The 56,616-nt window shown below is 73.6% G+C and carries 54 protein-coding genes (1 of these 54 running past the window's edge); 41 read left to right on the forward strand and 13 right to left on the reverse strand.

All coding sequences use genetic code 11. The annotated features are described in order from the left end of the window. The 3 genes in view from EDF32_RS12285 to EDF32_RS14990 are tightly spaced (at most 23 nt apart) and all read left to right on the forward strand, a layout consistent with a single transcriptional unit that may run on beyond the window. On the forward strand, positions 1–358 hold the 3' portion of the coding sequence (locus EDF32_RS12285) for a type IV toxin-antitoxin system AbiEi family antitoxin domain-containing protein (RefSeq protein ID WP_123308847.1). 197 nt of this gene lie to the left of the window's left edge; only the last 358 of its 555 coding nucleotides appear in the window; its start codon lies off the left edge, out of view; its stop codon occupies positions 356–358. Beyond that, positions 355–855, forward strand: coding sequence for a nucleotidyl transferase AbiEii/AbiGii toxin family protein (locus tag EDF32_RS14985; RefSeq protein ID WP_199734926.1), 501 nt, complete (start codon positions 355–357; stop codon positions 853–855). Before EDF32_RS12285 ends, EDF32_RS14985 begins: the two co-directional genes overlap by 4 nt. A 23-nt stretch (positions 856–878) precedes the next feature. Next, positions 879–1,151: a nucleotidyl transferase AbiEii/AbiGii toxin family protein gene (locus EDF32_RS14990; RefSeq protein WP_199734927.1), complete on the forward strand. Its 273-nt coding sequence runs from the start codon at positions 879–881 to the stop codon at positions 1,149–1,151. Positions 1,152–1,407: 256 nt separating this feature from the next. Here the strand turns inward: EDF32_RS14990 and EDF32_RS12295 are convergent, their stop codons facing one another. After that, entirely contained in the window at positions 1,408–1,740 is a 333-nt protein-coding gene (locus EDF32_RS12295) for a DUF3024 domain-containing protein (protein WP_123308848.1), read from the reverse strand. A gap of 92 nt (positions 1,741–1,832) precedes the next feature. Here EDF32_RS12295 and EDF32_RS12300 point away from each other — a divergent pair, with 92 nt between their 5' ends. Beyond that, positions 1,833–2,306, forward strand: coding sequence for a hypothetical protein (locus EDF32_RS12300; RefSeq protein WP_148061602.1), 474 nt, complete (start codon positions 1,833–1,835; stop codon positions 2,304–2,306). Between the two features lie 176 nt (positions 2,307–2,482). Here the strand turns inward: EDF32_RS12300 and EDF32_RS12305 are convergent, their stop codons facing one another. Together EDF32_RS12305 and EDF32_RS12310 are read right to left on the reverse strand one after the other, a co-directional pair. Next, on the reverse strand, positions 2,483–3,142 hold the full coding sequence (locus tag EDF32_RS12305) for a MarR family winged helix-turn-helix transcriptional regulator (protein WP_123308850.1): 660 nt from the start codon (positions 3,140–3,142) through the stop codon (positions 2,483–2,485). Beyond that, positions 3,139–4,083, reverse strand: a complete 945-nt coding sequence (locus EDF32_RS12310; protein ID WP_123308851.1) for a serine aminopeptidase domain-containing protein — start codon at positions 4,081–4,083, stop codon at positions 3,139–3,141. The genes EDF32_RS12305 and EDF32_RS12310 overlap by 4 nt, the downstream gene beginning before the upstream one ends. 79 nt (positions 4,084–4,162) lie before the next feature. Here EDF32_RS12310 and EDF32_RS12315 point away from each other — a divergent pair, with 79 nt between their 5' ends. Further along, positions 4,163–4,429, forward strand: coding sequence for a hypothetical protein (locus EDF32_RS12315; protein WP_148061603.1), 267 nt, complete (start codon positions 4,163–4,165; stop codon positions 4,427–4,429). Between the two features lie 310 nt (positions 4,430–4,739). Here the strand turns inward: EDF32_RS12315 and EDF32_RS12320 are convergent, their stop codons facing one another. Continuing rightward, positions 4,740–5,051: a hypothetical protein gene (locus tag EDF32_RS12320; protein ID WP_123308853.1), complete on the reverse strand. Its 312-nt coding sequence runs from the start codon at positions 5,049–5,051 to the stop codon at positions 4,740–4,742. Positions 5,052–5,305: 254 nt separating this feature from the next. Between EDF32_RS12320 and EDF32_RS12325 the strand changes: the two genes are divergently transcribed. The 6 genes from EDF32_RS12325 (at position 5,306) to EDF32_RS12350 (ending at position 12,219) form a co-directional block, all read left to right on the forward strand. Beyond that, a complete protein-coding gene (locus EDF32_RS12325; protein ID WP_123308854.1) occupies positions 5,306–6,112 on the forward strand; it encodes a hypothetical protein in 807 nt (268 codons plus the stop codon). 379 nt (positions 6,113–6,491) lie between these two features. After that, positions 6,492–7,616, forward strand: a complete 1,125-nt coding sequence (locus EDF32_RS12330) for a hypothetical protein (RefSeq protein ID WP_123308855.1) — start codon at positions 6,492–6,494, stop codon at positions 7,614–7,616. Positions 7,617–7,777: 161 nt separating this feature from the next. Then, on the forward strand, positions 7,778–9,100 hold the full coding sequence (locus EDF32_RS12335; RefSeq protein ID WP_123308856.1) for a hypothetical protein: 1,323 nt from the start codon (positions 7,778–7,780) through the stop codon (positions 9,098–9,100). A gap of 33 nt (positions 9,101–9,133) precedes the next feature. Then, entirely contained in the window at positions 9,134–9,946 is an 813-nt protein-coding gene (locus EDF32_RS12340) for a GIY-YIG nuclease family protein (RefSeq protein ID WP_123308857.1), read from the forward strand. A gap of 223 nt (positions 9,947–10,169) precedes the next feature. Then, complete coding sequence (locus tag EDF32_RS12345) at positions 10,170–10,526, forward strand: MGMT family protein (protein WP_148061604.1); 357 nt, start codon at positions 10,170–10,172, stop codon at positions 10,524–10,526. Between the two features lie 295 nt (positions 10,527–10,821). Beyond that, a complete protein-coding gene (locus EDF32_RS12350; protein WP_123308859.1) occupies positions 10,822–12,219 on the forward strand; it encodes an MFS transporter in 1,398 nt (465 codons plus the stop codon). Positions 12,220–12,306: 87 nt separating this feature from the next. Here EDF32_RS12350 and EDF32_RS12355 read toward each other — a convergent pair whose 3' ends face one another. Both EDF32_RS12355 and EDF32_RS12360 read right to left on the reverse strand, forming a co-directional pair. Beyond that, positions 12,307–13,992 (reverse strand): ABC-F family ATP-binding cassette domain-containing protein, encoded by a 1,686-nt coding sequence (locus tag EDF32_RS12355; RefSeq protein ID WP_123308860.1) that lies wholly within the window; start codon positions 13,990–13,992, stop codon positions 12,307–12,309. 178 nt (positions 13,993–14,170) lie between these two features. After that, complete coding sequence (locus tag EDF32_RS12360) at positions 14,171–15,094, reverse strand: NADP-dependent oxidoreductase (protein ID WP_123308861.1); 924 nt, start codon at positions 15,092–15,094, stop codon at positions 14,171–14,173. A gap of 218 nt (positions 15,095–15,312) precedes the next feature. On the opposite strand from EDF32_RS12360, the gene EDF32_RS12365 reads away from it, so the two are divergent. The 4 genes from EDF32_RS12365 (at position 15,313) to EDF32_RS12380 (ending at position 18,979) form a co-directional block, all read left to right on the forward strand. Continuing rightward, positions 15,313–16,101, forward strand: coding sequence for a CHRD domain-containing protein (locus tag EDF32_RS12365; protein ID WP_123308862.1), 789 nt, complete (start codon positions 15,313–15,315; stop codon positions 16,099–16,101). Beyond that, positions 16,101–16,898, forward strand: coding sequence for a class F sortase (locus EDF32_RS12370; RefSeq protein ID WP_123308863.1), 798 nt, complete (start codon positions 16,101–16,103; stop codon positions 16,896–16,898). Before EDF32_RS12365 ends, EDF32_RS12370 begins: the two co-directional genes overlap by 1 nt. Positions 16,899–17,076: 178 nt before the next feature. Next, a complete protein-coding gene (locus EDF32_RS12375; RefSeq protein WP_123308864.1) occupies positions 17,077–17,658 on the forward strand; it encodes a helix-turn-helix domain-containing protein in 582 nt (193 codons plus the stop codon). Then, a complete protein-coding gene (locus EDF32_RS12380; protein ID WP_123308865.1) occupies positions 17,651–18,979 on the forward strand; it encodes an MFS transporter in 1,329 nt (442 codons plus the stop codon). The genes EDF32_RS12375 and EDF32_RS12380 overlap by 8 nt, the downstream gene beginning before the upstream one ends. A gap of 12 nt (positions 18,980–18,991) precedes the next feature. Here EDF32_RS12380 and EDF32_RS12385 read toward each other — a convergent pair whose 3' ends face one another. Further along, positions 18,992–21,565, reverse strand: a complete 2,574-nt coding sequence (locus tag EDF32_RS12385) for an ATP-dependent DNA ligase (protein ID WP_123308866.1) — start codon at positions 21,563–21,565, stop codon at positions 18,992–18,994. Between the two features lie 60 nt (positions 21,566–21,625). Between EDF32_RS12385 and EDF32_RS12390 the strand changes: the two genes are divergently transcribed. Further along, the gene (locus tag EDF32_RS12390; RefSeq protein ID WP_233565895.1) at positions 21,626–22,432 is read left to right on the forward strand and encodes a GTP pyrophosphokinase family protein; all 807 of its coding nucleotides are present in this window, start codon (positions 21,626–21,628) and stop codon (positions 22,430–22,432) included. Between the two features lie 88 nt (positions 22,433–22,520). Further along, complete coding sequence (locus tag EDF32_RS12395) at positions 22,521–23,414, forward strand: Ku protein (protein WP_123308867.1); 894 nt, start codon at positions 22,521–22,523, stop codon at positions 23,412–23,414. 134 nt (positions 23,415–23,548) lie between these two features. Here EDF32_RS12395 and EDF32_RS12400 read toward each other — a convergent pair whose 3' ends face one another. Then, a complete protein-coding gene (locus EDF32_RS12400; protein ID WP_123308868.1) occupies positions 23,549–24,112 on the reverse strand; it encodes a TetR/AcrR family transcriptional regulator in 564 nt (187 codons plus the stop codon). Between the two features lie 184 nt (positions 24,113–24,296). Between EDF32_RS12400 and EDF32_RS12405 the strand changes: the two genes are divergently transcribed. Both EDF32_RS12405 and EDF32_RS12410 read left to right on the forward strand, forming a co-directional pair. Further along, positions 24,297–25,931: an MFS transporter gene (locus EDF32_RS12405; protein WP_123308869.1), complete on the forward strand. Its 1,635-nt coding sequence runs from the start codon at positions 24,297–24,299 to the stop codon at positions 25,929–25,931. Positions 25,932–25,990: 59 nt separating this feature from the next. Continuing rightward, positions 25,991–27,721, forward strand: a complete 1,731-nt coding sequence (locus EDF32_RS12410) for a metallophosphoesterase (RefSeq protein WP_199734928.1) — start codon at positions 25,991–25,993, stop codon at positions 27,719–27,721. A 6-nt stretch (positions 27,722–27,727) separates the two neighbouring features. On the opposite strand, the gene EDF32_RS12415 is transcribed toward EDF32_RS12410, so the two are convergent. Further along, complete coding sequence (locus EDF32_RS12415; protein ID WP_123308870.1) at positions 27,728–28,135, reverse strand: nitroreductase family deazaflavin-dependent oxidoreductase; 408 nt, start codon at positions 28,133–28,135, stop codon at positions 27,728–27,730. A gap of 56 nt (positions 28,136–28,191) precedes the next feature. Between EDF32_RS12415 and EDF32_RS12420 the strand changes: the two genes are divergently transcribed. From EDF32_RS12420 to EDF32_RS12460, 9 genes are all read left to right on the forward strand, one after another. Then, positions 28,192–28,884 (forward strand): metal-dependent transcriptional regulator, encoded by a 693-nt coding sequence (locus tag EDF32_RS12420; RefSeq protein WP_199734934.1) that lies wholly within the window; start codon positions 28,192–28,194, stop codon positions 28,882–28,884. A gap of 116 nt (positions 28,885–29,000) precedes the next feature. Beyond that, positions 29,001–30,308: an MFS transporter gene (locus EDF32_RS12425; protein ID WP_370449984.1), complete on the forward strand. Its 1,308-nt coding sequence runs from the start codon at positions 29,001–29,003 to the stop codon at positions 30,306–30,308. A gap of 7 nt (positions 30,309–30,315) precedes the next feature. After that, entirely contained in the window at positions 30,316–31,554 is a 1,239-nt protein-coding gene (locus EDF32_RS12430) for an MFS transporter (RefSeq protein WP_123308935.1), read from the forward strand. A gap of 10 nt (positions 31,555–31,564) precedes the next feature. Beyond that, entirely contained in the window at positions 31,565–34,576 is a 3,012-nt protein-coding gene (gene leuS / locus EDF32_RS12435) for a leucine--tRNA ligase (RefSeq protein WP_123308872.1), read from the forward strand. A gap of 1 nt (position 34,577) precedes the next feature. After that, positions 34,578–35,462, forward strand: a complete 885-nt coding sequence (locus EDF32_RS12440; RefSeq protein ID WP_123308873.1) for a DegV family protein — start codon at positions 34,578–34,580, stop codon at positions 35,460–35,462. Between the two features lie 100 nt (positions 35,463–35,562). Next, positions 35,563–36,486, forward strand: coding sequence for a ComEA family DNA-binding protein (locus EDF32_RS14910; protein WP_233565896.1), 924 nt, complete (start codon positions 35,563–35,565; stop codon positions 36,484–36,486). Continuing rightward, the gene (locus EDF32_RS12450; RefSeq protein ID WP_123308874.1) at positions 36,483–37,982 is read left to right on the forward strand and encodes a ComEC/Rec2 family competence protein; all 1,500 of its coding nucleotides are present in this window, start codon (positions 36,483–36,485) and stop codon (positions 37,980–37,982) included. Before EDF32_RS14910 ends, EDF32_RS12450 begins: the two co-directional genes overlap by 4 nt. A 4-nt stretch (positions 37,983–37,986) precedes the next feature. After that, entirely contained in the window at positions 37,987–39,009 is a 1,023-nt protein-coding gene (holA, locus tag EDF32_RS12455; RefSeq protein ID WP_123308875.1) for a DNA polymerase III subunit delta, read from the forward strand. A 63-nt stretch (positions 39,010–39,072) separates the two neighbouring features. Next, positions 39,073–40,965 carry an alkyl/aryl-sulfatase gene (locus tag EDF32_RS12460; protein WP_123308876.1) on the forward strand — a complete coding sequence of 631 codons (1,893 nt, stop codon included), beginning with the start codon at positions 39,073–39,075 and terminating at the stop codon, positions 40,963–40,965. 140 nt (positions 40,966–41,105) lie between these two features. Here EDF32_RS12460 and rpsT read toward each other — a convergent pair whose 3' ends face one another. After that, positions 41,106–41,366 carry a 30S ribosomal protein S20 gene (rpsT, locus tag EDF32_RS12465; protein WP_123308877.1) on the reverse strand — a complete coding sequence of 87 codons (261 nt, stop codon included), beginning with the start codon at positions 41,364–41,366 and terminating at the stop codon, positions 41,106–41,108. A gap of 185 nt (positions 41,367–41,551) precedes the next feature. Next, positions 41,552–42,088 (reverse strand): type II toxin-antitoxin system PemK/MazF family toxin, encoded by a 537-nt coding sequence (locus EDF32_RS12470; RefSeq protein ID WP_123308878.1) that lies wholly within the window; start codon positions 42,086–42,088, stop codon positions 41,552–41,554. 76 nt (positions 42,089–42,164) lie between these two features. Here EDF32_RS12470 and EDF32_RS12475 point away from each other — a divergent pair, with 76 nt between their 5' ends. Both EDF32_RS12475 and EDF32_RS12480 read left to right on the forward strand, forming a co-directional pair. Further along, positions 42,165–42,527, forward strand: a complete 363-nt coding sequence (locus tag EDF32_RS12475) for a helix-turn-helix domain-containing protein (protein WP_199734929.1) — start codon at positions 42,165–42,167, stop codon at positions 42,525–42,527. After that, entirely contained in the window at positions 42,524–43,012 is a 489-nt protein-coding gene (locus tag EDF32_RS12480; protein ID WP_123308880.1) for an SRPBCC domain-containing protein, read from the forward strand. Before EDF32_RS12475 ends, EDF32_RS12480 begins: the two co-directional genes overlap by 4 nt. A gap of 2 nt (positions 43,013–43,014) precedes the next feature. Here the strand turns inward: EDF32_RS12480 and EDF32_RS12485 are convergent, their stop codons facing one another. Then, the gene (locus tag EDF32_RS12485) at positions 43,015–43,860 is read right to left on the reverse strand and encodes a maleylpyruvate isomerase N-terminal domain-containing protein (RefSeq protein WP_123308881.1); all 846 of its coding nucleotides are present in this window, start codon (positions 43,858–43,860) and stop codon (positions 43,015–43,017) included. 54 nt (positions 43,861–43,914) lie between these two features. Between EDF32_RS12485 and lepA the strand changes: the two genes are divergently transcribed. The 6 genes from lepA to EDF32_RS12515 all read left to right on the forward strand — a co-directional run bounded on the left by lepA (position 43,915) and on the right by EDF32_RS12515 (position 50,457). Next, the gene (gene lepA / locus EDF32_RS12490) at positions 43,915–45,831 is read left to right on the forward strand and encodes a translation elongation factor 4 (RefSeq protein WP_233565897.1); all 1,917 of its coding nucleotides are present in this window, start codon (positions 43,915–43,917) and stop codon (positions 45,829–45,831) included. Positions 45,832–45,838: 7 nt separating this feature from the next. Then, complete coding sequence (gene hemW, locus EDF32_RS12495) at positions 45,839–47,158, forward strand: radical SAM family heme chaperone HemW (protein ID WP_123308883.1); 1,320 nt, start codon at positions 45,839–45,841, stop codon at positions 47,156–47,158. Further along, the gene (locus EDF32_RS12500; protein WP_123308884.1) at positions 47,155–47,859 is read left to right on the forward strand and encodes a hypothetical protein; all 705 of its coding nucleotides are present in this window, start codon (positions 47,155–47,157) and stop codon (positions 47,857–47,859) included. The genes hemW and EDF32_RS12500 overlap by 4 nt, the downstream gene beginning before the upstream one ends. 110 nt (positions 47,860–47,969) lie before the next feature. Continuing rightward, positions 47,970–48,515: a DUF4282 domain-containing protein gene (locus EDF32_RS12505; protein WP_123308885.1), complete on the forward strand. Its 546-nt coding sequence runs from the start codon at positions 47,970–47,972 to the stop codon at positions 48,513–48,515. Positions 48,516–48,655: 140 nt separating this feature from the next. Beyond that, positions 48,656–49,789 carry an LLM class flavin-dependent oxidoreductase gene (locus EDF32_RS12510; protein WP_123308886.1) on the forward strand — a complete coding sequence of 378 codons (1,134 nt, stop codon included), beginning with the start codon at positions 48,656–48,658 and terminating at the stop codon, positions 49,787–49,789. Further along, positions 49,786–50,457 (forward strand): CE1759 family FMN reductase, encoded by a 672-nt coding sequence (locus EDF32_RS12515; protein ID WP_123308887.1) that lies wholly within the window; start codon positions 49,786–49,788, stop codon positions 50,455–50,457. Before EDF32_RS12510 ends, EDF32_RS12515 begins: the two co-directional genes overlap by 4 nt. A gap of 132 nt (positions 50,458–50,589) precedes the next feature. Here the strand turns inward: EDF32_RS12515 and EDF32_RS12520 are convergent, their stop codons facing one another. After that, positions 50,590–51,528, reverse strand: coding sequence for a DUF3097 domain-containing protein (locus EDF32_RS12520; RefSeq protein WP_370449985.1), 939 nt, complete (start codon positions 51,526–51,528; stop codon positions 50,590–50,592). A 36-nt stretch (positions 51,529–51,564) separates the two neighbouring features. Between EDF32_RS12520 and EDF32_RS12525 the strand changes: the two genes are divergently transcribed. From EDF32_RS12525 to EDF32_RS12545, 5 genes are all read left to right on the forward strand, one after another. Beyond that, positions 51,565–53,043 carry an MFS transporter gene (locus EDF32_RS12525; protein WP_123308889.1) on the forward strand — a complete coding sequence of 493 codons (1,479 nt, stop codon included), beginning with the start codon at positions 51,565–51,567 and terminating at the stop codon, positions 53,041–53,043. Between the two features lie 71 nt (positions 53,044–53,114). Next, positions 53,115–54,170 carry a heat-inducible transcriptional repressor HrcA gene (gene hrcA, locus EDF32_RS12530; RefSeq protein WP_123308890.1) on the forward strand — a complete coding sequence of 352 codons (1,056 nt, stop codon included), beginning with the start codon at positions 53,115–53,117 and terminating at the stop codon, positions 54,168–54,170. A gap of 139 nt (positions 54,171–54,309) precedes the next feature. Continuing rightward, positions 54,310–55,428, forward strand: coding sequence for a molecular chaperone DnaJ (dnaJ, locus tag EDF32_RS12535; RefSeq protein WP_123308891.1), 1,119 nt, complete (start codon positions 54,310–54,312; stop codon positions 55,426–55,428). Between the two features lie 4 nt (positions 55,429–55,432). Next, complete coding sequence (locus tag EDF32_RS12540; protein ID WP_123308892.1) at positions 55,433–56,215, forward strand: 16S rRNA (uracil(1498)-N(3))-methyltransferase; 783 nt, start codon at positions 55,433–55,435, stop codon at positions 56,213–56,215. Positions 56,216–56,234: 19 nt separating this feature from the next. Beyond that, positions 56,235–56,588, forward strand: coding sequence for an HIT domain-containing protein (locus EDF32_RS12545; RefSeq protein WP_123308893.1), 354 nt, complete (start codon positions 56,235–56,237; stop codon positions 56,586–56,588). Positions 56,589–56,616 lie beyond the last annotated feature (28 nt).

Consider the following 56,616-nt stretch of genomic DNA (forward strand, 5'->3'; position numbering starts at 1 on the left):
GCTGGTGCACCACGGGCTGAGCGACGAGATCCCGCATGCGACCGACATCGCTCTGCCGCGCGGCACCAGGTTCCCCGCGGGCTTCGACCACGTGACGTGGCATGCCTTCGCGCCGGAGACCTTCGAGGTCGGACGCGTCACCATGCCCGAGCACCCGGACTTGACGATGTACTCAGCCGAGCGGTCCGTCGTGGACGCTTTCCGGACCGCCCATCTCGAGGGGATCGACCAGGCCAACGAGGCGCTGCGTCGGTGGGTGCGGCGCCCGGGGAGCTCGCCTGCCGAGCTCCTGCGCACCGCCGGACGTTTTCCCCGAACCGTCACTGCCATCCGCCATGCGCTCCAGGTGCTGCTGTGAGTCCGAACCCGACACGCGAGACCCCCGCGGGTCGCGCGTACAACGACCTGCGCAACCTCGCCAAGGCACAGGGCCGCGATCCGGCGGAGCTCCTGACGCTGTACGCGCTCGAGGGCCTTCTCACCCGGCTCGCGGCCTCGGACCAGCGCGAAGACTTCGTGCTCAAGGGCGGCGTGCTCCTCGCGGCCTTCGCAGCGCGTCGTCCCACCCGGGACATCGACCTGGCCGCGTCGGGATTCTCGAACGACGTCGACGACGTCGAGCGCCGGGTGCGGAAGATCGTGTCGATCGAGGTCGCCGACGGTCTGGACTTCGATACCGCCGCGATCCGCAGCGAGACCATCCGCGAGGAGTCGGAGTACGCCGGCGTGCGGGTCCACCTGCTCGCAGCGGTGTCGAAGGCGCGGATCCCGATCCACGCCGACGTCAACTTCGGTGACCCGATCTGGCCGGCGCCACGAGCCCGACGGTGCCCCTGCTCCTCGGTGGTGAGGTAACGCTGCAGGGATACCCGGCACACATGGTCCTCGCGGAGAAGATCGTCACCGCAATCGACCGGGGCGTGGCGAACACACGATGGCGTGACTTCGTCGACATCGCCTCGATCAGTCGGACTCAGGCTATCGGCGCAGACGATCTCGTCGCCGCGATAAGAGTCGTGGCGGATCACCGGCACGTCGAGCTCCGAAGTCTCGATGAGTCGCTCGCCGGCATGGGCGAGGTTGCGCAGCCGCGATGGGGCGCTTGGCGGCGGAAGCAGCGCCTTGCCAGCAGCACGCCGGAGAGCTTTTAAGCCCTGGTCGACGAGGTCAGAGAGTTTGCCAGCCCCATCCTGAGCGGCGCGGCTGATGGGCTCACTTGGCAACCGTCCGTGCGCACGTGCGCACGTGCGCACGTGGTCGCGTGAACCGTCCGTCCGAGGCGCGCCCGGCGACCCCGCACGTGGAAAAAACTCCACCGGGGTCGATCGAGCGTGCGTGCTTTGTATCGACGCCGAGGGCGCATCGTCCAACTGCTGCTGAGTTCCTCGAAGGGCGCCGCCCGAGGCCTCATCCCCAGAAGGTCGGGTCCTCGTGATTGCCGATGTAGTGGAGCAAGACCTGGATGTCTTTCGTCGGCCGTTTCCGCTTGTACTCGTGGAACCTCAGGTTCCGGTCGCGCCAGTAGATGCTCCACTGGCCCGTCGTGGCGGTGTAGCGCAGTCGAGCGATCGGGAAGCGTGTCCAGTCGCCCTGGCCGTCCCACGGCGGATGTGTCTCGATGATCGTCACGTGCCGGTCGGCGATCTCGGCCTCGACCCGAACCTGGTCCCACAGGTGCTCCGGAACCTGCTCCCGGCACCACCGTCCGATGCGCAACAGGTCGGCGTCGGGCATCGTCATGCTCGTCATCCTGGACGACGGCGCCGCCGGCCCGCGCAAGTACGCGCCGCCTCGCGACATGATGGTGATGACGGACCACTTCGGGAGGAGCGATGGCGCCATCCGACAGTGACCGACCGGCACCGGAGCGCTCGCGGCGTCAGCGGCTGCCGCTCTGGGCAGCGGTGGCGGCGCTCGGCATCGTCGCGCTCACCGTCGCCGCCGTCGTCGTGGCACCCGACGTGCCCGGGACACAACGGGCGTGCCCGGCGATCGGCTACTCCAGCGTGCTCGAGGTGACGCTCGACGGGGACACGTCCGAGGTGGCCGTCCTCCAGGTGCGCGACGGCGACCACTGGCAGCCGCCGTACCCGCCGGACGCGGAGGTCCCCGCGATTCCGACGTCGCACGACGGTGACACGTGGACCTTCACGTTTTTCTATCCGCCGAACCCGATCGCGCTCCGTGCGCTGGACGACCACGGGGACGTGCTCGAGCGGACGGAGGTCGACGTCGGCTGGGTGCGCGTCGGCGGGAGTGTCGAGTGCGGTGGCCCGATGGAGGCCGACGTCAGCTGGGTGCTGTGACGCCGTGGGTGACCGAACGACGGCCCCGCACCGACCGTCCGGGTACTTCGCGCTGCCGGTGCGTGGCTCTCGTTGACTGACAGGTGTGACACGGGCTCCGCAGTTGCGAGGTCAGCGGGTCCCGTCCATCGAGGACGTGTCAGCAGGAGGATTGCTTCGTGGGATATCTGAGTTCGTCATCGAGACTCCGGACGGCGACGTCGGGTTCGCCAGCGCCGGACCGGCGGCGGAGTTCCTCTTCGGCTCCGGGTTCGCGAACCCGAACCGTGAGCCGCACTGGCACCTGCGCTGGTGTCTCGACCGCATGGTGGTCGGCGAGTCGATGGACGTCGGCCACGTCCGCGTTGTCCGCGAGGCGACGCCCTGAAGCGACGCGGCAGCTGCGAGAGCGTGCGCGTCACGTGCTCGAGCCAGCGGCTCACGGTGGCTAGCTCGTCGGGGGTGAAGCCGTCGGTCAGGCGGTCGTTCAGCTCGGCCAGCGCGGCGCGGACGTCGTCCAGCGCGGCGGTGCCAGCGGACGTGAGGTCCAGGCGGACAGCGCGCCGGTCGTTCGGGTCGGCACGACGGCGCACGAGCTCGGCGCGCTCCATCCGGGCCAGCAGGCCGCTGGCGCCCGCGGGGGAGGCCTGTAGCGCGGCCGTCACCTCGCCGATCGTCGCGCCGGGGTGGTCCGCGAGGTGGAGCAGTACCCCGGCGGCCGGGGCGCCGATGCCGTGTCCGTTCCCGGGGGCGCCGGAGTGCCCGGTGGCGCGCCGCGCGATCCATCGCCGCATCTGGCGCTCCGCCGCGGTGGTGAGGAACACCAGCCGCGGCGTCCGCTGCCAGTCGTCCGTCATCGGCGGGACTTCTTGCCCCGGAAGCGGACTGCCGAGTCCTGCTGTGCGGGGGCGGCCTCGGCCCGCGCGTCGAGCCACGCGAGCAGCTCCGGCCACAGGGTCTCGCGCAGCCCGCGGCGGAAGAACCCGGTGTGCCCGATCGTCGAGACGCCGCCGTCGGCTGGGCTCCACGTGCGCCGCTCGACCCGGGCGCCGGTCAGGTGGTCGGTGATCGCATCGATCTGCGCGGGCGTGGCCCACGGGTCGTCGGTGAATCCGACAGCGAGCACGTCGCCCGTGACGCGCGCGGCGTCCGCGGCGGCGGTCATGGTCGGGTCGTCGAAGAAGTACCCGGGCAGCCTCGACCAGCGGCCCCACTCGCGCATCGCCGCGGCGGGCATGTCCTCCCCGAGGCCCAGGCGGCGGCCGGGCACGTAGCCCAGCAGCTTCGCCGTCGCAGGGCCGAGCGCCCGCAGGATCAGCCCGACGCGCGCCCGCTCGCGGCGGTCGGGGATGGTGGCCGTCACGCCAGCGTGCGACGCGACCGTGACAAACCCGGCCAGGCCGCGCGACCCGTGACGGAGCGCCAGCGCGTGCCCGCCGATGCTGTGCCCGACCGCCAGCTGCGGCACGTCGCCGAACCGCGGGCGCGCCCACGCGGCGACCGCGGGCACGTCGTCGGCCATCCAGTCCCGCATGCGCAGGCCACGATGGTCGCGCGGGCTGCCCGACCGGCCCGTGCCGCGGTAGTCGTACGTGACTGCCACGTACCCGCTGGAGGCGAGGAACTCCGCGGACCCCGTGCACAGGCGCTCGGGGACCGCCGTCGCGGGGTGGATCACCACGACGCCGCGAGGCGACTCGTCGGCGGGCTTGCGCACCGTGCCGACGACCCACCCGCCCGCCGGGATCTGGATCCGCAGCTCCTCGGCGTCCAGCGTCGCCGTGTCGTCACTTCGCATGCGAAATACCTCAACGGCCCGTGCACCGGGCCCATGGTCGGGCGGCCAGGGAACGCGTCGCGCGTGGCACTCTTCGGTCGTGAACCTGTCGAACCGGCCGCGACGGGGCTTCTGGTACCAGGTGTGGCGACCGTTCCGCGCCTTGGGGCGCGGCAACGACCGAGTCCTGGAGTTCTTCGACCTCATCAGCATCGTCGTGAACGTCGGGCGCGCCGTCCTCTGGCTCTTCGTGGCGTGGGGAGCGTCGCGGCGCGCGTCTTCGACTGGTGACGTTCGCCCGTGGTCCGGAAATCGCCCCCTCGCACTGATGACGAAGCTGACGGACACAGCGTCCATGACGCTATGAACCCTGTGCGCTACTCGGTCGCCGACACGCCGGGGCTACCGTGACGGCCATGGCTCTCCCTGGCCAGTTCAAGTTCCAGGCCGTGTGCGCTGGCCTCTTCGCGGTGCTCGGTCTGGTGCTGCTCATCACCGCGGACTCGACGACGACCAGAGTCATCGCGATCGGCGCAGGTGGCATGCGGAATCGGCCTGGTGCTGCTCGCCTATCGCGACGGACGGCGGGCGAACGCTCGTCGCGACGAGGTGGACGCCGAGGACCGCCAGGCCTGATCGGGCGAGGCCTGATTTGGGCGAGGCGACCATCCGACGGTTCAGGCCGTCGGGCTCCTGGGGTAGTCGATTCTCGACCAGTCGCCGCCATTCGGGTGCTCGATGCTGTCAGACCGTATGTACGCGCGGACCCGGCGTGGCTGCCCTACGGCGACGTAGCCCTCGTACGGCGGGATCCAGAACTGCTCGCCCGCCCAGGCCGCGCGCCCGTAAAGCGAGTCGATCGTCCCGGCGAGCCAGCCGCGCAGCCATGGGTCGTCGATTCCGAACTCGCGCAGGGCGGCGTCGAAGGTCTGCGGTCCATGGTCGTACCGCGGCGTCGTGCCGGTGACGGAGTGGAGGGCGAGGCTCATCGCCACATCGTCGCTGGATGGAGGACCACCGTCACCATAGGGAGCGGGCGAAGTTCTCGTAGGCCACGGCGGTCGTCGGTGGGTATGGTCCCGACCACTTGTCGTGTGACCCACCGGCCGCGAGTTTCACCCGTCCGCGACCAGCCTGGTTGCCCGCTGCATAGATAGCCTCGATGCAGCCCGGCGCCGGGGGCGCTTGAAGGTGAAGCCCGAGGTGCCGACCCCACCACGCACCGAGAGCGAGACCCATCGAAGTGAAGCGCATCCTCACCCTTGTCACCGCCGCGGCGATCGCCCTGAGCCTCGCGGCGTGCTCCGGCGCGGAGGCCCCTGCCGAGCAGCCGGCGACCGCCGGGGCGGCCGAGTCGGAGACCGCCAGCCCGACGCCTACCGAGGAGCCGGACCCGGTCGCCGAGAACTGGGACGACATCGTCGCGTTCGTCGAAGCGACCCACGTCAACGACACCGACACAGCGATGGCCGTCACGGCGAAGGACAGCCCGGCGGTGGAGTACGTCGCCTATATCCGCGACAATGCACTCGCTGACCAGACTGCCGGGTTCGACCCGCACATGTTCGACGACGGGTACTCGTTCGATGGCGACAAGAAGAAGCAGGAAGTCGCCATCTCCTTCCGGGACACCACGGGTAATGGCAGCGACCCGCAGGACTACACCTGGTCCGATTGGAAGGTGACCGAGGACGGCAAGATCGAGTCGTGGACCGGAGCGTCTGGCTCGATCAGCAAGGTGCTCGGCAAGGAGCACGACTCGAAGAAGGCCAAGGGCCAGACGGTCACTGTCGCCCACGCGTACAAGGCGAACTCGGGCGCGGTCATCATCGTTCTGAAGGTCGACTCCAACGTCAGTGAGTACCCAGACACCGCCCCCGTCTACGTCGGTCCGGACGGCGTCGCGCGCAAGCCTGCACAGGTGAGCACGACAGACCTTGTCGAGGGCGCCACCTCGTACCTGTCGTACGTGTACACGGACGCCGACTTCGGCGGGAAGTTGAAGTACCTCGTCGACTACGAGACCCCGGTGACGCTCACGATCAAGTGACCCCACAGCTGCCGCCCCTGTTCCCTATCGGAGCCGGGGCGTCGGCGTCCCACCCTTCCGGACACTGTCCGGTGCTGAGAGCGAGGAAGCGCGGCGCAGTCCGCCGCGTTCGACGTCCTCGCCGCCGGCCTCGTCGGGCCCTGACACAGGTACGACGTCGAAACTCTGTCGTGGGCGGCCACACGAGAATGCCGCCGTGGTCACAATCGGTCGGCTCGGGTGCCGGCTGGTTCACACGCCCGAGCGGCGAGGGCTCGATTTCTTCTGCGGCATCCATCCGTGCGGCCGGCCCTCGGTATTCGAACCCGGCGCGTCGCGCGCCCCCGAGTCCCCGAACACCCAACCGTCCTGGGCTGCGCCCGGAGCATACGATCATTCGATGGTGCACGTTCCGGCCTATGTCGCCGACCGGATCCGGCAGCCCGTTCCTGACGGGTGCTCGGTCGTGCCGGGATCCACTCCGGTCGTCGTCTTTGGCGATCTGCGCACGGCCACCGTGGCGACCCTCGGCTTCAATCCGAGCGAGAACGAGTTTGTCACCAACGACGGTGCGCCGGTCGACCCGCGCCGACTCGCGACCTACGAGTCCCTCGGTGTCGGGACGCTCACGACGGCGACAGACGAGCAGGTCGCCCAGGTGCTGACCGAGTGCTACGAGTACTTTAGGTACCATCCGTACTGGACCTACTTCAAGCCGTCGGAGAACCTGCTGCAGACGACGGTAGGAGCCTCGTACCTCGACGGCACCGCCGTCCACCTCGATCTCATCCAATGGGCGACCGATCCCGTCTTCGGCATGCTGCAAGGCCCGGTCCGCAAGAAGCTCGTTGCTGCTGATCAGGAGTTCCTCCGCCAGCAGCTCCTCTCCGAGAGCGTCCGCCTGGTCCTCCTCAACGGTGCTGGCGTGATCGATGCCGTGAGGAAGATGGGCGTGGACCTCGTCGAGGCCGAGCCCGCTGCTGCGGAGGACAAGTCCGCGAAGATCGTCGTCGGGGAAGAGTACGGGGCCTGCTTCATCGGCTGGAACAGGTTTCTCCCGAGTGCCCACGGCGTGACGAACGCGCTCAAGCAAGCGATCTACGCGCGGGTCAAGGACGAAGCCCGGAAGGCAAAGTTCACCCTTCACCCCGAGCCCGTGGCGCCGTCTGACGGCTTCATCGAGCGCGACGCGATCGTGACCACAGGGGGTGAGTTGCACGCGCTCCTCAAGGCCTGGACCGAGACGTCAACCGCCGCCACGATCGGCGACGTCGGCACTTTCGGTGGCAAGGCGTGGCTGTCCTGGCAGCACGGTGCCCAGACGATCGTTCTCAACGCCGACACGAGCCGCGCCGCAGTGCTCGAGTACCTCGCTTTCGCTGCCGAGCACGGAGTCGAAGAACCGTGGCGCGTCGTGGCCAACGCGAAGGGCAAGGTGAACCGTGTCGTCTACCGTGACGACCTGAAGTTGACCGGTTGGTACTGCTACACGCCAAAGCCGTGGACGACACCGGGCGATCTTTGAACGCCGCCCAGGTGTGCTCACAGGCGTTCGCCCCGCGCCGCTCACGTGCTGCGGCGACCCTGTCAAAGTTCACCCGGTGACAGAGGCATTACGCGAGCTCGGAGGCGTGGACGTCCTCGATGAGGTCCTACGCTTCGGGCAGCAGACGAACAGGAGGGCCCGTGGGCGCCGAGCTTGAGCTGGTCAGTGACGGCAGTGGTCTCGCTGTCGTCGGTGCGGAAGACGCGATCGAGCAGTTCCTGCTCGATATCGACCTCGTCGTCACGAACTCGCGGCCTCTGGCGCAGGCGGCCGTGGAGGGTGTCCACGCTGGAAGCGGCCTTGGCGGCCTGGCGCTGCAGGCTGGCGGACAGATCGCTGCTGAGTCGGGACGCTGGCTCAAGCTCACGGAGGAATCTGCGGCAAAGGTCCGCGAGTTCGGCTTGCAGGCGACCAAGGACAATCCGGCGATCAGTCACGCGATGATCGGTAAGCCGGGCGACGTGCAGTCCTGGATCCAGGTGGTCAACTCGCCGGCCGCGCTCTTCACGAACCCTGCAGCCCTCGCCTCGATCGGGACGATGATGGCCCAGCGCGAGCTGCAGCGGTCGATTGATGAGCTCCGTGAGTACCTCGCGCAGATCGACAAGAAGGTCGACGACATCCTGCGTGCGCAGAAGGACGGGATTTTCGCTGAGATGATCGGGGTGTCCCTCCTGGTCGACGACGCCAACACGGTCCGCGACGAGGTCGGTCGGGTTCCGGAGATCACCTGGTCGAAGATCCAGGGCGGTGCGGCGACCATTGCCAGCACTCAGGCGTATGCGGTGCGGCGGCTCGATGCTCTGGCTGACGGGCTCGAGTCCGAGCAGGACCTCGGAGACCTGGTCAAGGCGACGCAGAGTGCCCGCACCTCCGTCTCGGAATGGCTCGCGGTGATCGCCCGCTCGGTCCACGTGCAGGATGCGATCGACGTCCTCGAGCTCGACCGCGTCGCCGATGCGAACCCCGAAGAACTTGACCGGCATCGTGCCGGGCTGCGCCTGGCGCGTCAGAAGCGCCTGGACGTGATCGCCAGAGCGTGCGGCCAGCTCGTCGATCGCATGAACGAAGCATCGAGCAGGGCCAACCAGAAGGTGCTCTTCAACCCGTTCGCGTCACCGAAGGTCGTGGGCGCCAGCAACGAAGTGGTCGGCGCTGTCCTTGAGCTCGAGAGGCGCCTCGATCTCGTGACGGAGTCGGAGACCGCCGAGGCGCGTCGTTGGCTCGCCGCCCTTGTGGACACCCGGGACCAGGCGGTCGAATCCGGGCAGGATGCGCTCGTCGCCGCACGACGGCGGAGCGCACAGGCAGCTGAGAAGACAAGCGATCTGCGGGTCAAGGCGTTCGAGGCAGGGAGCGATGGCGTCGCTCGTGCGAGCGAGGCCACTAGCAGGTTCTTCGGTGGTCTCGCCGACCGGGCCCGTCGCCGACAGGGCGTTGGTGACGAAGCTCGGATCGACTGAGATGATGGCGAGCCTTCCTGGAGACCTGCACTCATGTCGCTGACGCTCGACCCGATCCTGCGTAGCGGAGGTATCGATCCCCACGGGGCCCTCGTGATCAGGCACGCGTACGTCAAGGAGCATGAGGACACGGGCCTGCCCGGCATCCACGCCGACTCCACCGACGAGGAAATCCTCGCGTACACCCGCAGACAGTCGGCATCCCCCCGGATCTTCCCCGCCGCACCGCCTGCCATCTGGGTGGTGTTCGTCCGCGAGGGAGGCGATCGGGCGCGCCTATGGTCGGTGCTAGAGAACCGGGGCGAGGTTGCGTACGACGGCGCGTTCCGCACCTTCGACCTGGTCGTGTCCGAGCGACTTGCGGACCTGAGGGACCGGCTGGTGATCGGGTGGCGCTCCCCGCGCACGTGGCGGCTCAACGGCCCCACGGCCGCGGGCTACCCGGTGATGGAGATCTCCGACGCGCAGCCGGTGCCGTTTCCGGGTTTCGACCGACTCGTACTCGACCACGCGCAGCTCCAGGCGGTGATGCGCGAGCACCGCTACGCCGCGTGGCGCACCGCGCTCGCGTCCGTCGTCGGTGTCTACCTGATCACCGATACCTGCGATGGGCGGCACTACGTCGGCAAGGCCGATGGCGCGGAGAGCATTCGGCAGCGCTGGACCGCCTACGCGACCAATGGCCACGGTGGCAACGTCGAACTGCGCACCAGCGACCCGACGAGCTTCCGCTTCTCTCTGCTGCGGGTGTTTGACCCGTCAACACCTACGAGGGTGATCGACGAGGCTGAGAGTCACTTCAAGGTCGCCCTGGACTCGCGGACGCATGGATTGAATCGAAACTGATCTCCGGCGGTGCATTGCAAACGCCGCGCTGACTCCGGCGAACGGTCCGTGCTGGGGTGAACTGCACACCTCCCAGGTATGACGGTCTCGCTACGAGTGATCTCCGCCGGGCAGGGGTACGCATACCTGCTGCGGTCGGTCGTGACCGGCGACGAAACTGGCAGACGGCCGCCACCTGGACGATGTGCGGGCGCAGTTCACGGGGGAGAAACCCACCACCGGCATGCTGTACGACTGGTCCGGGCTGCATGCCATCCTGGAGGAGCTCCCCGAGGGGCACTGGACCACCTACGGGAGCCTGGCGGCTGCCATCGGCACCGCTTCGCAAGCGGTGGGGAATCACCTGCCGCAGTGCCCTCAATGCGCGAACGGCTACCGCGTCCTCAAATGCGACGGAACCATCTCGCCGGGCTTCGTATGGACGGACGCGGACGACAACAACCGGGATCCGGTTGCCGTGTTGCAGGAGGAAGGACTCGCGTTCGTCGACAGCAAGGCTGACCCTGAACGCGAGCTTCGAGAGCCGGCTGTGCTGGAGCTGGTCGGGACGAGCTCGGAGGGCTCGGCGCTGCCCGACTGAATTCACTCTGGCGCGGAGTCCGTAGGCTTGTCGAGACACATGTCACCATGTGGTTTCGCACCCGTTTCGAGTGGCACGCGAGTTGCACGACTGCTCGACGCGAGGGCAATAACCGCGGAATTTCAACGATCCTGAGACCTCGGACTACACGATCAATTTATATCAAGCGGCGCAAATGGGCGAGATCGCAGCGAGGCGCGTACGCCTCGACCTAGAACGGCCAGCGCCCGACGCGTAGCCGCTGCGTCCCGGCTCACGAGCGGCCCCCGCCATCCCCGCCCCCTACCGTTGACCCGTGCCCTCCGCCACCACGCAGCGCCGCGTCCTCCTCGTCGCGATCCTCGCCTCGTTCGTCTCCTTCCTCGACGGCACCGTCGTCAACGTCGCGCTCCCGGCCATCGCCGACGACCTCGCGGCCGGCCCCGCCGACGCCCTGGCCCTGCAGCAGTGGGTGGTCGACGCGTACCTGATCACCCTCGGCGCCCTGATCCTCGTGGCCGGCTCGGTCTCCGACGTGCACGGCCGCCGACGCGTGCTGTGGTGGGGGCTGATCGGGTTCGCCGTCGCCTCCGTGCTGTGCGCCCTCGCGCCCACCGGCCCGTTCCTCATCGGCGCCCGCGCGCTGCAGGGCGTCGCCGGCGCGCTGCTCGTCCCGAGCTCCCTCGCGCTCATCGTCTCGACGTTCACCGGCCCCGCGCAGGGCCGCGCCATCGGGCGGTGGACGGCATGGTCCGGCACCGCGATGCTCGTCGGGCCGCTCCTCGGCGGCCTCTTCGTCGACACCCTGTCGTGGCGCTGGGTGTTCGGCATCAACGTCCTGCCCGTGGCGGTCACGCTCTGGCTGCTGCGCGGCATCGACGACGTCCCCGAGCCCAGCGGCCGCCGCATCGACGTGCGCGGCGCGGTGCTCGCCGCCGTCGGGCTCGCCGGACCCGTCTACGCGCTCATCGAGAGCTCCCGCTACGGCTGGGGGGACCCGGCCGTGTGGATACCGCTCGTCGTCGGCCTGGCCTGCCTCGCCGGGTTCCTCGCCTGGGAGCGCGCCGCCCCGGACCCGATGCTGCCGCTGCGCCTGTTCGCAGTGCGCAACTTCGCGGTCGGGAACGTCGCGACCGCCGCGATCTACGGCGCGCTCGGGTTCGGGCAGTTCGTCATCATCCTGTTCGTGCAGCAGGTCGCCGGGTACACCGCCACGGCGGCGGGCCTGTCCATGCTGCCCGTGACCATCCTCATGCTGCTCGTCTCCGGGCGGGCGGGAGCCCTGGCGGGCCGCTACGGGCCGCGGTTCTTCATGTCTGTCGGCCCCCTCGTCGGCGCCGCCGGCTACCTGCTGATGCTCACGACGACGGAGGACGCCGACTACTGGACGCAGCTGTTCCCCGGCGTCGCCGTCTTCGGCCTCGGCCTGGCCATGACGGTCTCCCCGCTGACCTCCGCGATCCTCGGGTTCATCCCCGCGGCCGACGCCGGCATCGGCTCCGCCACGAACAACGCCGTCTCGCGCATCGCCGGGCTCGTCGTCGTGGCGTTCGCCGGCGTGATCGTCGGGTCGCGGCTCGACGTCGACAGCTTCCACCGCGCGCTCGTCGTGACCGCCGCGCTGCTCGTCGTCGGAGGCCTCGTCAGCTGGGCGGGCATCCGCAACGCCCAGGTGACGGCGGCGCCCGACGACGCGGACGCCGTCGGGCAGTGACGCTCGCACCCGCTGTCGACCACGTCCTGTGTGCTGTTCCCGGACGCGGGAACGGTACTGATGACGTGCTCGGCACGGAAACCGGAGTCAGCGGGCCCGGGCGACCCGCTCGACGTCCCACACGGGCTCGGCCGTCTCGACCACGCGGCCGTCGGCCCCGAAGACCAGGAACCGGTCGAAGCCGCGCGCGAACCAGCGGTCGTGCGTGACGGTCACGACAGTGCCGTCGAACCCGGCCAGGCCCGCCTCGAGGGCCTCCGCGGAGTGCAGGTCGAGGTTGTCCGTCGGCTCGTCGAGCAGCAGCAGCGTGGCGCCGCCCAGCTCGAGCAGCAGGATCTGCAGCCGCGCCTGCTGCCCGCCGGACAGGGTCTCGTAGCGCTGCTCGGCCTGGCTCACGAGCCCGTAGCGGTCCAGCACCTTGGACGCCTGCTCGCGGCCCATGCCGGAGCGGTGGCCCTCGCCGCGGTGCAGGATCTCCAGCAGCGTGCGGCCCTCGAGCTCGGCGTGCCCGTGGTTCTGCGCGAACCAGCCCGGGCGCACGCGCGAGCCGAGCGCCGCCCGGCCCGTGTGGGTGACCGGCGCGATCGCCGGCGACCCCTCCGCGGGCTCGTGCTCCTTGTCGGGGTCGGATCCGCCGCGCGCGAGCAGCCGCATGAAGTGGCTCTTGCCGGACCCGTTGGACCCCAGCACCGCGACCCGCTCGCCGTAGAACAGCTCGGCGTCGAACGGTTCCATCAGCCCGGTGAGTCCCAGCGCCTCGCACGTCACCGCGCGCTTGGCCGTGCGCCCGCCGGTCAGGCGCACGCGCACGTTCTGCTCGCGCGCGAGCTGCGGGGGAGGGCCGGCCTCCTCGAACTTGCGCAGCCGCGTCTGGGCCGCCTGGTAGCGCGAGGCGAGGCCGTCGTTGAACTTCGACTTGGTCTTCAGCGTGTTGACCAGCGTCTTGAGCTGCGCGTGCTCCTCGTCCCAGCGCCGCAGCAGCTCCTCCTGGCGGTCGATCCGGTCCTGGCGCGCCTGCGCATAGGTGGCGAACCCGCCGCCGTGCACCCAGATCTTCGCGCCGGCGCTGCCCGGCTCGAGCGTGGCGACGTGCGTGGCGGTGTTCGCGAGCAGCTCGCGGTCGTGGCTGACGTACAGGAACGTCTTGGGTGAGGCGACCATCTCGGCCTCGAGCCACCGCTTGGTCGGCACGTCCAGGGCGTTGTCCGGCTCATCGAGCAGCAGGACCTCCTCGGGACCGCGCAGCAGCGCGGTGAGGATCAGGCGCTTGCGCTCGCCGCCGGAGAGGGTGCGCAGCTCGCGCCACTGGGCCTGGTCGAAGTCGATGCCGAGCACCTCGGTGGTGACCTTGTCCCACTCGGTCTCGGCGTCGTAGCCGCCCGCGTCGCCCCAGTCGACGATCGCCTGGGCGTAGCGCATCTGGGCGGGCTCGTCGTCGACCGTCATGATGCCCAGCTCGGCGTCGGCGAGCTCGCGGGCGGCCGCGCGCAGGGCCGGGGGCGCAGTGTCGGCGAGCGCCTCGCGGACGGTCGTCGGGTCGTCGTCGCGCACCACGACCTGGCGCATGACGCCGAGGCCACCCTGGACGGTCGCCGCGCCGCGGTGCGGGGCGAGGTCGCCCGTGACGACGCGCAGGAGCGTCGTCTTGCCGGCGCCGTTGGGCCCGATCAGCGCGGTGCGCGAGCCCGAGGGGACGCGCAGGCTCACCCCGCCGAGCAGGGTGCGGCCGTCGGACAGCTCGTAGCCGACCTCGCTGATGTCGATGTGACCCATGGGGACCATGATCCCCGACCGGCGGGGGAGGGACGACCGGTTTCTTCCCGGGCCGAGCACGGGCTTGCCGCCCCTCGAGCACGGGGTGCCCGCCGGGTCAGCGATGCTGACCCGGCGGCAACCCCGTGCTCGGCGGAGAAGGTGGGGGAGGGACGGAGAAGGTAAGGGAGGGACAGGGTCAGACGCGCACGACGACCTTGCCGCGCACGTGGCCCGACTCGCTCGCCCGGTGCGCGTCCGCCGCGTCCGCGAGCTCGAACACCTCGGCGACCTCGACGCGTACGGACCCGGCGTCGATCAGCCGCGCCACCTCCGCCAGGTCGCCCGACGACGGCCGCACCCACGCGTAGACCCCGCCCAGCTCGTCGCGGGCCGCGGCCTCCGTGATGGAGGCGACCGTGCCGCCGTCGGCCAGGACGTCCTTCGTGGTCGCCAGGGCCTCGCCGCCCACGTAGTCGAGGACGACGTCGACCCCCTCGGGAGCGAGCGCGCGCACCCGCTCGGCCAGCCCGTCGCCATAGGCCACCGGCTCCGCGCCGAGGGCGCGCACGTAGTCGTGGTTGGCCTCCGAGGCGGTGCCGATGACGCGCGCCCCGCGGGCGGCCGCGATCTGCACGGCGAAGGACCCGACGCCGCCGGCCGCCGCGTGCACGAGGACGGTCTGGCCCTCGCGCACGCCGGTGCGCGCGATCGTCTGGTAGGCGGTCAGCCCCGCGAGCGGGACCGCGGCGGCCTCCTCGAACGACAGCGACGCGGGCTTTGTCGCGAGGGTGCGCACGGGCGCGGAGACGTACTCGGCGAAGGTGCCGCCGTGCAGGACGTCCTTGCGGACGTAGCCGAAGACCTCGTCGCCCACCTGGAGCTCGGGGGTGTCCAGGCCGACCTGCTCGACGACGCCCGCGACGTCCCAGCCGGGCACGACGGGGAAGTCGACGTCCATGATCGCGTCGAGGTAGCCCTCGCGGACCTTCCAGTCGACGGGGTTGACGCTCGCCGCCTTCACGCGGACGAGGACGGAGTCGGGGCCGACCTTGGGCGTCGGCTGCTCCGTGAGCTCGAGGACGTCGGCGTGGCCATAGGTGCTGTAGGTGATCGCTCGCATACGGGCGGCAACCGGGCGGCGGCCTGTCCCATTCCGAGGCCCGCCGCGGTCCACCGCCGAACGTGTCATCAGTCGGCCCGATCGGCCGTCTCGACCCACAGATGGCGCGTTCGGCGGTGGGAAGAAACCGGGGACGATCCGGACCCATCCGGTGGAGGGACCGTGCCGAACCCCTGTCAGGCCGCGACCGACGCGGCGCACGAACGAAGGGAACGACCATGAAGGCACGCACCCGCACGCTGCTTGCGGCACCCGCCCTCACGCTCGCCGCGATGTTCGCCGTCGCCGGCCCCGCCTCGGCCGCCGACACCACCCAGGGCCACCTGGACCCCGTCCCCCTCAACGGCGCCGACGCCTGGGGCACCGGGATGGTCTGGGTCGACGGCACCACGCTCAACGTCGAGATCGAGGCGAAGGGCCTGCTGGCCGACAGCCCGCACGCCGCGCACATCCACTTCGGCTCCGGCTCGCGCAACGAGTGCCCGTCGGCCGGCGACGACGCGGACGGCAGCGGCACGATCACCACCTCCGAGGGCATCCCGGCCTACGGCAACGTCCAGGTCTCGCTGACCACGAAGGGCGACACGTCCGCCGACTCGGCGCTCGCGGTGGACCGCTTCGACACCGCCAAGGGCGGCGACATCAGCTACCAGCGCGGCTCGATCAAGGTCTCCCAGGACGTGGCCGACGCGATCAGCGGCGGCAAGGCGGCCGTCGTCGTGCACGGCGTCGACTACAACGGCGACGGCAAGTACGACGGCGACGCGAAGTCCGACCTCGACCCGAGCCTGCCGGCCGAGGCCACCGACCCGGCGCTGTGCGGCATCATGACCGTCTCGCAGATGTCCGACATGCCCTCCGGCGGCGTCCAGACCGGCTCCGGCTCGACGTCCGGCGTCGAGAACGTCGGCCTCCTCGCGGCCGGTGGCGCCGCGGTGCTCGCCGGTGGCGCCCTGCTGATCCGTCGTCGCTCGAACCGCGGCGAGACCGTCGGCTCGGACAGCTGATGGCTCCCGACGCCCGGTCCGCGGGGCCCGGCCCTTCGGCCGGGCGTCGCGGGGACGACGACGGCGCGGCCGCGGCGGGCGGCCGCCCGCGCCGGTCGCGGGCCCTGGTCGTGACGCTCGCCACCGTCCTCCTCGTGGGGGGCGGCGGCGCGGTCGCGGTCGGGCTCGCCACGCAGGACCCGGCGCCGCCCGCGGCGGACCCGGCGGCGAGCGACCGTTCGGCCGGTGCCGACGCGAGCCCCTCGCCGGAGCCCACGGTGAGCGCGGCCCCCGAGCCCGACCCGACGCCGGCCGATCCGACGCCGGCCGACCCCGCGCCGACCCCGGAGCCCGCGAAGGACCAGCCGTACCCGACGACCGTGCGGATCCCGTCGATCGACGTGGACTCCGACCTGGTGACGATGGGCCGGGCGAAGGACGGCGCCATCGAGGTGCCGGGCGACGCCGACGTCTCGGTCGTCGACCACGCCGCCTGGTATAAGGGCTCGCCGCGGCCGGGCGCCGAGGGGCCCTCGGTGATCCTCGGGCACGTCGACAGCATCAACGGGCCCTCGGTCTTCCACGACCTCGGGCGCGTGGAGAAGGGCGACGAGGTGCTCGTGGACCGCAAGGACGGGACGACGGCGCAGTTCGTCGTCGACCACGTCGAGACCTACCCCAAAGACAAGTTCCCGACCATCGACGTCTACCGCAACACCGACGACGCGGAGCTGCGCGTCATCACCTGCGGGGGCGACATCGACCCGGGAACGGGTCACTACACCGACAACACGGTGGTGTACGCGCACCTCGCCTGAGGTGCCCACGAACCCCGCGCGGCGCGTCCGACCTGGGCCGGTGCCCTCTGTGCCCAGGTCCGGCGCGCCGCGCGGTCTCTTCTGCCTCCGAACGTGGCTCCGAACGGATGCGCGCTGGACGTGAGAGGACTCTCTCGATAGCCTCCTCTCAGATAAATCCAGAGGCGCGGAGGCCCTGATGGTCAACCCGTTCGGCGACATCGAGCTCGACGCGACGCGCATGCGCGCCCTGGCCCACCCCGTGCGGGTGCGGATCCTCGGCGAGCTCCAGCGGCACGGCCCGAGCACCGCCACCCGCCTCTCGCCCGACGTCGGCGCCACCCCGTCGGTGGCGAGCTGGCACCTGCGCCACCTCGCGGAGCACGGCCTCGTCCGCGACGCCGACGCCGGCGGGAACGGCCGCGAACGCTGGTGGGAGGCCACGAGCCGCGGCTTCCGGTACACGGCCGAGGGCGCGGGAGGCCAGGAGGCGGCACTGGGCCTGCGCGCGGCGATCGAGGAGGCGGAGGGCGACGTCGTGGGCGACTGGCACCGCGGCGTCGAGCCCGGGCTCCCGGACCGCTGGCTCGCCGTGGCGGGCCGGTCCAGCACCCGCGTGCTCGTCACGCCGGAGGAGGCCGTCGAGCTGGAGTCGGCGATCGAGGCGCTCCTGGCGCCCTTCGTCGTGCGCAAGGACGACCCCGCTGCAGCGCCCGCGGGAGCCAGGTCGGTGCTCCTCCTGCGCCACACGCTCCCGGACGCGGGGCCCTCGGATGCCTGAGGCGTCGTCGGGCCCGGACGCCCCGGCGGCGCGAGGCGGGACCTCGGTGGCGGACTCCGGCCGCCCGCTCTGGTGCGACGGCCGCTTCGTCACGTTCTGGGCCGCCCAGAGCGTCTCGGAGCTCGGGGACCGGGTCTCGGAGATCGCGCTGCCGTTCGTCGCCGTCGGCCTCGGGGCGAGCGCGACGGAGGTGGCCCTGCTCACCGCCCTGATCTGGCTGCCGAACCTGCTGGCCCTCCTCGTCGGCTCGTGGGTCGACCGACGCCCGCGCAAGCGCCCCCTGCTCGTCGGGGCCGACCTCGCCCGCGCGCTCGTCGTGCTGACCGTCCCGGCGGCGGCCCTCGTGGGCGGCCTGACGCTGGCCCAGCTCTTCGCGGTCGCGGTCCTCCTCGGGACGTGGTCGATGCTCTTCCGGTCCGCCTGGCAGCCGTTCTTCGTCGCGCTCGTGCGCCGTGAGCAGTACGTCGAGGCCAACGGCCTGCTCAGCGCGACCCGCTCGGGGTCCTTCGTCGTCGGGCCCGCGCTCGGGGGCGGGCTGGTCCAGCTCCTCACCGCCCCGGTCGCCCTCGTCGTCGACGGCCTCTCCTTCCTGCTGTCCGCGGTGCTGCTGCGCCGGGTGCGGGTCACCGAGCGGGCGCCGGCGCCCGCAACGGGGGGCGAGCCCCTGCGCGCCCGGCTCGCCGAGGGGCTGCGGCTCGTGGTCCGGCACCCGATCCTGCGCCCGGCGCTGTGCTGCGTCTCGTGGGTCAACTTCTTCACCATCATGACGAGCGCGCTCCTCGTCGTGTTCGCCAGCCGCGACCTCGGCCTGCCGGCAGGCGTCATCGGCGTCGCGCTCGGTGTGGGGGCTGGCGGCGGCCTGTTCGGAGCCCTCCTCGCGGGGCGCGTGGCCCGGTGGATCGGCACGGGCCGCACGATCGCGCTCGGCGCCGTCGTCTTCACCGTGCCGCTCGCGGCCCTGCCCCTCGCGCACGGGTCCGACCTCGCGAAGGCCGCCGTCCTCGCCGGCGTCGAGGCGGCGAGCGCCTTCGGGGTGATGCTCTTCGACGTCAACCTCAACGCCGTCACGGCGGCGGCCATCCCGGACGCCGTGCGGGCCAGGGTCCAGGGAGCGTTCACGAGCGTGAACTACGGGGCACGACCGCTGGGGGCCGCCGCCGGGGGCGTCCTCGCCGGGCTGGTCGGCCTCGGCCCGACCCTCGTGGTCGCCGGGCTCGGCGGTGCGCTCGGCGCGCTCTGGCTCGTGGGGACCCCGTTGCTCGCGCTCCGGTCCGTCGACGACGTCGAGGACCCCGACGGCGGCGGCTCGCCCGGGTCGTGACACGCCCGGGCGTCACTGCTCGACGACGACCTCGCCCGGCTCCTTGTCCGGCCGCCAGCCGCGCCAGACGGCGTGGCGCAGGCTCCCGGCGCCCGGCGCGTCACCCGTCCAGCCCGAGAAGAGCACCTCGACCACCTCGCGCGGCGTGACCCAGCGGGCGTCGGACGCGTCGGCCGCGGGCACCTCGCGCGCCGGCGACGTGCGACGCTCCGACCCGCCGAGCCGCGCGAGGATCTCGTGGCGCTCCCGGTCCGTGAAGCCCGAGCCCACCCGCCCGACGTACCGCAGGCCAGGCCCGCCGCCGCGCGCGGGCGGGACTCCGTCGTCGGGCACCGCGAGCAGGAGCGAGCCCAGCAGGTGTCCCCGCGCGCCGTGCCCCGGCCGCCACCCGACGACCACCGCCTCCTGGGCGCGCACGTGCTTGACCTTCAGCCACGTGCGCGAGCGCTTGCCCGAGACGTACGTCGAGTCGCGGCGCTTGGCGAGGATCCCCTCGAGCCGGAAGCGGCGCGACAGGGCCAGCGCGTCCTCGAGGTCGTCGAGCGAGGGCGGCACCCGCACGGGGTCCGACGGCGCGGCGAGCAGCTCCTCGAGCTCCTCGCGCCGGTCGTCGTAGCCGTCGTGCAGGAGCGAGCGCCCGCCCGCGCGCAGCACGTCGAAGACCATGTACTCCACGGGCGTGCGGCGCCGGGCCGTGGTGACCTCGCCGGCGGCGGTCAGGTTCATCCGCCGCTGCAGCAGCCGGAAGCTCGGCCGGCCCTGGGCGTCGAGGGCGACGACCTCGCCGTCGAGGACGACGTCGTCGGCCGTGTTCTCGAGCGACGCGGCGACCGCGTCGGCCACTTCCGGATAGGTGCCGGTGACGTCCGCGCCGGAGCGCCCCATCAGCCGGACCCCGTCCGGGCCGCGGCGGGCGAGGACGCGCACGCCGTCCCACTTGACCTCGTACGCCCAGCCGGAGGCGTCGTCGCCGATCTCCGCGCGCAGGGCGCCCTCGGAGGCGGGGTGCGCGAGCATCGGCCGCGGCACGGGCTGCGCCCCACCGCCGAGCCTCGACGCACCACCGCCGAGCGCGTCATCAGTCGGCCGGTTCGGCAGATCCGACCCACTGATGACGCGCTCGGCGGTGGGGGACTCGGCCGTGGGGGACTCGGCCGGCGACTGGTCCTTCATCCGGTGGATCAGCCAGTGGTTGTCGTCGCCCTTGCCGGTGCGGATCAGCGCGACCCGGCGCGTCCCGCGGCGCTCGCCGTGCAGCACGGCGATGACCTCCTGGCCCTCGCGCCACTTCTCCGTCTCGTACGTGCCGGCGTCCGCGATGCTCACCTCGCCGGCGCCGTACTCGCCCTTCGGGATCGTGCCCTCGAACGACCCGTACGCCAGCGGGTGGTCCTCGGTCTGCACCGCGAGGTGGTTGCGCCCGGGGTCGTCCGGCTCGCCCTTGGGCAGCGCCCAGCTGACCAGGACGCCGTCGTGCTCCAGGCGGAAGTCCTCGTGCCAGCGGCGGGCGTAGTGCTCCTGGATGACGAACGTCGGCGCGCCGTCGCCGGGCGCGGGCACGGTGTCGGGGACCGGCTCCGGAGTCTTGCCCGCGTCGCGCATGGACCGGTACTTCTCCAGCCGGTCACGCCGCGCACCCGTGCCCGACGCCGCTGTCCCCTGCGCGGGCGTGAACGTCGCCATCCGCTCGGGCGTCGGCTCGAGCGCAGCAAGGTGCCCGGCCGCGAGGGGAGCGAGGAGGTCGCCGTCGGTCTCGAGGCGCGCGACGACGTCGTCGGCCTCCAGCTGGGCGAGCCCGGGGGAGTCGAGCTCGTCCCAGGTGCGGGGCGCGGCGACCGTCGGGCGCTCGCGGCCGCGCAGCGAGTACGGGGCGATCGTCGTCTTCGCGCCGTTGTTCTGCGACCAGTCGACGAGCACCTTGCCGCCGCGCAGCGACTTCTTCATGTCGCTGACCACGAGGTCGGGGTGATCGGCCTCCAGGGCGCGCGCCAGCTCGTGCGCCACCGTCGAGACCTGCTCGCTCGTGTGCGAGCCGTCGAGCGCCGCGTACAGGTGGATGCCCTTGGACCCGCTCGTGACGGGGAACGGCTCGAGGCCCATCCCGGTCAGCAGCGCCCGCGCCCAGCGGGCCACCTGCGCGCACTCGGCCAGCCCCGCGCCCGGGCCGGGGTCGAGGTCGAGCACCAGCCGGTCGGGGTCGAGCCGAGTCCCGGTGCGGCCGAACCGCCACTGCGGCACGTGGATCTCCAGCGACGCCGTCTGGCCCAGCCACACGAGGGTCGGCAGGTCGCCGACCAGGGGGTACTCCGTGGTGCGGGTCTTGTGCTCGATGGGGCGACGGCGCACCCACTCGGGCGTGCCCGCGTCGAGGTTCTTCTGGAAGAAGACCTGACCCTCGACGCCGTCGGGCCACCGCTTGCGGGTCGCGGGGCGCTCCGCCGCGTGCGTGAGCAGGGCGGGCGCGACCGCGCTCAGGTAGGCGATGACGTCGCCCTTCGTGGTGCCCGACGCCGGGTAGAGCACCTTGTCGAGGCTCGACAGGCGCACGCGGCGGCCCTCCACGCTGACGATCTCCGAGCTCGGCATCGCCCCAGCATCTCCACACGGAGCCCGTCCCGCCCGGCGGGCGCCGCGTAGCCTGGACCGGTGACCGACGCGCACCTCCCGCCCGTGCCCACCCCGCACCTGCCGGTCGGCATCGTCCCCGAGCACGTGACCGACCCGGAGGCCGTCGCCGACCTCGTGCACGAGATGCGGCGGCTGCTGATGACCTACAAGTTCGGCATCGACGAGGTGATGACGAAGATCACCGTGCTGCGCGACGAGTTCCGCAGCATCCACGACTACAACCCCATCGAGCACCTCGGCTCCCGGCTCAAGTCGCTCGACAGCATCGTGGCCAAGGCCCAGCGCAAAGGCATCGAGCTGACCCCCGACGTGCTGCGCAGCCGGATGTTCGACATCGCGGGCGTGCGGATCACCTGCGGGTTCGTCTCCGACATCGACCGCGTGCGGGACATGCTGCTCGGCCAGGCCGACCTCACGCTGCTCGAGGAGCGCGACTACATCCGCGAGCCCAAGGCCAACGGCTACAAGTCGCTGCACCTGATCCTCGAGGTGCCCGTCTACCTCTCCGACCGGGTCGAGCCCGTCGCCGTGGAGGTGCAGCTGCGCACCATCGCGATGGACTTCTGGGCGAGCCTCGAGCACAAGATCTACTACAAGTTCGACCGCGACGTGCCCGAGCACATCCTCACCGACCTCAAGCTCGCCGCCGACGTCGCGAGCCAGCTCGACCGCTCCATGGAACGGATCCACGACGAGGTCAAGGTCGTCGCCGCCTCCGACGGCGGGCCCGACGGCGCGTCCGTCCGGCCACCCCTGCCGCCCGGGGTCCTCGCCGCGCTGCTGCGCTCGACGGGGCTGGACGGGGACTCGCGCGGCGAGTCGTAGCGGCGTCGGGCCTCGCGCTGGGCCCGTCGCGAGCCCGTCGCGGGCCCGTCCGGGTGCCGGGCGCGCCGCCGCGCGGGAGCATGGGCCCATGAGGGCGATCTGGAAGGGCGCGATCACGTTCGGGCTCGTCAACGTCCCGGTCAAGGTGTACAGCGCGACCGAGGACCACGACGTGCCGCTGCACCAGGTGCACGACGCCGACGGCGGGCGCATCCGCTACCAGCGCCGTTGCGAGGTGTGCGGCAAGGTCGTGCCGTTCGAGCACATCGACAAGGCCTTCGAGAACGGCGAGCAGACGGTCGTGCTCACCAAGGACGACATCGCTTCCCTGCCCGCCGAGCGCGACCGCGAGATCGAGGTCGTCGAGTTCGTGCCCAGCGACCAGATCGACGTGCTGCTGCTCGACAAGAGCTACTACCTCGAGCCCGACTCGTCCTCTCCCAAGGCGTACGTGCTGCTCCGGCGCACCCTCGAGGAGACGGACCGCACCGCCGTCGTCCGCTTCGCGCTGCGCCAGCGCACCCGGCTCGCGGCGCTGCGGGTGCGCGACGACGTCCTGGTGCTGCAGACGCTGCTGTGGGCCGACGAGGTGCGCGAGGCGGCGTTCCCCGCGCTCGACGGGTCGCCCAAGGTGTCCGACAAGGAGATGGCGATGTCCGCGCAGCTGGTGGCCGGCTTCGAGTCGGACTTCACGCCGTCGGACTTCGACGACGACTACCAGGTGCAGCTGCGCAAGCTGATCGACGCCAAGATCGAGCAGGGCGACGCCGTCGACACCGCGGCGACGTTCGGCGAGGAGCCCGAGGGCGAGGGCGGCGAGGTGGTCGACCTCATGGACGCGCTGCGGCGCAGCGTGGAGAAGTCGCGCGGCGGCGCGGGGAAGGGCTCAGGGGCCAAGGGCTCAGGGTCGTCGGGGAGCTCGGCCAAGGGCGGCGCGAAGAAGTCCGGCGGCTCGCGCGCGAAGAAGAAGTCCACCGCCTGAGCCCCCGCGTCTTGTCAGACTCTGGCGCGCCTATAGCGGGGTGGGGGTCTGACAGGTGTGCTGCCCCGCGACTTGTCAGACCGTGGCGCGCCTATAGCGGGGTGGGGGTCTGACAAGTCAGAGGGTGGGCGACGTCAGGGGTGCAGCGCCGTCGAGACCCGGTCGACGAGCGCGAGGAGCTCGTCCACGTGCGCGTCCGTCCGACGCCGCGAGCGCGAGTCCGCGTCCCAGTCGCCCGTGCGCGCCGCCTCGAGGTAGAGGCCGTCGCCCATGAGCACGATCGCCCGCGCGAGCACCGGGTCGCCGACGGACTCGAGCACCGCCTCGTACCACCCCTCGTGCGCCGCCTGCAGCGCCTGGCGCGCCTGGGGGTAGATGTCCTGCGGCAGCCGCGTCACCGCCACGTACACCCGGTCGAAGTCCGTGTCGGACTGCGCCGACGTGCGCAGGAAGTGGTCGACCGGGCCCCCGGTCGCCGAGCGCATCTCGATCACGTCGGCCGCCGAGAGCTCGGCGAGCCGCGCGAGGAGCCCGTCGACGAGCGCCTGCTTGGAGGCGAAGTGGTAGAGCAGCCCGCCCTTGGAGACCCCGGCGTGCGCGGCGACCGCGTCGAGGGTCGCCGCCCGCTCGCCCTGGGTGACGAGGATCGCGGCGAAGGCGTCGAGGACCTTGTCCCTGGCGGCCGGAGCAGGAGGCATGTTGAGAGCGTACCGTCCAGGCGTTACTGTACCGTCTGGACGGAATGAACGGCCGCCTCGGCCCGTTACAGCACCGTCCGGACGGTCGACCACGCGCCGTCCGCCCTGCCGTTCACACCATGCCGCGCCCCGCACGCTGCCGGCCACATGCCGGCCACCCGCCGAGCCGAGAGGAGGCCCTGCCATGACCGCCACCACGACCACCCCGCAGCCCACGAACCACGAGGCGAGAAGGCGTGCGCCCGGCGCGGCGCCGGCCACCGCCGCGCGGCGCGTGCACCGCGCACCCCGCCCGCCACGGCGCGGCACCCCGCCGTCGTCGGGCACCGCGACGAGCGCCCGACGGCGCTGGCTCGCCCTCGCGGTCCTCATGCTCCCCGTGCTGCTCGTCTCCATCGACAACACGGTGCTGAGCTTCGCGCTGCCGCAGATCTCCGAGGCGCTGACGCCGACCAGCACGCAGCTGCTGTGGATCGTCGACGTCTACCCGCTCGTGCTCGCGGCGCTCCTGGTGCCGATGGGCTCGCTCGCCGACCGCGTGGGCCGGCGCCGCCTGCTGCTCGTCGGGGCCGTGGGCTTCGCCGCGATGTCGGTCGTCGCCGCCCAGGCGCCCACCGCCGCGGCCCTGATCGCGGCGCGCGTGGGCCTCGGCGTCTTCGGCTCGATGCTCATGCCCTCGACGCTGTCGCTGCTGCGCAACATCTTCACCGACCGTGGCGAGCGCCGGCTCGCCGTCGCCGTCTGGGCCTCCGGGTTCGCCGCGGGAGCCGCCCTGGGCCCGATCGTCGGCGGTCTGCTGCTCGAGCACCTCTGGTGGGGCTCGGTCTTCTGGATCGCGGTGCCGGTCCTGGTGCTGCTGCTCCTGCTCGCGCCCGCGTTCGTGCCCGAGTCCCGCGACCCCGACCCGGGTCCGGTCGACGTGCCGTCGATCCTCCTCTCGGTCGCGACCATGGCGCCCGTCGTGTGGGGCATCAAGGTGCTCGGCAAGGACGGGCCGAGCGCGCTCGCGCTCGTCGCGATGCTGGTCGGGCTCGGCGCCGGAGCACTGTTCGTCCGGCGCCAGCTGCGCCGTCCGCGGCCGATGCTCGACGTGCGCCTGTTCACCGACGCCGCGTTCACCGGGTCGGTGCTGATCAACCTGCTCTCGGTGCTCAGCTACGTGGGCTTCCTGTACTTCGCGTCGCAGGACCTGCAGCTCGTCATCGGGCTCGGGCCGAGCGTCGCGGGGCTCGCCCTGCTGCCCGGCCTCGTGGTGATGATCGCTGCCGGCCTGCTCGTGGTCCGTGTGGTGCGCAGCATCCGCCCGTCCCACGTCGTCGCCGGCGCGCTCACCCTCTCGGCGGCGGCCTACGCGATCATGGCCGTCTTCGGCGGGCACGGGACGCTGTGGCCCGTCGTGGTCTCGTTCGTCGTGCTGTCCGTCGGGATCGGCGCCGCCGAGACGCTCTCGAACGACCTCGTCGTCTCGAGCGCCCCGCCGCACCAGGCCGGTGCGGCCTCGGCGATCTCGGAGACCGCGTACGAGATCGGCGCCGTGCTCGGCACCGCCGTGCTCGGCAGCATCCTCGCCGCCTCGTACGCGGCGAACCTCGTGGTGCCGCGCGGCGTCGGGCACGCGGCCGCGCAGACGGCGACCGAGACGCTCGGCGGGGCGACTGCCGTCGCGCAGTCCCTCCCGGCCGCGCAGGCCTCGGCGCTGCTCGACTCGGCGCACGCCGCGTTCGGCACCGGCGTCGCGGTGACGGCCGGGATCGGCGTGGTGACGATGATCGGCGCCGCGGTCCTGGCGCTCGTCGCGCTGCGCCGCGCCGAGGCCTGAGGCCCGGGGGCGGGCGTGCGGTTTCGACCCGGGGCCCCGTCGTGTAGCAGGCTGGGGTGATGTTCTCCCGCCGGTCCGCCGACCCCTCCGACGCCGAGAAGCCCGCGACCCCCGAGGTCGAGAAGCCCGCCCCTTCCGAGACCGAGAAGGCCGACGCCCCCGAGCCCCGGGCGCCGCGTCGCCGCCGCGCCTGGGTCCGCTGGACCCTGCTCGGCATCGCCCTGTTCCTGCTGTCCGCGACGTTCGGCGTCACCACGGCGAGCGCCGACCTGAGCCTGGGTCCGCACGAGGCGCGCTACGAGGTGACCACCGACGGCCTCGCCCGGGTCGACCTCGGGCCGCTGGGCTCCCTCGAGATCGACTCCCCGGTGCCCCTCGGGCTCGGGGTCGACGTGACGGTGGGGGAGATCCCCGACGAGCTGCACGAGGTCGACGCGGCGGCGACGCTCGACGCCCTCGCGGGCGACGCGCAGAGCTACCTGCAGTTCTTCTCGAGCCCGCAGGTCACCCTCGACCTCGTGGTGCACGACCTGGTGCGCGACGCCGCGGTGCGCACCCTCATGGCCTTCCTCGTCTGCGCCGTCGTCGCGGTGGGCCTGCGCTTCCTCCTGGGCGGTGCCCGACGCCGCCAGCTCGCCGGGGCCCTCGCCCCGCGGACCTGGGACCTCGCCGCGGGCGGGCTCGTCGTCGTGCTCGTCGGCGCGACGCTGAGCTCCGGGGCGATCCGCAGCCCGGAGCCCGAGGGCGAGCCGTCGCCGGTCTTCGCGGGCACGGCGCTGGAGGGTGCCCGGATCACCGGCCGGCTCTCCGGCGTCGTCGACACCTACGGCGAGCAGCTCCTGGACACCTACCGCGACAACGAGAAGTTCTACGAGGTCGCCGACCACCACCTCTCGACGGCGTGGGACGACCGGCTCGACGCGCAGCGCTACGACGCCCTCGCGGCGTCGACGGGGTTCCGCGGCCCGGTCGTGCCCGCGGCGGCCGACGACGACTACCGGACCGTCGTCGTCGTCTCCGACCTGCACTGCAACACGGCCATGGCGCCGCTGATCAGCACGACCATCGCGAAGGCGGGCGCCGACGTCGTCCTCGACGCGGGCGACACCACGATGAACGGGACCTCCGTGGAGGAGGTGTGCGTCTCGGCGGTGGCGGGCGCGGTGCCCGACGACGTCCCGCTCGTGGTCTCGGACGGGAACCACGACAGCGACGAGACGTCCGCGCAGGAGCGCAAGGCCGGGGCGACGGTGCTCGAGGGCAAGGTGGTCGACGTCGACGGGATCCGCATCCTCGGCGACCACGACGCGCTGCGCACGAGCGTCGTCGGCGGCTCGGGCGCGAAGGACGAGGCCGTGACGCCGGACGACCAGGCCGCGCAGCTGGCGACGACGGCCTGTGAGAAGGAGCCCGTCGACCTGCTGCTGATCCACACCCCGCGCGTGGGAGACGCGTCGTTGGAGAGCGGCTGCGTGCCGATGCAGATCTCCGGGCACCTGCACCGGCGGGTCGACCCGGTCCAGGTCGGCAGCGGGATCCAGTACGTGAGCTCGTCCACCGCGGGGGCGGTGCTGGACAAGCCCACGGTCGGCCCGCTGCACGGCACGGCCGAGATGACGGTCCTGCGCTTCGACCCCGACGCGCACCGGTTCGTCGACTACCAGGTCGTGGCGGTCACGCCCGAGCAGAAGGCGAGCGTGGGCCCGCGGATCCCGGTGCCGGTCCCGACGCCCGTCCCCGCGACGGCCCCGACGGCGGCGTCGCCGGCCGCGTCGCCGCCGTCCCCCTGACCGGCGTCAGCCGACGGGGCGCCGAGCGAGCCGGCCCGTGCGGAACTCGTCCACCCCGACGGCGCGCAGGATCGTCTGCGTCCACCCCGGCAGGAGGCGCAGGCCGGCCTCGCCCGTGAGCCGGCGCACGTCGTCGACCACGTACGTCGTCCCGCGTCGCTCCAGCTCGAACGTGCCGGCCGCCTCGACGTTGCGCACCCAGTCGACGTCGGGCCCGTAGGTCAGGGCGAGGACGGTACGCACCTGGGCGCCGTCGCGGTAGGCGAACGCGAAGACCGGGGTGCGGTACTCGCGGCCGCTGCGCCGGCCGGTGTGCCGGACGACGGCCATCGGGCCGAGGCCCGTGGCGACGCGCAGCACGACGGGGTTCAGCAGGCGCTTGTTCGACCGGGTGACCCAGCGGGGGATCGTCATCCGTCCATCATGACCCGGCCCGGCTCCGGGCGCCGGGTACTAGGGTGACGGGCGTGGTGCGACCCGACGAGCTGACGCCGGTGGCCGAGGACTACCTCAAGGTGGTCTGGGGCGCGCTCGAGTGGTCCGACGAGCCCGTGACGACCAAGCTCCTCGCCGAGCGCCTGGGGGTCGGGGCGCCGACGGTGTCCGAGACGGTGCGCCGGCTCAGCGACCAGGGGCTGCTCGAGCACGCGCGCTACGGCGCGATCGGGCTGACGGAGCTCGGGCGCCGGCACGCGGTCCGGATGGTGCGCCGGCACCGGCTGCTGGAGACGTTCCTCGTCTCGCAGCTCGGCTACTCCTGGGACGAGGTGCACGACGAGGCCGAGGTGCTCGAGCACGCGGTCTCCGAGCGCCTCGTGGACCGGCTCGACGTGGCGCTGGGGCACCCGGCGCGCGACCCGCACGGCGACCCGATCCCCACGCCCGACGGGCGCGTCGAGCGCCTCGACGCCGTGCTGCTCGCGCACGTCCCGGCCGGGGGCGCCGGCGTCGTCGCGCGCATCTCGGACGCCGACCCGCAGGTGCTGCGCCGCCTCGCGGCCCTGGGCGTCGACCTGGACGGCGAGCTCGAGGTGCTCGAGCAGGTCGAGGCGTCGGGCACCACGCGCGTGCGCCTCGGTCGCGGGGAGACGCTCGTGCTCGGGCTGGCCGAGACGTCGTCGGTCTGGCTCGTGCCGCGCGCCGCGGCTCCCGGCGACCGATAGACTCCCCGACGAACCCCCGATCCGTCGCCGCCGTCGCCGACACCGGGTCGAATCGATTCGATCGATGCGATCCACCCGGTGCGCGGGGGCCATGACCGACGACGACGGAGGACGCCGTGCCTGACGAGACGCTCGACCCGACCCTGCGGCGGCCCGCCGGCAGGGCTGGTCGCACCCGCCCCCGCGTGCCCGCCGCGCTGGTCGCCCTCGCGGTCGGCGGCTTCACCATCGGCACCACCGAGTTCGCGACGATGGGCCTGCTGCCGAACATCGCGGCCGACCTCGGCGTGAGCATCCCCGCCGCGGGGCACACGATCACCGCCTACGCCGTCGGCGTCGTCGTCGGCGCGCCGGTCCTGACCGTGCTCGCCGCGCGGATGCCGCGCAAGCGCCTGCTGCTGATCCTCATGGCGGCCTACACGCTCGGCAACGTGCTCTCGGCGGCCGCGCCGTCCCTCGGCTGGCTGGTCGTGGCGCGGTTCGTCGCGGGGCTGCCGCACGGCGCGTTCTTCGGCGTCGGCGCCGTGGTCGGGGCCGCGGTGGCGGGCCCCGGCCGCCGCGGCCGCGCCGTCGCGACGATGATGACCGGCCTGACCGTCGCGAACGTCGTCGGCGTGCCGCTGTCGACCTTCGTCGGCCAGGTCCTGGGCTGGCGGGTCGCGTTCGTCGTCATCGGCGCCCTCGGCCTGGTCACGCTCCTCGCGCTGTGGCGGCTCGTGCCCGACGGCGTGGGGAACCAGGACTCGAGCGTGCGCCGCGAGCTCGGCGCCCTGCGCAACGGCCCGCTGTGGGTCGCGGTCGTCGGCGCGTCCATCGGGTTCGGCGGGATGTTCGCCGTCTACTCCTACGTCGCCCCGACGATCACGGAGGTCACCGGCCTGCCCGAGGCGACCGTCCCGATCGTCCTCGCCGTGTTCGGCGTCGGGATGACGGTGGGCACGATCCTCGGCGGCCGCCTCGCCGACCGGCACGTGATGCGCACCGTCTACCTCGGCCTGGTCGCCACGCTGGCCGTGCTCGTGCTCTTCGCGCTGACCGGGCAGCACGCGGTCCCGGCGGTGGCCGCGCTGTTCCTGCTCGGTCTGACCTCCCAGGTGCTGGGCCTGTCGCTGCAGGCGCGGCTGATGGACCTCTCGCCCGACGCGCCCTCGCTCGGCGCGGCGCTGTGCCACTCGGCGCTCAACGTCGGCAACGCCGCGGGCGCCTACGTGGGCGGGCTCGTCATCGCCGCCGGCTGGGGATACCTCGCGCCGGCGTGGGCCGGTGCGGCGATGACCTTCGCCGGCCTGCTGGTGATCCTCGCCTTCGGGCGCGGTGCGGCGCCGCGCGCTGCCGGGGCTCCCCGCGGCGAGGCGCTCGAGGCGGGCCCCGAGGGCGCGGACGAGCGCGCCGCCGCCCTGCCCGCGGCCCTGCCCGGGGCGTGAGCCCGCGGTGACGGACGGCGCACCGGCCGCGGACGGCACGGCACCCGGCTACGACCGCGGCAGCACGGGGTACCGGCGCCTGCTGGTGGCGCTGTTCTGCGCCGGCATCGCGACCTTCGCCCAGCTCTACGCGCCTCAGGCCGCGCTGCCGCTGGTCGCCGCCGACCTGGGGGTGGACGCCGAGGACGCCGCTCTCCTCGTCTCCGTCGCGACCCTCGGGCTCGCGCTCGGCGTCCTGCCCTGGTCCGCCGTGGCCGACCGGTACGGCCGGGTGCGGACCATCACCGTCGGGCTGTGCGGCGCGACCGCGCTGGGTCTTGCGGTCCCGTTCGCGCCCGGCCTCGGCCTCCTGCTGGCGGGACGGTTCGTCGAGGGGCTCTTCGTCGGCGCCGTGCCGGCGGTGGCGCTCGCGTACCTGACCGAGGAGGTCCGCCCGCTGCACGTCGCGCGCGCGGCGGGCACCTACGTCGCCGGCACCACCGTCGGCGGCCTCGCCGGGCGGCTGGTCGCCGGCCCGGTCGCCGACCTCGCGGGGTGGCGGGCCGGGGTGCTCGCCGTCTCGGTGCTCTGCGCGCTCGCCGCCGCCGGGTTCGTGCTCCTGGCGCCCGCGTCGCGGGTCTTCGTCCCCCAGCCGCGGCGCCGCGACCGGGTGCCGGGCGACGGCCTCGCCCGGCGGGTCGCGGCCAACCTCCGTTCGCCGCGCCAGCTCGCGCTGTACGCGCAGGGATTCCTGCTCATGGGCGGGTTCGTCGCCCTCTACAACTACCTGGGATTCCGGCTCTCCGCCCCGCCGTTCGTCCTGCCGCAGGCGCTGACGAGCCTGCTCTTCGTGGCCTACCTCGCCGGGACGTGGTCCTCGTCGCGCGCCGGGGGGATCGCCTCGCGGCGGGGGCGGCTGCCGGTGCTGCTGGGCGGCACGGCCCTGTTCGCCGGCGGGGCCGCGCTCACGCTGGCCGGCTCGCTCGTCGTCGTCGTCGCCGGGCTCGTGGTGGCGATCGCCGGGTTCTTCGCCGCGCACGCCGTCGCCTCCGGGTGGACGGCGGCCGAGGCGAGCGTCGGGCGCGCCCAGGCGGCCTCGCTCTACAACTTCGCCTACTACGCCGGCAGCAGCCTGCTCGGCTGGCTCGGCGGGGTCGCCTTCACCCGCGGCGGCTGGGGCGGGACGGTCGCCCTGATCGTCGGCGCCGCCGCGCTGGCCGCGGCGGTCGCGACCGCCGTGCTCGGGCGCGCCGTGGCCCGCCGGTAAACTGGCAGGTGTGAGCACGCCTGACACCTCCACGACCGAGCACGCCGCCGCCGAGACCACCCGGGGCGGTGCGGGCGGCGAACCCCGGTTCCGCTACACCCCGGCGCTCGCGGAGGAGATCGAGCTGCGCTGGCAGGACCGGTGGGAGGAGCGCGGCACCTTCTGGGCCGCGAACCCGGACGGGTCGCTGACCGACGGCGAGGGCCGGCCCGCGGGGGACCGCCCGCCGTTCTTCGTGATGGACATGTTCCCCTACCCCTCGGGGGCGGGCCTGCACGTGGGCCACCCGCTCGGCTACATCGCCACGGACGTCGTCGGCCGCTACCGCATGATGCAGGGCGACAACGTCCTGCACGCGCTCGGCTACGACGCGTTCGGGCTGCCCGCCGAGCAGTTCGCGGTGCAGACCGGCCAGCACCCGCGCACCACGACCGAGGCGAACATGGAGACCATGCGCCGCCAGCTGCGGCGCCTCGGCCTCGGCCACGACTCGCGGCGCACCTTCGCGACGATCGACCCCGGGTACGTGCGCTGGACGCAGTGGATCTTCCTGCAGATCTTCGACTCCTGGTACGACGAGAGCGCGGTCCGGCCCGACGGCGGCACCGGGCGCGCGCGCCCGGTCGCCGAGCTCGTCGCGGAGTACGAGGCGGGCACGCGCGAGGTGCCCCACGGCCTGCTCTGGTCGGACCTGGACGCGGGCGAGCGCCGCGACCTGATCGACCCGCAGCGCCTCGCGTACGTCTCGGAGACGCCCGTGAATTGGTGCCCGGGCCTCGGCACGGTCCTCGCGAACGAGGAGGTCACCGCGGACGGCCGCTCGGAGCGCGGGAACTTCCCGGTCTTCCAGCGCAACCTGCGCCAGTGGAACATGCGCATCACCGCCTACGCCGACCGGCTCACGGACGACCTGGCGCTCATCGACTGGCCCGAGAAGGTCAAGGCGATGCAGCGCAACTGGATCGGCCGCAGCGAGGGCGCCCGCGTCCGCTTCGCGATGCACCCCGGCGAGGCGGTCTATGTCGACCCGGCGGCCGGTGCCGGCGAGGCCCTGCCGCCCGGCGCGCGCGCCGACGCCCGTCCCGGCCTCGAGGGCGTCGAGGTCTTCACCACCCGGCCGGACACGCTGTTCGGGGCGACCTTCATGGTCGTCGCGCCGGAGCACCCGGTCCTGGACCAGGCGCCCGCCGCCTGGCCCGAGGGGACCAAGGACGTCTGGACGGGCGGCCACGCCACGCCGTCGGACGCCGTGGCCGCCTACCGGGCGGAGGCCGCCGCGAAGACCGCGGTCGAGCGCCAGGCCGACGCCGGCAAGAAGACCGGCGTGTTCACCGGCCTGTACGCCTACAACCCGGTCAACGACGCCCCGGTGCCCGTGTTCACGGCCGACTACGTGCTCATGGGCTACGGGACCGGCGCGATCATGGCGGTGCCCGGAGGGGACCAGCGCGACTTCGAGTTCGCCCGCGCCTACGACCTGCCGGTCCGCTACACCGTCGCCCCCGGGGGCGACGCGTCCGCGATCGACACCGACGCCGCGTACACGGGCGACGGCACCGTCGTCGGCTCCGCGGGCGAGGACGTCAGCCTCGACGGGCTCGACGTGCCCACCGCCAAGCGCACCATCATCGAGTGGCTCGAGGCCCGCGGGGCGGGCGAGGGCACCACGACGTACCGCCTGCGCGACTGGCTCTTCAGCCGCCAGCGCTACTGGGGCGAGCCGTTCCCCATCGTCTACGACGCCGACGACCGCCCGGTCGCCGTCCCCGACGCGATGCTGCCCGTCGACCTGCCCGACGTGCCCGACTACGCGCCGCGCACCTACGCGCCGGACGACGCGCAGTCCTCCCCGGAGCCTCCGCTCGGCCGCAACGACGAGTGGGTGCACGTCACGCTCGACCTCGGCGACGGGCCGCAGCGCTACCGGCGCGACACGAACACCATGCCCAACTGGGCCGGCTCGTGCTGGTACTACCTGCGCTACCTCGACCCGAACGACGCCTCGCACATGGCCTCGCCGGAGCTCGAGCGCTACTGGCTCGGGGCGCACCACAACGCGACGTCCGGCCCCGCGGGCGGCGTCGACCTGTACGTCGGGGGCGTCGAGCACGCCGTCCTGCACCTGCTGTACGCGCGGTTCTGGCACAAGGCCCTCTACGACCTCGGGCACGTGCAGTCGCTCGAGCCCTTCGGGCGGCTCTTCAACCAGGGCTACGTCCAGGCGTACGCCTACACCGACGCGCGCGGCGTGTACGTGCCCGCCGACGACGTCGAGGGCGACGAGCACGCGGGCTTCACCTATCGGGGCGAGCCGGTGCGCCGCGAGTACGGGAAGATGGGCAAGTCGCTGAAGAACATGGTGACGCCCGACGACATGTACCGGGACTACGGCGCCGACACCTTCCGCGTCTACGAGATGTCGATGGGCCCGCTCGACCTGTCCCGACCGTGGGAGACGCGCGCCGTCGTCGGCTCCCAGCGCTTCCTGCAGCGGCTGTGGCGCAACGTCGTCGACGAGGAGACGGGCGAGGTCACGGTGACGGACGAGCCCGCCGACGACGCGACCCGCCGCGCGCTGCACCGCGCGGTCGCCGACGTCACCGTCGAGATGGAGGCGATGCGCCCCAACACGGCGATCGCCAAGCTCATCACGCTCAACAACCACCTCACCTCGCTGCCGCGGGCGCCGCGGGAGGCCGTCGAGCCGCTCGTGCTCATGACGGCGCCGTTCGCGCCGCACCTCGCGGAGGAGCTGTGGTCCCGGCTCGGGCACGACGGGTCGCTCGCGCGCGAGCCGTTCCCCGTGGCCGACCCGGCGCAGCTCGTCGAGGACACGGTCACCTGCGTGCTCCAGGTCCAGGGCAAGGTGCGCGGGCGCGTCGAGGTCTCGCCGTCGGTCACGGAGGACGAGCTGCGGGCCCTGGCGCTCGCCGACCCGGCGGTGGTGCGCACGCTCGACGGGCGAGGGGTGCGCACGGTGATCGTCCGGGCTCCCAAGCTCGTCAACGTCGTGCCGGCCTGACGTGGCCGTCCTCGCCGTCGTCACGGACTCGACGGCCTCGCTGCCGGACGGGTTCGCGCAGGCGTTCGACCACGCGCCGCTCGGCGCCGCGACCCTCCAGGTCGTGCCGCTGCACGTGCTGGTCGGCGACGTGTCCTACCTCGAGGGCGTCGACGTCGGCGACGAGGACCTTGCCGCGTTCCTGCGGGCGGGCGCGGACGTCTCCACCTCCCAGCCCACGTCCGAGGCGCTGCTCGAGGCCTACCGCCGCGCGGCGGCGGCCGGCGCGGAGAAGATCGTCTCCGTGCACCTGTCGGGGAGCCTGTCCGGGACGGTCCAGGCGGCCGCGCGCGCCGCGGCGCTCTCGCCCGTGCCGGTGCGCGTCGTCGACTCGCGCACGGTCGCGATGGCGCTCGGGTTCGCGGCGCTCGCGGGAGCGCAGGCCGCCGCGTCGGGCCAGGGCGCGGACGCCGTCGAGCGCCGGGTGCGCGACGTCGCCGCGTCGACCCGTGCCGTGTTCATGGTCGGTTCGCTCGACCGGCTGCGGCGCGGGGGGCGGCTCAGCGCGCCCGCCGCCGCGATCGGCGGCGTGCTCGGGGTGCGGCCGCTGCTGTCCGTCCGCGACGGCGAGATCGTCGTGGTGCAGAAGGTCCGCACGCGCCGCGCGGCGGTCGACCGGCTGCTGTCCGTGGCGCTCGACTCGGCCGGGCGACGCACCGCGCCGCGGTTCGCCGTGCACCACCTCGGGGACGTCGAGACGGCCGAGGAGGTCGCGGGCCGGCTCGCCTCGGCCGTCGGCGCTCCGGTGGAGATCGCCGCGGTCAGCGCCGTCGTGGGCGCGCACGTCGGCGAGGGGGTCCTGGCGATCATCGTGGCCGACGACGCCCCGCGCCCCGCCCCGGCCTGACCCCGGCGCGGTCGTCCACCGCGCGTCCCGGGAGCCCTGCCGTCCACGTCCGGGCGCTCGCGGGGCGCGGCGGGCCGGACGCCGCACCTAGCGTGCGGGCGTGCCCGACCACACGAGCGACGACCGAGTGCGACGCGTCCAGGCCCTCGCGGAGGCGGCCCCGCCGCGCGGCGCCGTCCGCCGGGAGCCCGCGGCCGCGAGCCCGAGCGAGGCCCTGGGGGGCCTGGCGGAGACCTACCGCGAGGCGTACGGGGACCCGGCCGCCCAGGAGCTCGCGACCGAGGCGCCGGTGCGGCTGGGCGTCGGCCTGCGCACGGCGGTCGTCGGCACGGTCGCGGTGCTGCTGGTGGCCGCCGTCGTCGTCGGGCTGGCGTGGTCGCGGGCGCACGCCGTCGTCCCGCTGCCGGAGGTGCGCCCCGCGGCGACCGCCGCCGCGTCCGCGGCGCCGGGCGGGCAGGCCGAACCGCAGCCGGGCGCTCAGGGCGGTGAGCAGACCGCCGCGCAGCCCACGGCGCAGGCGGAGGAGGCGGCCGCGGGCGTCGTCGTGCACGTGGTGGGCGAGGTCCGCAGGCCGGGGCTCGTCACGCTCCCTGCGGGCGCCCGCGTGGCCGACGCGGTGGAGGCGGCCGGCGGGCCGACGGACGACGCCGAGCTGTCGGGGGTGAACCTGGCCCGCGTGCTCGTGGACGGCGAGCAGCTGCGTGTCCCCGCGCCCGGGGAGGTCCTCGAGCCGCCGGACGGGACGGCGGGCGCGACCGGGGTGACGGGCACGACCGGTGACGAGGGAGTCGCGGAGCCGCCGGGGGCGGCGGGCGCGACCGGGTCCGCGGGCGGCACCGTCGACGTCAACACGGCCGACGCCGCGACCCTCGAGACGCTGCCCGGCGTCGGACCGGTGCTCGCCCAGCGGATCGTGGACCACCGCACGGAGCACGGTGCCTTCGCCTCGGTGGACGACCTCGAGGACGTCTCCGGGATCGGTCCCGCGGTGCTCGCCGGGCTGCGGGACCGCGTCAGCACGTGAGACCGGCCGTCGACCTGCGGCTCGTGCCGCCGGCTCTGGTCGCGTGGGCGTGCGCGTGGGCCGGCGCGCCCGCCGGGGCACCGACGCTGCGGGCTGCCGCGGCCTGCTGCCTGGCGCTGGCGGGGGTGCTGCTCGCCGTGCACGCCGGGGTCGTGCGGCGCGACCGGGACCCCGGCCGGGACCGCGGCCTGGGGCTCGCGGCCCTCACGCTCGCGGTGGCCTGCGCCGTCCTGGCCGCGGGCGGGGCGGCCGCGTCGGCCCGCGCGAGCGGGGACCTGCCGGAGCTCGCGCGCGACGGGGCCTCGGTCGAGGTCCTCGCGCGGGTGGTCGCCGACCCGGAGCCGGTCGCCGCCCCGTGGGCGGACGAGCCGCAGGTCCGCACCCTCCTGCGGCTGGTCAGCATCGAGCACGGAGGCCGCACCACCGCGGCGGGCGGGCTGCTCGACGTGTCCGGGGGAGCGGAGTGGGCCGCGGCCGACGTCGGCGCGACCATCCTCGTCGAGGGCCGGCTGCGCCCCGGGCGCCCCGGCGAGGAGCCCGTCGCGCGCCTGGTCCCCGCGTCCGCGCCGCGCGTCGTCGACCCGCCCGGGGCCCTGCTGCGCGGGGTCGACGACGTCCGTACCTCGCTCCTGGAGGTCACCGACGGCCTCTCGCCCCAGGCGCGCGGGCTCGTCCCCGGCGCGGCGGTCGGGGACACCACGCGGGTGCCCGACGACGTGGACGCGGCCATGCTCGCGACCTCGCTCACGCACATCACCGCCGTCTCCGGGGGCCACTTCGCGATCGTGGTCGCCTCGCTCGCCTGGTGCTGCGCTCTGCTGCGCGTCCCGCGCGCCGCGCGCACCCTCGTCACGGCGCTCGCCGTCGTCGCGTTCGTCGCGCTCGTGCGGCCCGACCCGAGCGTGCTGCGGGCCGCCGGGACCGGCGCCGTGGCGCTCGTCGCCGCGTGCCTCGGCCGCCCGGCGCGGGCGGTGCCGGCGCTCGCCGCCTGCGTCGTGGTGCTGCTGGTCGCCGACCCGTGGCTGGCGCGCTCCTACGGGTTCGTGCTGTCCGTCGCCGCGACCGCCGGGCTGGTCACCCTCACGACGCCGATCTCGCGACGGCTCGCGCCGTGGTGCGGGCGACCCGCGGCGTTCGCCCTGGCGGTGCCCGTCGCGGCGCAGGTGGCGTGCGCGCCGATCCTGGTCCTGCTGAGCCCGTCGGTAGCGGTCTACGCCGTGCCCGCGAACCTCGTGGCCGCCGTGGCGCTGGCCCCGGCGACGGTGCTCGGCGTCCTCGCCGCGCTGCTGGCGCCCTGGTGCCCCGTGCTCGCCCTGCCCGTGGCATGGTGCGCGGGCCTGGCGACGTGGTGGATCGCTACGACGGCGCGCGTCTTCGCGGCGCTGCCGGGGGCGGCGTTCCCGTGGCTGCCCGGGGTCCCCGGCGTCCTGCTCATGGCGGCGCTGACCGCCGTCGCGCTGGGCGTCCTGCGGCGTGGGTGGCCCGTGGCACCCTAGTGCCATGCCCCCGGCGACCCCCACGCGCTCGCGCTCGTCCTCCCGCACCGGCGGCGCCGCCGGCGCGGACTGGCGGGCCGTCGAGCCCGCCCCGCTCGTGCTGGTGCAGGGACCGGAAGGGCTGCTCGCCGACCGGGCGGTGGGCCGGCTGCTCGAGCTGGTCCGCGAGCGCGACCCCGAGACCGAGCGCGTCGACCTCGAGGCCGCGACCTACGAGGCGGGCATGCTCGCGACCGCCGCCAGCCCGTCGCTGTTCGGCGAGGCAAAGATCGTCCTCGCGCGCGGCGCCGAGGCGTGCACGGACGCCTTCGTCACGGACTTCGCGGCCTACGCGTCGGCGCCGGACCCGGACACGGTCGTCGTCGTCGTGCACGGGGGCGGGCAGCGCGGCAAGAAGCTGCTCGACGCGCTCCGCGCGGCGGACGCGACCGTGGTCCCGTGCGAGACGATCAAGAAGGACGCGGACAAGGCCGCGTTCGTCTCCGCCGAGTTCCGCGCCGCCTCGCGGCGGGTCGATGCCGGCGCCGTCCGCTCGCTCGTCGAGGCGCTCGGCAACGACCTGCGCGAGCTCGCGGGCGCCTGCTCCCAGCTGATCACGGACACCACCGGCACGGTGACGCCGGACGTCGTGGACCGCTACTACGGGGGGCGCGTCGAGGCGACCGGCTTCCGCGTCGCCGACGAGGCAGTGGCCGGCAACTCCGGGGCGGCCGTCGCGCTCCTGCGCCACGCGCTGGCCACGGGCGCGGACCCGGTGCCGCTCGTCGCGGCGCTCGCGATGAAGCTGCGCGCCCTCGCCAAGGTCGCGGCCATGCGCGGCGGCGGTCCCGCGGCCCGCGAGCTCGGCCTCGCGCCGTGGCAGGTCGACCGCGCGCAGCGCGAGCTCGCGCGCTGGACCCCGGAGGGCCTGGCGGCCGCGATCCTCGCCGTCGCGCAGGCGGACGTGGACGTCAAGGGCGGCGGCCGGGACCCGGTCTTCGCGGTCGAGCGCGCGGTGCTGGCGATCGCCGCGCTCGGGGGTCGCTGACCTGGTCCGGGACGCTGCGGCGTTGCGCATGCACGAGCGGGTTTTACCTGCAACCGTGTGAGCATGACGACCCAACCGAAACCAGCAACCGCCACGATCGCCGCCCAGCAGGCAGCGCTGAAGCAGAGCCTCCCGTTCGCCGACACCCAGGACTTCGAAGACGCGACACGCGGGCTCCTCGGCCGTCGGGAGCCGAACGCGATCCGCGACGCCGACGGCACCGTCGTGTGGGACAACGACACGTACGACTTCCTCCAGGGTGACGCCCCGGACACCGCGAACCCGAGCCTGTGGCGCCAGGCCCAGCTGAACGCGATCCAGGGCTTGTTCGAGGTTGTCCCGGGTATCTACCAGGTGCGCGGCTTCGACCTGTCGAACGTGACCTTCATCGAGGGCGACGACGGGGTGCTCGTCCTTGACCCGTTGGTCACGAAGGAGACGTGCGCCGCGGCGCTCGAGCTGTACCGCGAGCACCGGGGAGACCGTCCCGTCACCGGCGTCCTGTTCACCCACCCGCACGTGGACCACTTCGGGGGCGTCCGGGGGATCACCACACAGGAGGACGTCGACTCGGGTCGAGTGCCGATCATCGCCCCTGAGCACTTCACCGAGCACGCCGCGTCGGAGAACGTCTACGCAGGCACCGCGATGGCGCGACGATCCGCGTACATGTTCGGTGCCGCACTGCCGCGCAACCCGCAGGGACAGGTCAGCACCGGCCTGTCCCAGACGGTGGCGACCGGCAACATCACCCTCATGGCGCCGACGCTGGAGATCACCGAGACCGGGCAGACCGAGACGGTCGACGGCGTCCGGATGGTCTTTCAGATGGTGCCCGGCACGGAGGCGCCGGCCGAGTTCATCGTGTACTTCCCGGACCACAAGGCGCTGTGTTCCGCGGAGGACGCGACCCATACGCTGCACAACCTGCTCACGCTGCGCGGCGCGTTGGTGCGCGACGCCCACGCTTGGACGAACTACCTCACCGAGACGATCGACCTCTTCGGGGCCGAGGTCGAGGCCGTCTTCGCGTCGCACCACTGGCCGACGTGGGACAACGAGCGCGTGGTGACGTTCCTCTCCGAGCAGCGCGACCTGTACGCCTACCTGCACGACCAGACGTTGCGCATGCTCAACCAGGGCTACACCGGACCCGAGATCGCGGAAGAGATCCAGCTGCCGCCGGTGCTCGAGAACGCCTGGCACGCACGCGGCTACTACGGCTCGGTGAGCCACAACGTCCGGGCGATCTACCAGCGCTACATGGGCTTCTACGACGGCAACCCCGCGCACCTGTGGCAGCACCCGCCGGTCGAGCAGGGCAAGCGGTACGTCAAGCTCGCAGGCGGCATCGACTCGATCGTCGAGAACGCCCAGGAGGCGTATGACAAGGGCGACTTCCGCTGGGCGGCGGAGATCCTCAGCCACGCCGTGTTCGCCCAGCCCGACCATGCGGCGGCGCGGGATCTGCTGGCGGACACGTTCGAGCAGCTCGGCTACGGCGCGGAGAACGGCGTGTGGCGCAACATCTACCTCTCGGGCACCACCGAGCTGCGCGAGGGCAAGTTCGGCACTCCGACCGTCTCCGCAGCGCCCGACGTCATCTCCGCGCTCACGCCGGAGATGCTGTTCGACGCAATCGCGATCCAGATCGATGGCCCGCGCGCGTGGGACGAGAGGCTCACGATCGACGTCGTGCTCACCGACGTCGATGCCCGCTACCGCCTGCGACTCGCGAACGGGGCGCTCACCTACAGCGCGGCTCCGCAGCAGGGCGACGCCGAGGCCGTGCTCACGACGACGGCGCGGGCACTGCCGACGCTCGCCACTGGCGCACTGACGGCTGAGCGGCTCACGCGGGCCGGGATCGAGATCACGGGGGACGCTTCTGTGCTCGGGCGTCTCGCGGCGCTGCTCTCACCGGGCGACGAGGATTTCTCGATCGTCACCCCGTGATCCCGTGATCCCGGGGTGCGCGGCGCCTCGCGCGCCGCGCACCCCGCCACGCACGAGAGGCACCGTCCCTGCAGGGACGGTGCCTCTCGTGGTGGAGCGGGTGCCCTCGCCCGGTCGAGGACCGGGCGACGGGCGGACGATCAGAGCGCGTTGACCGACTTCGCGAGCGCCGACTTGCGGTTCGCGGCCTGGTTCTGGTGGATGACGCCCTTCGAGACCGCCTTGTCGAGCTTCTTCGAGGCGGAGGCGAGCGCGGTGCTCGCGGCGTCCTTGTCGCCCGCGGCGACGGCCTCGCGGACGCGACGGACGTGCGTCTTGAGCTCGGACTTCACGGCCTTGTTGCGCAGGCGCGACTTCTCGTTCGTCTTGATGCGCTTGATCTGAGACTTGATGTTTGCCACGTTCAGGGACTCCTGGTGTGTTCGCCGAAGCGATCGAATAGGTCGTAGAGGGCGGTCACAGCTCCGGGACTGGGGGTGGGGAACCCGCGGAGAGGAGCTGGGACAGTGCCCGCCGACCTGGGCGGACACGCGACCCCCAACGATACCAGCATCCCGAGCGTGCCCGGAGGCCCTCGTCCGCGACGTCAGTGACCGTGAGCGCGCAGCCCCGCGACGACCCGGTCGAAGGTCGCGCGCGGCAGGATCGCGCCCTCGCGCCGCACGGCCGCGGGGTCGATCCGCACGACGCGGTCGAGCCGCACCTCGCTCGCGCGGCCCTGCCCGTCCCAGGCTCCGGCGCCCACGTCCATCCAGTAGCGCCCCCAGCGGGCCTCCTGCGCGGCGTCGAGGTCGTGGTCCTTGCTCGTGAGCATCAGGCCGAGCAGCCACGCGCCGTCGCGCCCGACGACGAGCACGGGGCGGTCCTTGCCGCGGGCGTGGTCGTCCTCGTAGGGCACCCACGTCCACACGACCTCGCCCGGGTCGGCGTCGCCGTCCAGGCGGGGGGAGTACTCGGGGCGCAGCGTGCCGGCGAAGTCGCCGGGGTAGGCGGGCACCGTGCCCGACGTCGCCCGGCGCCCTGCGGGCGGCGAGGCGACCCCGGGAGCGGGGGTGCGTCGTCGGCCACCGGTGAGGGTGCGGACGAGGGAGGACAGGGCCCGGGACCATCGGTTGCTCGGCACGCGGGAAATCTACGGCACGTCCCGGGAGCGGCGGACCTCTTGCGGCGGCGCGCGACCACGCGTAACGTACAACAACATGGTTGTACGTCAGGACGGGCCGGACACGATGGACGACGCAGAGGTCGACCGCATCTTCCAGGCGCTCGCGGACGCCACGCGGCGTGACGTCGTCGTGCGGGTGATGCGGGAGGGGGAGTCGGTCACGGCGCTCGCCCGCCGGTACGCGATGTCCTTCGCGGCCGTGCAGCGCCACGTCGCGGTGCTGGAGCGCGCCGGGCTCGTCCGCAAGGAACGCCACGGGCGCGAGCAGATCGTCCGCGGCGACGTCACGACCGTGCGAGCCGCCACCCGGCTGCTCGAGGAGTACGAGGAGATCTGGCGCGGTCGCGTGACCCGCATGGAGACCCTCCTCGCCGAACCCGAAGGGGAAGTGCCATGAGCGTGGTCAGCACGAGCAAGGACACCGAGAACCTCACCCTGACGATCGTCTCGGAGCTGGCCGCCCCGCCGGCCGCCGTGTGGCGCCTGTGGTCCGACCCGCGCCGGCTCGAGCGCTGGTGGGGCCCGCCGACCTGGCCGGCGACGTTCGTCGACCACGACCTGCGCCCGGGCGGCGCGGCGCGCTACTACATGACGGGGCCGGAGGGGGACAAGGCCGGGGGCTGGTGGCGGTTCGTCGCCGTCGACGAGCCGCGCTCGCTGGAGTTCGAGGACGGCTTCTCGGACGCCGACGGCGAGCCGGACCCGAGCATGCCCGTCACCCGGGCCCGGGTCGACCTCGAGGAGATCGACGGCGGGACGCGCATGAGCGTGGTCTCGACCTTCGCCAGCGCCGAGGAGCTCGAGAAGCTCGCGGCGATGGGCATGGTCGAGGGCATGACCCTGGCGATGGGGCAGATGGACGCGATCGTCGCCGAGGACTGACCTCAGGGGGTCAGCGCGCTCCCGAGGACCGCGTCGAGGACGCCGGCGTCGCCCTCCGTCGCGAGTGCGGCGCCCGCGTCGTGCAGGTCGACGCGGTGCCACAGCAGGAGGGCCAGCGAGCGCGCCGGCCCGGCGACGGCGGCGTCGGCCGGGAGGCCGGCGCCGCCGCTCTGCGCACCGGCCTGCCCGCTGGCCTGCCCGCCGATCCGCCAGCCGAGGGCGACGTCGGTCGCGCGGAGGTCGACGCTCCCGGCCGGCGCGCCCGTGCGACCGAGCCGCACCTGGCGCGGGTGGAGCACCGTGACGACCTCGTCCACCGCGTCGGCCCACACCGCCGGCGACGCGGCGTATGCGGGCGGTGCTGCGTCGTCGGGCACCGTGCCGGCAGGGCCGTGCCCGTCGGGACGGTCCCGGACGGCTCCCCGCAGGTCCTCGAGGTGCACGAGGGTCTCGTGCAGCTGGCGCCGCCACCAGAACGACGCCGGGCCGCGGCCGTCGAGGGTGACGGCGGGGGAGCCGGCCGGCAGCCCGGCGAGCGTCGAGCGCAGGTGTTCGGCCGCCCAGCGGTAGAAGCGCACGAGGGAGACGGTGTCCCGCGGGCGCACCGGGTCCGCGGACTCCAGGACGACGCCGACGGCCATCGCCGCGGCCCACCAGTGGGTCTGGCCGAGGTGCAGCGCCAGGTCGGCCACCCGCCACTCGCAGCCGGGGAGCGCGAGGGGCGCCTCCGGGTCCGCCGACTCGAGCGCCACGGCGAACGCCTCCTGGGCGCGGGCGAGCTCGGCGAGCGGATCGATCGGGCACGCCGCGGGCGGCGCGAGGGGCGACGGGTCGGGGCTGGCCGGCATGGGAGAATGGTGCACCACCGCCCGCCCGCCGACGAGTCCCGGAGCACCCCCGAGTTGTCACCGATCCCCACCGCCGCCCAGGCCGCGCGCATCGCGCCCGCGTCGACGCCGCCCGAGCTCCTGCGCAACTTCTGCATCATCGCGCACATCGACCACGGCAAGTCGACGCTCGCGGACCGGATGCTGCAGCTCACCGGCGTCGTCGAGCAGCGGGACATGCGGGCCCAGTACCTCGACCGCATGGACATCGAGCGCGAGCGTGGCATCACGATCAAGTCGCAGGCCGTGCGGATGCCCTGGGCGGTCGCGGACGACCCGGCGCTCGACGGTGACCCGAAGGCCCCGGTCACGCCGTACGCGCTGAACATGATCGACACCCCCGGGCACGTCGACTTCACGTACGAGGTCTCGCGCTCGCTCGCGGCCTGCGAGGGCGCCGTCCTGCTCGTCGACGCCGCGCAGGGCATCGAGGCGCAGACGCTCGCGAACCTGTACCTCGCGATGGAGAACGACCTCGCGATCATCCCGGTGCTGAACAAGATCGACCTGCCCGCGGCGCAGCCCGAGAAGTACGCGGAGGAGATCGCCGGGCTCGTCGGCGGCGACCCGGCCGACGTGCTGAAGGTCTCCGGCAAGACCGGTGCGGGCGTCGAGGCGCTCCTCGACCTGATCGTGCGGACCGTCCCCGCGCCGGTCGGCGACCCGGACGCGCCCGCGCGGGCGATGATCTTCGACTCCGTCTACGACACCTACCGCGGCGTCGTGACCTACGTGCGCGTCGTCGACGGCGACCTCAACCCGCGCGAGCGCATCGCGATGATGTCGACGCGCGCGACGCACGAGCTCCTCGAGATCGGCGTGAGTGCCCCGGAGCCGACGCCGACGAAGGGCCTCGGGGTCGGGGAGGTCGGCTACCTGATCACCGGCGTGAAGGACGTGCGCCAGTCCAAGGTCGGCGACACCGTCACGAACTCCGCCAAGCCCGCCGCGGAGGCGCTCGGGGGCTACCACGACCCGCGGCCGATGGTCTTCTCCGGCCTGTACCCGATCGACGGCTCCGACTACCCGGTGCTGCGCGACGCGCTCGACAAGCTCAAGCTCAACGACGCGGCGCTGAACTACGAGCCCGAGACCTCCGTCGCCCTGGGCTTCGGCTTCCGGGTGGGCTTCCTCGGCCTGCTGCACCTGGAGATCGTGCGCGAGCGTCTCGAGCGCGAGTTCGACCTCGAGCTCATCTCGACGGCCCCGAACGTCGTCTACACCGTGACGCTCGAGGACGGCACCGAGGTCGTCGTCACCAACCCCAGCGAGTTCCCCGGCGGCAAGATCAAGGCGGTCCGCGAGCCGGTCGTGCGCTCCACGATCCTCGCGCCCAGCGAGTTCATCGGCGCGATCATGGAGCTGTGCCAGCAGCGGCGCGGCGACCTGCTGGGTATGGACTACCTCTCGCCCGAGCGCGTCGAGATGCGCTACACGCTGCCGCTCGCGGAGATCGTCTTCGACTTCTTCGACCAGCTCAAGTCCCGCACCCGCGGGTACGCGTCGTTCGACTACGAGCCGACCGGCGACCAGGTGGCCGACCTCGTCAAGGTCGACATCCTGCTGCAGGGCGAGCAGGTCGACGCATTCAGCGCCGTCGTGCACAAGGACCAGGCCTACTCCTACGGCGTGATGATGGCCGGCAAGCTCAAGGACCTCATCCCGCGCCAGCAGTTCGAGGTGCCGATCCAGGCGGCCGTCGGCGCGCGGGTCATCGCCCGCGAGACCGTGCGGGCCATCCGCAAGGACGTGCTCGCCAAGTGCTACGGCGGCGACATCTCGCGCAAGCGAAAGCTCCTCGAGAAGCAGAAGGAGGGCAAGAAGCGCATGAAGACCATCGGGCGCGTCGAGGTCCCCCCGAACGCCTTCATCGCGGCGCTGTCCTCGGACTCCGGCGGCGGCAAGGACGCCAAGGACGCGAAGAAGAAGTGACGCGCGCGTGAGCCCAGCCCTGCCCGACGGCGAGGCCGCGCCCGCCGACGGGTCGTTGCCCCGGGGGCTCGCCGGGCCGCGCACGAGCGCCTTCGGGGTCTACCTGCACGTGCCGTTCTGCTCGGTGCGCTGCGGCTACTGCGACTTCAACACGTACACCGCCGCGGAGCTCGGCGGCGGCGCGAACCAGGTCGCGTACGCCTCCACGGCGCTGCGCGAGATCGCGCTCGCGGGCCGCGTGATGCGCGAGGCCGGGCTCCCCGGGCGCGTCGCGTCCACCGTCTTCGTGGGCGGTGGCACCCCGACCATGCTCCCGGCGGGCGACCTGGTGCGGATGCTCGACGGCGTGCGCGACACGTGGGGCCTGGCGCCGGACGCGGAGGTCACGACGGAGGCCAACCCGGACTCGGTCACGCCGGCCTCGCTGGCCGAGCTCGCCGCCGGCGGGTTCACGCGCGTCTCGTTCGGCATGCAGTCCGCCGTGCCGCACGTGCTCGCCACGCTCGAGCGGACGCACGACCCGGCGCGCGTGCCCGACGTCGTCCGCTGGGCCCGCGACGCCGGCCTCGCCGTCTCGCTCGACCTCATCTACGGCACGCCCGGGGAGAGCCTGGACGACTGGCGCACGAGCCTCGACACGGTGCTCGAGACGGGCGTGGACCACGTCTCGGCCTACGCCCTCGTCGTGGAGCCCGGCACCAAGATGGCGGCGCAGGTCCGCCGGGGCGAGATCACGCTGCCCGACGGCGACGACCAGGCCGCGAAGTACGAGCTCGCCGACGAGGTGCTCACCGCCGCGGGGCTCGGGTGGTACGAGGTCTCGAACTGGGCGCGCACGCCCGCGCACGCGTGCCGGCACAACCTCGCCTACTGGCGCGGCGACGACTGGTGGGGCGTCGGTCCCGGCGCGCACTCCTACCTCGGGGCCCCGGCGGGCCGTGCGGACGACGGCGCGGGCCCGGACGGCGCGGGCCCGGACGGCGCGGGCCCGGACGGCGCGGGCCCGGACGTCGGGGCGGGCGTGCGCTTCTGGAACGTCAAGCACCCCCGCCGGTACGCGGCGGCGCTCGAGCAGGGCCTGAGCCCGGCCGCGGGCCGGGAGGTCCTCGACGACGACGCCGCCCACCTCGAGCGCGTGATGCTCGGCGTCCGGCTGCGCCAGGGGCTCGACCTGGCGGTGCTCGACCCGGCGGGCCGCCGCGCCGTCGCCGGGCTCGTCGCCTCCGGGCTGCTCGACGGCCGCGCGGCCGTCGCGGGCCGCGCGCTGCTGACGCTGCGCGGTCGCCTCCTCGCGGACGCCGTCGTGCGCGAGCTGGTGACCGGGTGACGCCGGTCCCGCCCGCGGCGGGTGCGTCGTCGGGCACCAGCGGGACGCCCGGCCGGCTGCGCGTCCGGGAGGCCGTGTCCTACGGTCTCGCGGCGTTCGCACGCAACCCGCGCCCGTGGGTCCTCGCGGTGCTGACGCTGGCCGCCGCGGAGGTCGCCTGGGGGGTGCTCACCGGCGGCTGGACCGGGCTCGACCACCTGGTCGCCGGGGACACGGGGGACTACCTGCTCGCCACGACGGGTCTGCCGGCCTACCTCGCGCTCGTGGGCGGCGCGGTGCTCTCGTATCTCGCCGGCGCCGTCCTCACCCGGGGCGCGCTGGCCGAGACGGCGGGCACGCGCCCCCGGCTCGGGACGTTCTTCCGGCTCGAGAGCGTGCTCCAGCTGCTGGTGGCGGGGCTGTTCCTGGGGATCGGCACGACGGTGGGGCTGCTGCTCCTCGTGGTGCCGGGGCTGCTCGTGCTGCTGTTCACCTGCTTCACGTTCTTCCTGGTGCTCGAGGTCGAGGTCTCGGCGTCCGACGCGCTGGCGGCGAGCGCGCGGCTGGTGCGCCGCAACCTCGCCCCGGTGGCCGGGCTGCTGGCGGCGCTGGTCGGGATCAACCTGCTCGGCGCCCTGGCGCTCGGGCTCGGGCTGCTCGTGACGATCCCGGTCTCGTACCTCGCGGTGGGTCGTGCCTACCGGACGCTGACCGGGCGCTGACCGGGAGAGCCTCGCCCGAGCCGACCCTCGCGCGCGGCGGGCGGTGCGTCGCTACCGTGGGTCGCAAGTGGCGTCCGTCACGTCGTCGCCGTCCCTCAGCAGGAGGAACCATGTCCGAGAACCCGCCGTACCCGCCGCAGGGCCCTCCCTCGGACCCGTACCGCCCGGACGGCCCCGGCCCCGGGCCCGGCCCTGGCGCGCACGACCCCTACGCCGGGTCGCCGGCCGGCCCGAACCCCGGTGGCGGTGGGGGGTACCAGCCCCCGCAGCCCCCGCCCGGCGGCTACCAGGGTGGACCCGGCGGCCACCCGGAGCCGCCGCGCTTCGACGCCGCGCAGCTCGGCAACGACCTGCAGGGGGACGCGAAGGGCCTGATGGGCTCGCTGTTCGACTTCTCGTTCACCAACTACGTCACGCCGAAGGTCGTGCGCATCGTCTACGTGATCGGCATGGTGCTCATCGCGCTCGGCTGGCTGATCGCGCTGATCTCCGCGTTCGCCCACGAGTGGTGGGCCGGTCTGCTGGTGCTGATCATCGGCCCGATCTTCGCGCTGCTCTACCTGATCCTCTTCCGGATCCTGCTGGAGTTCTACGTCGCCATCGTCCAGACGGCGGAGACGATCCAGAAGTACGCGCACCGCGACGGCATCCGCTGAGCGTCCGGTGAGCGTCGCCGAGCGCGCCGGCTCAGGGCGGGACGCCGGGCGCGGGAACAGAACCCCCGTGCCCGGCGTTCCCGGCCACGTGCACGCAGGCACGCTGCACACGGCACAGGGGTGAAGGGCGCGGGAGCGACATGCAGTTCGGAATCTTCTCGGTCGGCGACGTGACACCGGACCCGACCACCGGTCGGGTCCCCGACGACACCGAGCGCGTGCGCTCGATGCTGACCATCGCGCGGCACGCCGACGAGGCGGGTCTCGACGTCTTCGCGACGGGCGAGCACCACAACCCGCCGTTCGTCCCCTCGTCGCCGACGACGATGCTCGGCTACCTCGCCGGCGTCACGAAGAACATCGTGCTCTCCACCTCGACGACGCTGATCACCACGAACGACCCGGTGAAGATCGCCGAGGACTACGCGATGCTCCAGGTGATCGCGGACGGGCGCACCGACCTGATGATGGGTCGCGGCAACACCGGCCCGGTCTACCCGTGGTTCGGCAAGGACATCCGCGAGGGCATCAACCTCGCGATCGAGAACTACGCGCTGCTGCGGCGGCTGTGGACCGAGGACGTCGTCGACTGGGAGGGCAAGTTCCGCACCCCGCTGCAGGGCTTCACCTCGACGCCCCGGCCGCTGGACGGCGTGCCGCCGTTCGTGTGGCACGGCTCGATCCGCAGCCCGGAGATCGCCGAGCAGGCCGCCTACTACGGCGACGGCTTCTTCCACAACAACATCTTCTGGCCGATCCACCACACCCGGCAGATGGTCCGCTACTACCGCCAGCGCTTCGAGCACTACGGCCACGGCAGCGCGGACCAGGCGATCGTGGGGCTCGGCGGCCAGGTGTTCATGCGCGCCAACAGCCAGGACGCGGTCCGCGAGTTCCGTCCGTACTTCGACGAGGCGCCGGTCTACGGCCACGGCCCGTCGCTGGAGGACTTCTCGGCGCAGACGCCCCTGACGGTCGGCAGCCCGCAGCAGGTCATCGACCGCTACGGGGCGATGCGCGAGGAGGTCGGCGACTACCAGCGCCAGCTGTTCCTCATGGACCACGCCGGCCTGCCGCTCAAGACGGTCCTCGAGCAGATCGACATCCTCGCCGAGCAGGTCGTCCCGGTGCTGCGCCGCGAGGCCGAGGCCGCGCGCCCCGCCCACGTGCCCGCCGGACCGCCGTCGCACGCCGACCTCGTCGCCCGTGCCGCGGGTGCCGCGGCCGCCCCGGTGGCCCCGGCCCTCGCCGTGACCGAGGAGGTCGCCTCGTGACCGCCCGCCGGATCGTCGCCCTGTCGGCCGGCCTCGGCCGCCCGTCCTCGACCCGCATGCTCGCCGAGCGCCTGGGGGAGGCGACCGTCGCCGCCCTGCGCGAGCAGGGCGTGGACGCTCGGCTCGAGATCGTCGAGCTGCGCGACGTGGCCCACCCGATCGTCGACGCGATGCTCACCGGGTTCCCGTCGGGCCCGCTGCGCGACGTCGTCGACGCGGTGGCGGGCGCGGACGCCGTCGTCGCCGTCTCGCCGGTGTTCACGGCGTCCTACTCCGGCCTGTTCAAGTCGTTCGTCGACGTGCTCGACCCGGACGCGCTGCGCGGCGTGCCGGTGCTGCTCGGCGCGACCGGCGGCACGGTACGGCACTCGCTCGCGCTCGACCACGCGCTGCGCCCGCTGTTCGCGTACCTGCGTGCCGACGTCGCGACGACGGCCGTCTTCGCCGCCACCGACGACTGGGCGACGGGCTCGGCCGCGGGCGCGGCGACGTCGTCGGGCGACGGCCGGGAGGCCGGATCGGGTGAGACACGGGCCGACGGCGGGCCGCTGGGCGAGCGCATCCGCCGCGCCGGGCGCGAGCTGGCGGCGACCGTCGCGGCGCGCACGCCGCGCGTCACGCAGGACCCGTTCGGCGACGTCCCGTCGTTCGAGTCGCTGCTGGGCTGAGCCGCCCGCTCGCCTGCCCGCCGAGAAGTCGAACTCGGCCCCGAAATCTTCGATTTCAGGGGCCGAGTTCGACTTCTCGGCGGGGTCCGGGGGCCCGAGTGCGCAGCCCGGGGCCCGGAGCAGGGCGGGCGGTCAGGCCGGGGCCGTCACGTAGTCGATGAGCTCCTCGACGCGGCCGAGCAGCGACGGCTCGAGGTCCGCGAACGAGCGCACCGAGCGCAGGATCCGCTGCCAGGCGCGCGCGACGTCGGCCTGCGACTCGCAGGGCCACCCGAGCTCGCGCAGGATCCCGTGCTTCCACTCGGTGCCGCGCTCGATCTGCGGCCACCGCTGCAGCCCGACCCGCGCGGGCTTGACCGCCTGCCAGACGTCCACGTACGGGTGCCCGAGCACGAGCACCGTCCCGCGCGGGACGGTCCGCAGGGCGTCGTCGGCGAGCCGGCGCTCCTTGCTGCCGGGCACGAGGTGGTCGACGAGCACGCCGACGCGGCGCTCGGGCGTCGGCCCGAACTCGGCGAGCCGCTCCGCGAGGTTGTCGACGCCGTCGAGCATCTCGACGACGACCCCCTCGACGCGCAGGTCGTCGCCCCAGACCTTCTCGACGAGCTCGGCGTCGTGCTTGCCCTCCACCCAGATGCGGCTGCCGCGGGCGACCTGCGCCCGGGCGCCGACGACGGCGCGCGAGCCGGACGCCGTCCGCCCGTTCGAGGTCTTCGCGGGCCGCAGGACCGGCGGGACGAGCACGACCGGCGCGCCGTCGACCCAGAAGCCGGGCCCGAGCGGGAACGTGCGGGTGCGCCCGCGACGGTCCTCCAGCACGACGACGTGCATCCCGCCCGACTTCTCGACCCGGACCACGGCGCCCACCCAGCCGGTCTCCACGTCCTCGACGACGAGCCCGGTCTGCGCGGCGCGGGGCGTCGACTCCGGGCGGCGGCGGTGGTGCTCCGAGCCGCGGGGCGCCCGGGCCGGGCCTCCCGCGGAGCCGCCGGCGGCTCCGGCGGCCGACCCTCCGCCGACCCCTCCTGACCCGCCGGCGAGGACGTCGGACCCGTACCTGTCGTAGCTCACGGCGCACACGATAGGTCACGGTGCGACGATTCTTCGGTGACCCCGCCCACGACCGCCCCGACCCCGTCCGACCGGCAGGAGCCGGACCCCGCCCGCTGGCGCACGCTCGCGGTGTGCCTGACGGTCGGCTTCGTCACGCTCCTCGACGTGTCCGTCGTGAACGTGGCGCTGCCCTCGATCGAGCACTCCCTGCACGCGGGCCCCACGCAGCTGCAGATCATCGTCGCCGGGTACACCCTCTCGTTCGGCCTGGTGCTCGTCCCGGCGGGCCGCCTCGGCGACGCGGGCGGTCGGCGCGCCCTGTTCATGGTGGGCCTGGTCGGGTTCCTCGTCACGAGCCTGGCCGCCGGCCTCGCGCCCGACGACGTCTGGCTCTCGGTCGCGCGGCTGCTCCAGGGCGCCTCGGCGGGGCTGCTGAACCCGCAGGTGGTCGGCCTGATCCAGCAGCAGTTCCGGGGCGCGGAGCGGGGCCGGGCGTTCGGGCTGTTCGGCGCCACGATCGGGGTCGCGACCGCGGTCGGCCCGGTGCTCGGCGGCCTGATCATCGCGATCGCCGGAGAGGAGGACGGCTGGCGCTGGGTGTTCGGCATCAACGTGCCGATCATCGCGGTGCTGCTGCCGTTCGCGTGGCGCTACGTCCCGGCCTCGGTCCGGAGGGAGGGTCCGCGCCGCCTCGACGGCGTCGGCCTGACGCTCATCGCCGCCACGACGGTGTGCGTGCTGCTGCCGTTCGCGACCACCACGGGCCAGGGCGACGACCCGCGGCGGCTGTGGTGGCTGGCGGGCGCCGTCGTCCTCGCCGTGGTCCTGGTCGTCTGGGAGCGCCGCTACCAGCGCCGCACGGGCGCGGCGGTGCTCGACCCGGGGGTGCTGGGCCTGCGCTCCTTCCGCAACGGGGCGCTGCTCGGCCTCGCGTACTTCTCGGGGTTCACGGGCGTGTTCCTCGTCACCTCCCTGTTCCTGCAGAACGACCTGAAGTACTCGGCACTCTCGGCCGGCCTCGTGGGGATGCCGTTCGCGGTCGCGTCGGGCACGAGCGCGTGGCTCTCGGGCCGGGCCGTCGCCCGGCGCGGCCGCGGGCTCGTGGTCGGCGGCCTCGTCCTGGTCCTGGTCGGCCTCCTCGCCACGGACGCGGTCATCCGCGTCCTGGGGGACGACGCCGGGACGGTGGGCTGGGCGATGGCCGGCGCCCTGATGATCGCCGGGGCGGGCAGCGGCATGGTGATCTCCCCGAACCAGACGCTCTCGCTCTCGGAGGTCCCGGTCGAGCGGGCCGGCGTCGCGGGCAGCATGATCCAGCTCGGCCAGCGCGTCGGCTCGTCGGTCGGCATCGCCGCGGTGCTGTCCCTCTACTACGCGGGCACGGTCGCGGGCGCCTCCGGCGCGGAGGCGACCGGGCGGGCCCTGCTGGTGACGATCGCCCTGGTCGCCGCGGCGCTGGTGGTGGGGCTGCTCGACCTGAGGGCGCGTCACGCCGGTCGCGAACACGAGTCCGCCGCGGCGCTGTCCTCGTAGGAGGCGTCGGTGGTGCGCCGTAGGATTGGCACTCGAAGGTCTGGAGTGCGAACCGGCGAGGGAGGTCACCAGTGAGCGAGGAACGCCGGCTCGAGGTGCTGCGCGCCATCGTCGAGGACTACGTGACCACGCGCGAGCCGGTCGGGTCCCGGATGATCGCCGACCGGCACGGCCTCGGCGTCTCGTCCGCGACGATCCGCAACGACATGGCGGTGCTCGAGGAGAGCGGCTACATCACCCAGCCGCACACCTCGGCGGGGCGGATCCCGACGGACAAGGGCTACCGGGTCTTCGTCGACCGGCTCTCGCGGATCAAGTCGCTGTCCAGCCCGGAGAAGCGCGCGATCGAGACCTTCCTGTCCGACGCCGTCGACCTGGACGACGTGGTCACGCGCGCCGGGCGCCTGCTCGCCCAGCTCACGGGCCAGGTCGCCGTGGTCCAGTACCCGTCGCTGCGGCGATCGGGGCTGCGCCACCTCGAGCTGGTGCCGATGGGCGAGCGCCGGCTGCTGGTCGTCATCATCACGGACACCGGCCGCGTCGAGCAGCGGGTGCTCGAGCTCGCGGGCACGGTCGACGAGGTCACGCTCGCCGAGCTGCGCGTGCGGCTCAACGTCGCGGCGGCGGGACGACGGCTGGCCGACGTCACCGGCGCGCTCGACGTGGCGGTGGACGCGCTGCGGCCGGAGGACCAGGACACCGCGCGTCGGGTCGCGGCGCTCGTGGTCGAGACGCTGGGCGAGGAGAGCGAGGAGCGCATCGTGCTCACCGGCACCGCGAACCTCGCGCAGGCGGGCATGCGGTTCGAGCACGCCCTGCGCCCCGTCCTCGAGGCGCTGGAGGAGCAGGTCGTCCTGCTCAACCTGCTCACCGAGATGTCCGCCGACGGCCAGGCGGGCGTCGCCGTGCGCATCGGCCACGAGACGCAGCTCGCGGGCCTGCAGGAGGCGTCCGTCGTCACGAGCGGGTACGGCGCCGCGCTCGGCGGCCCGCTCGGGACGGGGGGAGCGGCGCGCGACGCCGTCGCGCTCGTCGGCTCCATCGGACCGACCCGCATGGACTATCCCGGCACGATCGCCGCGGTGCGCGCGGTCGCGCGCTACCTGTCCCGGATCCTCGAGGCATGAGGCACCGCCCACCAGCACCCGGCCGCCGGCCCGCCGGCGGCCACCAGCACCGGCCGGGGCGACCCGGCACGACACCGACCACCACGCGGGGCCCGGGCGCGAGCCCGGCCCCCGCCGGACGCAGACCAGAGAAGGACTTGTGAGCGACTACTACGAGACCCTGGGCGTGGCCCGCGACGCGAGCCAGGACCAGATCAAGAAGGCCTACCGCCGGCTCGCCCGCGAGCTGCACCCGGACGTGGCGGGACCGGACGCCGAGGACCGCTTCAAGGACGTCTCGCGCGCCTACGAGGTGCTCTCCCACCCGGACAAGCGCCAGCAGTACGACCTGGGCTCCGACCCCTCGGCGCCCGGCGGCGGCCAGGGCGGCGGCTTCGGCTTCCAGGACATCTTCGAGACGTTCTTCGGCGGCGGCGCCCAGCAGAGCGGACCGGTGCCGAGGTCGCGGCGCGGGCAGGACGCGCTCGTGCGCCTGGACGTCGAGCTCGCGGAGGCCACGTTCGGCGCCCGGCGCGAGCTCCAGGTCGACACGGCGGTCGTGTGCGGCACGTGCTCGGGCAGCTGCTGCGCGCCCGGCACGTCGCCGCGCACCTGCGAGACCTGCCACGGGCGCGGCACGGTGCAGCGCGTCGCCCGCTCGTTCCTCGGCCAGGTCATGACGACGCAGCCCTGCGCCGCCTGCCAGGGCTTCGGCACCGTCATCCCCGAGCCCTGCCCCGAGTGCTCGGGCGAGGGCCGCGTGCGCAGCCGCCGCACCATCACGGTCAACGTGCCCGCGGGAGTCGACACCGGCACGCGCATCAAGCTCACCTCGCAGGGCGAGGTCGGCCCGGGCGGCGGCCCGGCCGGCGACCTGTACGTCGAGATCCGCGAGCGCAACCACGAGACCTTCGTGCGCCGCGGCGACGACCTGCACTGCACGCTCCAGGTACCGATGACCGCGGCCGCGCTCGGCACGGTCCTGCAGCTCGAGACGCTCGACGGCGAGCAGGAGGTCGACCTGCGGCCGGGCACGCAGCCGGGCCAGGTCATCACGCTCAAGGGTCTGGGCGTCGGCCACCTGCACGGCGGGGGCCGCGGCGACCTGGACGTGCACGTGGAGATCCAGGTGCCCACGGGCCTGGACGAGGAGCAGGAGGAGCTGCTGCGCTCCCTCGCCCGCGCGCGCGGCGAGGAGCGTCCGGAGCCGCGGCTCTCGGCCGCGCACCCGAGCGTGTTCGGCCGCCTGCGCGACAAGTTCGCGGGCCGTCAGGGCTGAGCCGGTGAGCGCACCCGTCTTCTTCGCCGAGGCCGCCGACCTCGGGGCGTACGACGCCGGGGCGGCGTACCTGCTCGACGGCGCCGAGGGCCGGCACGCCGGCGTCGTGCAGCGGCGCGGGCCGGGGGAGCGGGTCGACGTCGTCGACGGCGCGGGGACGCGCCTGCGGTGCGAGGTCTCCGCCGCCGACGGCGCCACCGTCACGCTCGTGGTCGTCGAGCGCGTCGTCGAGCCGCGCCCCGACGTGGTCCTCACGCTGGTCCAGGCGCTCGCGAAGGGCGACCGCGACGAGCTCGCGATCGAGGCGGCCACGGAGGTCGGCGCGGACGCGGTCGTGCCGTGGCAGGCGGAGCGCTCGATCGTCGTCTGGCGCGGCGACCGCGCCGCCCGCTCGCAGGCCCGGTGGCGGGCCACCGTCCGCGCGGCCACCAAGCAGGCGCGCCGGGCGCGGGTCCCGGACGTCGCGGACGCGGTCACGACGCGCGCGCTCGCCGCCCGCGCCCGCGAGGTCGTGGCGGGCGGCGGCGCCGTCGTCGTCCTGCACGAGGAGGCGACGCTGCCGCTGGCCGACGTCGCGCTGCCGGCCCCCGGGACGGGGGACGGGGCGCCCGCGCTGCTGGTCGTGGTCGGCCCCGAGGGAGGCATCTCCGCCGCCGAGCTCGAGGCGCTCACGGACGCCGGTGCGGTGCCGGCGCGGCTCGGCCCGCACGTGCTGCGCACCTCGACCGCCGGCCCCGTGGCGGTGGCGCTGCTGAGCGAGCGGCTGGGCCGGTGGGCCTGCGCCTGAGGCGCTAGCGTGGGCGACCATGAGCAACGACACGACGACCGACTGCCCGTTCTGCGCGATCGCGGCCGGCGACGTCCCCGCCGACGTCGTCGCGTCGACGGACCGCGTGGTGGCGTTCCGGGACCTCGACCCCCAGGCGCCCATGCACGTGCTGGTCGTCCCGCGCGCCCACCACGGCGACATCGCGCAGCTCGCGGCGGCGGACCCGGAGCTGCTGGCCGAGGTCGTCGCGCTCGCCGACGAGGTCGCGGGCACCCTCGCGGACGGCCAGTTCCGGCTCGTGTTCAACTCGGGCCCGCGCGCCGGGCAGAGCGTCTTCCACGTCCACGGGCACGTCATCGGCGGCACCGAGCTCGGGTGGACGCCCGCCTGATGCCCGGGACGGTCCCGCGCTCGGTAGA

This window comes from Cellulomonas sp. PhB143, assembly GCF_003752595.1.
GTDB lineage: Bacteria > Actinomycetota > Actinomycetes > Actinomycetales > Cellulomonadaceae > Paraoerskovia.

Excerpts from the sequence above, each read along its gene's own strand:
- EDF32_RS14990 (WP_199734927.1), top strand. The coding sequence starts at position 879 with ATGGTCCTCGCGGAGAAGATCGTCACCGCAATCGACCGGGGCGTGGCG.
- EDF32_RS12295 (WP_123308848.1), bottom strand. The coding sequence starts at position 1,740 with ATGACGATGCCCGACGCCGACCTGTTGCGCATCGGACGGTGGTGCCGG.
- EDF32_RS12300 (WP_148061602.1), top strand. The coding sequence starts at position 1,833 with ATGGCGCCATCCGACAGTGACCGACCGGCACCGGAGCGCTCGCGGCGT.
- EDF32_RS12305 (WP_123308850.1), bottom strand. The coding sequence starts at position 3,142 with ATGACGGACGACTGGCAGCGGACGCCGCGGCTGGTGTTCCTCACCACC.
- EDF32_RS12310 (WP_123308851.1), bottom strand. The coding sequence starts at position 4,083 with ATGCGAAGTGACGACACGGCGACGCTGGACGCCGAGGAGCTGCGGATC.
- EDF32_RS12320 (WP_123308853.1), bottom strand. The coding sequence starts at position 5,051 with ATGAGCCTCGCCCTCCACTCCGTCACCGGCACGACGCCGCGGTACGAC.
- EDF32_RS12330 (WP_123308855.1), top strand. The coding sequence starts at position 6,492 with ATGGTGCACGTTCCGGCCTATGTCGCCGACCGGATCCGGCAGCCCGTT.
- EDF32_RS12340 (WP_123308857.1), top strand. The coding sequence starts at position 9,134 with ATGTCGCTGACGCTCGACCCGATCCTGCGTAGCGGAGGTATCGATCCC.
- EDF32_RS12345 (WP_148061604.1), top strand. The coding sequence starts at position 10,170 with ATGCTGTACGACTGGTCCGGGCTGCATGCCATCCTGGAGGAGCTCCCC.
- EDF32_RS12355 (WP_123308860.1), bottom strand. The coding sequence starts at position 13,992 with ATGGGTCACATCGACATCAGCGAGGTCGGCTACGAGCTGTCCGACGGC.
- EDF32_RS12360 (WP_123308861.1), bottom strand. The coding sequence starts at position 15,094 with ATGCGAGCGATCACCTACAGCACCTATGGCCACGCCGACGTCCTCGAG.
- EDF32_RS12365 (WP_123308862.1), top strand. The coding sequence starts at position 15,313 with ATGAAGGCACGCACCCGCACGCTGCTTGCGGCACCCGCCCTCACGCTC.
- EDF32_RS12370 (WP_123308863.1), top strand. The coding sequence starts at position 16,101 with ATGGCTCCCGACGCCCGGTCCGCGGGGCCCGGCCCTTCGGCCGGGCGT.
- EDF32_RS12375 (WP_123308864.1), top strand. The coding sequence starts at position 17,077 with ATGGTCAACCCGTTCGGCGACATCGAGCTCGACGCGACGCGCATGCGC.
- EDF32_RS12380 (WP_123308865.1), top strand. The coding sequence starts at position 17,651 with ATGCCTGAGGCGTCGTCGGGCCCGGACGCCCCGGCGGCGCGAGGCGGG.
- EDF32_RS12385 (WP_123308866.1), bottom strand. The coding sequence starts at position 21,565 with ATGCCGAGCTCGGAGATCGTCAGCGTGGAGGGCCGCCGCGTGCGCCTG.
- EDF32_RS12395 (WP_123308867.1), top strand. The coding sequence starts at position 22,521 with ATGAGGGCGATCTGGAAGGGCGCGATCACGTTCGGGCTCGTCAACGTC.
- EDF32_RS12400 (WP_123308868.1), bottom strand. The coding sequence starts at position 24,112 with ATGCCTCCTGCTCCGGCCGCCAGGGACAAGGTCCTCGACGCCTTCGCC.
- EDF32_RS12405 (WP_123308869.1), top strand. The coding sequence starts at position 24,297 with ATGACCGCCACCACGACCACCCCGCAGCCCACGAACCACGAGGCGAGA.
- EDF32_RS12410 (WP_199734928.1), top strand. The coding sequence starts at position 25,991 with ATGTTCTCCCGCCGGTCCGCCGACCCCTCCGACGCCGAGAAGCCCGCG.
- EDF32_RS12415 (WP_123308870.1), bottom strand. The coding sequence starts at position 28,135 with ATGACGATCCCCCGCTGGGTCACCCGGTCGAACAAGCGCCTGCTGAAC.
- holA (WP_123308875.1), top strand. The coding sequence starts at position 37,987 with ATGCCCCCGGCGACCCCCACGCGCTCGCGCTCGTCCTCCCGCACCGGC.
- EDF32_RS12460 (WP_123308876.1), top strand. The coding sequence starts at position 39,073 with ATGACGACCCAACCGAAACCAGCAACCGCCACGATCGCCGCCCAGCAG.
- EDF32_RS12475 (WP_199734929.1), top strand. The coding sequence starts at position 42,165 with ATGGTTGTACGTCAGGACGGGCCGGACACGATGGACGACGCAGAGGTC.
- EDF32_RS12480 (WP_123308880.1), top strand. The coding sequence starts at position 42,524 with ATGAGCGTGGTCAGCACGAGCAAGGACACCGAGAACCTCACCCTGACG.
- EDF32_RS12485 (WP_123308881.1), bottom strand. The coding sequence starts at position 43,860 with ATGCCGGCCAGCCCCGACCCGTCGCCCCTCGCGCCGCCCGCGGCGTGC.
- EDF32_RS12505 (WP_123308885.1), top strand. The coding sequence starts at position 47,970 with ATGTCCGAGAACCCGCCGTACCCGCCGCAGGGCCCTCCCTCGGACCCG.
- EDF32_RS12510 (WP_123308886.1), top strand. The coding sequence starts at position 48,656 with ATGCAGTTCGGAATCTTCTCGGTCGGCGACGTGACACCGGACCCGACC.
- EDF32_RS12545 (WP_123308893.1), top strand. The coding sequence starts at position 56,235 with ATGAGCAACGACACGACGACCGACTGCCCGTTCTGCGCGATCGCGGCC.